Source organism: Curtobacterium sp. MCPF17_031, assembly GCF_003234035.1.
Classification (GTDB): Bacteria; Actinomycetota; Actinomycetes; order Actinomycetales; family Microbacteriaceae; genus Curtobacterium.
This window is the reverse complement of sequence record NZ_QKSG01000003.1, coordinates 1-55,762: the sequence shown is the minus strand read 5'-3', so window position 1 is coordinate 55,762 and position 55,762 is coordinate 1. Positions and strand designations below refer to the sequence as shown.

Sequence of the window (55,762 nt, the reverse complement as noted above, 5' to 3'; positions counted from 1 at the left end):
GACCGGACAGACCGACACACGCTCACGCTGGAGTCCGTGCTGGCGGTGCTCCGCTCGCCCCGGGTCGGCGACGCCGCGGCCCGGGCTGAGGCGGTCGAGATCGCGTCGGCCGCGCTCGTGGACCTGCGGACGTCGACGGACCGGCAGCGCGAGGTCCTGCTGGAGCCCGTCGCCGGGGCGTTCTCGCGCCTCCGTGCCGACCTGCGACCCCTCGTCCGGTTCGGTGACCTCGACGTGCAGTTCGTCGAACCCCCCGCGAACGGACGTGCGCTGCCCGGGGACGTCGCGCACGCTGCCCGGGCCGTGGTCCGGACCGCGGTGCTGACCCTGGTCGATGAGGGGCGGGCGAACCGCGTCCGCATCCAGTGGGACTGCGACGGCCGGAACCTGCTCATGCAGCTCCGCGACGACGGTGCCGGGACGCACGACGTGCAGGACGACGCGATGCGACCGATTGCCGAACGTGTCGCGGCGCTCGCCGGGCAGATGCGGGTGGACTCGACGCCCGGGTGGGGGTCCGTGATCGACGTGACGGTGCCGCTCGACCCGCCTGTCGCCTCCGCTCCGGGACCCGAGGACTCCGACCTGACTCCCCGCGAACTCGACGTGCTGCGGCTCGTCGCGACCGGCGTCGGCAACCGGGAGATCGCCGACGGGCTCGGCATCTCCGTGAACACGGTGAAGTACCACGTGGCGAACCTGCTCCGGAAGCACGGTGCCCGGACCCGCGCGGAGCTCGCGGCGCACGCCCACGCCGGCTGAGCGGCGCACGGGCGGTCCGCGGCGGCCGGACGGTCGCCGGATGTCACCGCCCAACAGCATCCCGCTCGAACCACGGGATGCCGCGGTGCGAGCAGGACACGGTTGTGCTCGGCCGAACGGCACCAGCGAAACCGGCGGACGCGGTGCCGGCAAGACAGCAGCAGCGCCGCCGCGTCGGATCAGCCGGCCGGTGCGAACCGGTAGCCCATCCCCGACTCGGTCACCAGGAACCGCGGGCGCGACGGCTCCGGCTCGAGCTTCCGCCGCAGCTGCGCCATGTACAGCCGCAGGTACCCGGAGTCGTTGCCGTGCGTCGGCCCCCACACCTCCGTCAGCAGCATCTCGCGCGTCAGCAGCCGATCGGGGTTCGTCACCAGGACCTCGAGCAGCCGCCACTCGGTCGGGGTCAACCGGATCGCCGGACCGTCGGGAGCGGTGACCTGTTTGGCGACGAGGTCCACCACGAGGTCGCCGATCCGGATCGTCGGCGTGGCCTCCCCGGCCGCCGGTGCCCGCCGCCGCCCGAGCGCCCGCAGTCGCGCCAACAGCTCGTCCATCTGGAACGGCTTCGTCACGTAGTCGTCGGCCCCGGCGTCCAGGGCGTCGACCTTGTCGCCGGAGTCCGTCCGCCCGGACAGCACGAGCACGGGGACCTGCGACCACCCGCGGATGCCCTCGAGCACCCCGATGCCGTCCAGCCGCGGCATCCCGAGGTCGAGCATCACGATGTCCGGCCGCTCGGTGATGACGGCGTCGATGGCGGCGCGACCGTCGCGGGCGGTGACGACCTCGTACCCGCGCGCACCGAGCGTCACGGCGAGCGCCCGCACCAGCTGCACGTCGTCGTCCGCGATCAGGACCTTCATCTGCCCACCACTCCCAGGTGTCCCGCGATCGGCAGGCGCACCACGACGGTGAGGCCACCGCCGGGGGTGTCATCGACCTCGATCGTGCCGCCCATGCCCTCGGTGAACCCGCGCGCGAGCGCCAGGCCGAGTCCGAGTCCGGTGTCGTTGTCCGTGTCCCCGAGGCGCTGGAACGGTTGGAACACGTCTTCGCGGCGGTCCTCGGGGATGCCCGGCCCACGGTCCGCGACCCGGAGCTCGACGCCGCCGGCGAAGGCGCTCGCCGCGATCCGGACGCGCTCCCCGTCCGGTGAGTACCGGACGGCGTTCGCCAGCAGGTTCACCACGACGCGCTGCAGGAGCACCGGGTCGGCGAGGACGGGCGGCAGCTCGGCGGGCAGGTCGAGGTCGACGTCCTCCGGGCCGAGTTCGAGCTCGTCGAGTGCGGGGGCGACGACCGTGTCGAGCGACGTCGGCACGGGGGCGGCGGCGAGCACCCCGGCCTGCACCCGACTGACGTCGAGCAGGTCGGCCAACAGCACCGCCAGCTGACGGAGGCTCTCGTCGGCGGTCGCGAGCAGGGCCTCCCGGTCGGCCTCGCCCAGCCGGACGTCCCGCGCGCGGAGGGACTGCACGGCGGCGGAGGCGGCCGCGATCGGTCGCCGGACGTCGTGGCTGACGGCCGCGAGGATGGCGCTCCGGACCCGGTCGACGGCTGTGATCCGTTCGGCGTCGACGGCGGTGCGGGTGAGCGCGCGGTGTTCCAGGGCGGCGTCGAGCTGCTGCTCGACGACGCGCAGCAACCGCCGCTGGGTGGGGTCGTCGGGTGCGCCGGCGAACTCCAGGACGGCACCGGACGGGAGGCTCGTGGCCGCGTCCGGCGTGTCCCCGAACGCCCCCGACGTGGCCGGCACCTCGTCGCCCTGGCGGACGCGGACGCCGGCGAAGCCGAAGGCCTCGCGGGTGCGCTCGACGAGGGCCTGGAGGGCGTCGTCACCGCGGAGCACGCTGCCGGCGATCCCGACGAGGAGCCCGGACTCGGCCGCGGCTCGGCGTGCGGTGCGGGAGCGTCGGGCCGATCGGTCGACGACGAAACTGACGAGCACCGCGCTGACGACGTACATGACGAGCGCGAACAGGTGCCAGGGCTGCTGGACGGTGACCTGGTGCAGGGGTCGGACGAAGAAGAAGTCGAGGCTCAGGCCGGACAGCACGGCGGCGAACACGGCGGGGAGCATGCCGCCGATCAGGGCGACGACGAGCACCAGCAGCTGGTAGGCGAGCACGTCGACGGTGATCGAGTCGGGGTCGTCGGTGAGGCTGAGGAGCCAGGTCAGGACGGGTCCGGCGACCAGGGCGAGCAGGAACGCGGCCACGATCCGGGAGCGGGACAGGCTGCCGCCGAGCTTCGGCAGGGCCAGGCCACCGCCGGCGCGCTCGTGCGTGACCACGTGCACGTCGATGTCGCCGGACTCGCGGATGACGGTGCTGCCGATGCCCGGGCCGGTGAGGGCGGCGACGAGTCGGCTGCGACGGCTGATGCCGATCACGATCTGCGTGGCGTCGACGGAGCGGGCGAACCGGACGAGGGTGGTGGGCACATCGTCGCCGACCACCTGGTGGTAGGTGCCGCCGAGCTGTTCGAGCAGGGCACGCTGTCTGCCGAGGGCGCCGGGATGCCGCTCGCGGAGACCGTCGTTCGTGGTGACGTGCACGGCGGCGAGCTCACCGCCGGCCGAGCGGGCGGCGATGCGGGCGCCGCGGCGGAGCAGGGTCTCACCCTCGGGGCCGCCGGTCAGGGCGACGAGGACGCGCTCCCGGGTCTCCCACCGGTTCGCGATGCCGTGTTCGGCGCGGTAGCGCTTCAGGGCGTCGTCGACCTCGTCGGCGAGCCAGAGCAGGGCGATCTCGCGGAGGGCGGTCAGGTTGCCGAGGCGGAAGTAGTTCGACAGGGCCGCGTCGATCCGGGCGGCCGGGTACACGAGCCCGTCCGACAGCCGGTCGCGGAGGGCCTGCGGGGACAGGTCGACGACCTCGATCTGATCGGCGGCGCGGACCACAGCGTCGGGGACGGTCTCACGCTGCACGGTGCCGGTGATCTCGCGGACGACGTCACCGAGGGACTGCATGTGCTGGACGTTCACCGTCGAGATGACGTCGATGCCCGCAGCCCGCAGTGCCTCGACGTCCTGCCACCGTTTCTCGTGCGGACTGCCGGGGGCGTTCGAGTGCGCGAGTTCGTCGACCAGGGCGACCTCGGGGCGTCGGGCGAGGACGGCGTCGAGGTCCATGTCGTCGAGCGCGACCCCGCGGTGCTCGACCGTCCGGCGCGGGACGACCTCGAGCCCGTCCACCAGTGCGGCGGTGGCGGCGCGGCCGTGGGTCTCGACGACGGCGATGACCACGTCGCGGCCGTGGTCGGCCATCCGGCGGCCCTCTTCGAGCATCGTGTAGGTCTTGCCCACGCCGGGGGCGGCACCGAGCAGCACTCGCAGCTTCCCTCGCTTCACGCGCTCATCCTCTCGTGTTCGACGTTGACGGCACGGCCATCCACTGATATGTTGGTATCAATCGTTCCCGCCAAGGCTCGAGCTCACGCTTCCTCAAACCGGCGGGACTTTTCATTGCTCATGATGTTCCCTGCGCTGTAGTCGCTGCCGGCTTGCCCGAGATCACGATCATCCGTCGTCCTCAGGAGCCACATGTCGCACCACCCGCTCGCCGTCTCGGTCCACCGACACGAGCAGTTCCGGCAGGCGTTGCGCGCTCACGAGCTCCCCACGTCCGATGCTGACGTCGACCGGCTCCAGGAGTTCGGCGGCGAGTTGCGAGCCGTCCTGCTGTCCCTGATCGAGCGGATCGAGCTCGCGCTCCGTGGGCGCCTCGACGAGGCCGGAACCGAGACGGCCGGGGCGTTCTGGCACCTCGAGCACCGCTCGTTCCGCCCACGAGCCCCCGTCGGGACATTGCGAGCTCGGTTCGCGCACGCGTTGGCGCAGTCGCACGACGCCGACCTGCGCGATCGTCCGCTCGACGACCTCCCCTTCGCCGTCCTGGCCGAGGAGCTCAGCCTCGGCACGCTGTCCCGGACCGCCGGCGCGGTCGTCCCCCGGCTCCAGGAGCAGGTGTCCCGGTCGTTCCGCATGCCGCAGCCCAACTTCCGCGCGACCCTGCAGCACATCACCCACGTCCGGAACTGCTGCGCGCACCACGCCCGACTCTGGGGTCGACCCCTCGGCGTCCCGACACCGCACTACCGGCGATCGACAGACCTCGTGGAGCGGCTGGCCGGAGCGCCGGTCCGGAGTCCGTACCGCTCGGTCGTGCTCATCGACCACCTCGCCAGCACGGCACGGCGGCCGTGTTCCCGGTCGCAGAGGCTGACGGAGCTCCTGGCGTGTCACCCCGGCCTCCTCCACGGACTCCACCATCCGGGAGGGCAGCAGCGAGCCGAGGAGGGGTCGGAGTGAGCGCGTCACGATCAGGGCGCGGTCCGCGCCAGGGCCAGGTTCAGCTCGAGGACGTTGACCGTGGGAGCACCGAGAACGCCGAGCTGGCGAGCCTCGGTGTGCGACGCGACCAGGGCACGTACGCGCGACTCCGACAGGCCACGGGTCGACGCCACTCGGGCGATCTGCAGGCGCGCGTACTCGGGGCTGATGTCCGGGTCGAGTCCCGAGCCGGAGGCCGTCAGCGCGTCCGCCGGGACCTCGGACGCGGGCACCCCGTCGGCCTTCGCGATCGCGGCTCGACGCTCCTCGACCGCCTTTGTCAGGTCGGGGTTGGACGGGCCGAGGTTCGACCCGGACGAGGCGTTCGCGTCGTACCCGTCCTCGCCGGCGGCCGACGGGCGGGACTGGAACCAGCGGTCCGCGTCCTTGCCGGTGAACGACTGCCCGATCAACGACGAGCCCACGACCTTGCCGGACGGGTCGGTGACCATCGAGCCGTTCGCCTGGTCGGAGAAGGCGGCCTGGCCGACGCCCCACACCGCGAGCGGGTAGGCGACGCCGAGGACGACGGTGGCGAGGACGGTGAGGCGGACGGCCACACCGGTGGAGCGGAGGAAGGAGCGAGTGGAAGTCATGACGAGAACCCCGGGATGAGACCGACGACGAGGTCGATGAGTTTGATGCCGATGAAGGGGACGATGACGCCGCCGAGCCCGTAGACGAGCAGGTTGCGGCCGAGGACCGACGACGCCGAGGCTGCGCGGTACTTGACGCCACGCAGGGACAGCGGGATGAGCGCCACGATGACGAGCGCGTTGAAGATGATCGCCGACAGGATCGCCGACGCCGGAGAGTGCAGCCCCATGATGTTGAGGGCCGCCAGTCCCGGGAACGCAAGCTGGAACATCGCCGGGATGATCGCGAAGTACTTGGCGATGTCGTTGGCGATCGAGAACGTGGTGAGCGCACCACGGGTGATGAGCAGCTGCTTGCCGATCCGGACGACGTCGATGAGCTTCGTCGGGTCCGAGTCGAGGTCGACCATGTTGCCGGCCTCCTTCGCCGCGGTCGTCCCGGTGTTCATCGCCACCCCGACGTCCGCCTGCGCCAGGGCCGGGGCGTCGTTCGTGCCGTCGCCGGTCATCGCGACGAGGTTGCCGCCCTCCTGCTCCCGGCGGATCAGCGCGAGCTTGTCCTCCGGGGTGGCCTCGGCGAGGTAGTCGTCGACGTCGGCCTCGGCCGCGATGGCCTTGGCGGTGCGCGGGTTGTCGCCGGTGATCATGACGGTGCGGATGCCCATGCTCCGCAGCTCCGTGAACCGCTCGGCGAGGCCGTCCTTGACGACGTCCTTGAGGTGCACGACGCCGAGCAGCTGGACCGCGCCCGAGGCGTCGCGGCGGCCGACGACGAGCGGGGTGCCGCCCTGGTCGGAGATCTCCGCGACGGTCGCGTCGATGGCGGCAGCAACACCGCCGTCACCGGTGTCCGCCCAGGCCAGCACTGCGGCCGCGGCGCCCTTCCGCACCGAGGACCCGTCGGGCAGGTCGACGCCGGACATCCGGGTCTGCGCGGTGAACGGCACCTCGACCCCACCGGCCGGGAGGGGCGTGGAGACGCCGGCGGCGAGCGCTAGGTCCATGATGGAGCGACCCTCGGGGGTGCCGTCGGCAGCGCTCGACAGCGCCGCCGCTTCCATGAGCGAGACCTTGCTCACACCCGGCACCGGCACGACTCGAGAGGCCCGCCGGTTGCCGTACGTGATCGTGCCGGTCTTGTCGAGGAGCAGCGTGGTGATGTCGCCGGCGGCCTCGACCGCACGGCCGGACATGGCCAGGACGTTGTGCTGCACGAGCCGGTCCATGCCGGCGATGCCGATCGCGGAGAGCAGCGCCCCGATGGTGGTCGGGATGAGGCAGACGAGCAGCGCGATGAGCACCGTGATGCTGACCGTCGAGCCGACGAGCCCGGCGATCGGCTGGAGCGTGAGGCAGACGATCACGAAGACGATCGACAGCGACGCGAGCAGGATGTTCAGCGCGATCTCGTTCGGCGTCTTCTGCCGGGCGGCACCCTCGACGAGGCGGATCATCCGGTCGATGAACGTCTCGCCCGGAGTGGAGGTGACGCGCACCACGATCCGGTCGGACAGCACCCGGGTACCCCCGGTGACGGCGCTGCGGTCACCGCCGGACTCGCGGATCACCGGGGCCGACTCGCCCGTGACGGCGGACTCGTCGACCGAGGCGATGCCGTCGACGACGTCTCCGTCACCGGGGATCACCTCGCCGGCGACGACCACCACGTGGTCACCCTTCGCCAGGTCGACCGAGGCGACGTCCTCGGTGTCGGCGGAGAGCGCGGCCGGATCGGCGGCCGAGTAGCCGACGACACGGCGGGCCGTGGTCGTCGAGCGGGTCTTGCGCAGCGTGTCGGCCTGCGCCTTGCCGCGCCCCTCGGCGACGGACTCGGCCAGGTTCGCGAACACGACCGTCAGCCAGAGCCACACGGCGATCGCGATGGTGAAGGAGGACGGGACGGGCGCGCCGGAGTCGGACGCGCCTCCCGACCGGGTGAAGGGCTCGACGACGGCGGTGACCGTCGTCAGGGCGGCGCCCACCTCGACGATGAACATCACCGGGTTCTTCCACATCAGCCGGGGGTCCAGCTTGCGGAACGCACCCGGGAGGCCCGCCGCCAGTTGGCGAGGTCCGAAGGCCGACGGGCGTCGGCCCGGTTGCTCAGCGGTGTGCTGCTCCGTCTCGGGAGTCAGGGTGGTCATCAGGACAGTCCTTCTGCGAGCGGGCCCAGTGCGAGCACCGGGAAGTACGTGAGTGCGGTGACGATGACGGCCACGCCGCCGAGGAGCACGATGAACAGCGGCCGGTGCGTGGGCAGCGTGCCGACGGTCGCCGGCACCTTGTCCTGTGCGGCCAACGACCCGGCGAGCGCCAGGACGAACACCATCGGCACGAAGCGGCCGAGCAGCATCGCGACGCCGAGCGCGGAGTTCATCCACGTCGTGTTCGCGGTGAGGCCGCCGAACGCCGAGCCGTTGTTGTTGCCGGCGCTGGTGAACGCGTAGAGCAGTTCGGACAGGCCGTGGTTGCCCGGGTTGAACAGCGACGTGCCGAGCACCTGCTCGCGGACGCCGGGGATCAGGAGCGACAGGGCCGTGCCGGTGAGCACCACGGTCGGGGTGACCAGGATGTACAGCGCGGCGAAGGTCATCTCCTTGGCGCGGATCTTCTTGCCGAGGTACTCCGGCGTGCGGCCGACGAGCAGCCCGCCGATGAAGACCGTGATCACGGCGAGCACGAGCATGCCGTAGAGGCCGGAGCCGACACCGCCGGGGGTGACCTCGCCGAGCATCATGTTGACCAGCGCCATCATGCCGCCGAGCGGGGTGAAGCTGTCGTGCATGGCGTTCACCGCGCCGGTGGACGTCGAGGTCGTCGCGGTGGCGAAGAGCGTCGAGCCGAGGATGCCGAAGCGGACCTCCTTGCCCTCCATGGCGGCACCGGCGGCGTGGGTCGCGGCTCCGCCACCGGCGAGTTCGGCGAGCGACATGGCCGACAGGGACACCAGGAAGATGCCGCTCATGACGCTGACGATGGCGGTGCCCTGGCGGGTGTCGCCGACCATCTTCCCGAAGGTCCTGGGCAGCGAGAACGGGATGACGAGCATGAGGAAGACCTCGAACAGACTCGTCCAGGCCTGCGGGTTCTCGAACGGGTGCGCGGAATTGACGTTGAAGTAGCCGCCGCCGTTCGTGCCGAGCTCCTTGATGGCCTCCTGCGAGGCGACGAAGCCGTCCGGGATGTGCTGCGCGCCGCCGGTGAGCGTCGTGACGTCGGTCCCGACACCCCAGGACTGGATGACCCCGCCGGCGACGAGCACGAGCGCGGAGACGAAGGCCAGCGGCAGGAGCAGCCGGCCGGTGCCGCGGACGACGTCCACCCAGACGTTGCCGAGCGTGCCGGACCGCCGCCGGGCGAACCCGCGGACCAGGGCGACGGCGACCGCCAGGCCGACGGCCGCCGACAGGAAGTTCTGCACTGCCAGACCGGCCATCTGCACGGTGTACCCGAGGGTGGCCTCGGGCGAGTACGACTGCCAGTTCGTGTTCGCCACGAACGACGCCGCCGTGTTGAACGCGAGCGCCGGTCCCACGGCGGGAAGCCCGAGGTCGCCCGGCAACACCACCTGGATGCGTTGGAGCAGGTAGACGAGCAGCAGCCCGGCGACGCTGAACAGCAGCACGCCGCGCAGGTACGCGGCCCACGACTGCTCGGCGTCCGGGTCGACGCCGACCAGCCGGTAGACGCCCCGCTCGATCCGACCGTGGCGGGTGCTCGTGAAGACGCGGGCCATCCAGTCGCCGAGCGGCCGGTGTGCAACGACGAGGAGCAGCACGACGAGGGCGACCTGGGCGATGCCGGCCCAGGTCTGCGCGGCGCCCATCAGAACCGCTCGGGGCGGACGAGCGCCCAGACGAGGTACACGACAGCGGCGATGCCGAGGACGGCGGCGGCGATGGTGATCGCGATCACAGCCGCTCCACCCCCTTGGCGATCAGTGCCACCACGCCGAACACGGCGAGGACACCGGCGACGACGAAGACGTCGAACACGTGGGACTCCTGGAGATCGAGGTGCCCGCGGCAGACGCCGTGGACCGCACCGGTTGTGGTGCGGTACCGATGCTGCGTCCGGGGGCGGGCCTCCAGGCCGGTCCTCACGGTTCCCTGACGCCCGGCTGGGCGACACGTGCGGAGCGCTAACGGCTCCGAGCCGGCCTCAACGGAAGTCGTCGACCTGGTCCTCGACCGGGACGGTGCCCTCGACCACGACGTCACCGGTGTGCGCGGTCGTGACGGTCTCGATGAGGACGATCTCGACCTCCTCGTCCGCGATCGGGTTGTGCTGCACTCCTCGGGGGACGACGTGGAACTGACCGGGCGTGAGCACGACCTCCTGGTCGTCGGGCAGCTGGATGCGGAGCCGGCCGGAGACGACGAGGAACATCTCGTCCTCGGCGTCGTGGACGTGCCAGACCAACTCACCGAGCAGCTTCGCGACCTTCGAGTACTGCTCGTTCACCCGCCCGACGACCCGTGGCGTCCAGTGGGCATGGACCTGTCGGAGTTCAGCGGCGAGGTCGATCCCGCGGCGAGCAGTCATGACCTGATCATCGACCCTGGACCGCACGTCCAGCAGGTCGACGGCGCCAGCGATGGAGTCCCCTGGTTGGAGGAGTCGGACCGCAGCGCGCTGCCCGTCATGCCGGTCCTGCTCCGCGAGTCCCGGCCGCAGCGAGCCGCGCGGCCACCCGGACGACCGCGTCCCGCAGGGCCGCGGGCGCGGTGACGGCGAAGTCGGCGTCGAAGCCGGCGAAGACCGCTGCGAGCGCAGTCCACGACCACGAGCCGGTCGTGAGTCGGCAGGTGCCGTCGCCGAGGTCCTCGAGGACGGCGTCCTCGGCCACGTACGGGGCGATGGCGTGCGCCGACACCTGCAGCACCGCCGTCCCGACACACGGCCAGGCCGAGCCACCACCACCGGCACCACCCGTACCGACCGTGCCGTCCGCGCCGCGGAAGCGGGCTGCGACGAACGCCGCCGGGTCGCCGCCCGGGACGGCCCGGGGGACGAACGGGAGGCCCGTGGGCACCTTGGGCGCGATCCGGTCCACCCGGTAGGTGCGCCAGTCCACCGCTTCGGTGTCCCACGCGAGCAGGTACCAGCGGCCGGCCCGCGCCAGGAGTGCGTGTGGTTCCACCCGGCGGGGCGGCCGGTCGTCCTCCGCTCCCGGCGGCCAGGCGGGCATGTAGCCGAAGCGCAGGACGGTGCGGGTCCGTACTGCCTCACTGACGGCGACCAGCACCGCGGGGTCGACGACGACGGCTCCGGGCGTGGTGACCACCTGGACGGCGTCGATCCGGTGCCGCAGGCGGGACGGCATCACCTGCCGGACGGTCGTGAGCGCACGTGCTGCGGCCTCGGCGATGTCCGCGCCCGAAGCCGGCGCGACGGCGAGAGCGAGGGCGATCGCCACGGCCTGGTCGTCGTCGAACAGCAGCGGCGGCAGGTCCGACCCGGCCGAGAGCCGGTAGCCGCCGGCCGGGCCACGGAGTGCGTCGACCCGGTACCCGAGTCCCCGCAGACGGTCGACGTCCCGTCGCACGGTCCGCGGGCTGACGTCCAGCCGCCTGCCGAGGTCGTTGCCCGACCACTCCCGGCGGACCTGCAGCAGGGACAGCAGCGACAGCAATCGGGAGGACGGAGCGGGCATGACCCCGAGCATGCCAGGAGGAGCGGACAGGATCTGACCGCATCTGCCGCGATGCTGCTCGGGACGAGGCCGACCGGCGCTCGCACCGACGACGAGGAGTCGACATGACCATCACCACCATCCCCCACGTGAACTTCGACGGACAGGCCGCCGCGGCGCTGGCGTTCTGGAGCGCAGCCCTCGGCACCGAGCCCGTCGTCGTGACGTACGGACAGAGCGGCGCCGTCGCGGACCCGGCGTGGGCGGACCGCGTCGTCTGGGGCCAGGTGACCTCGGTGAGCGGCGTCCGGGTCATGGCGTTCGACGTGTGGCCCGGACAGCCGTACGACCAGGGCACGAACAGCTCGTACGTCTACCTGAGCGGCACGGACGCGGACGAGATCCGCTCGGTGTGGGCGGGCCTCCAGGAGGGTGCCGAGGTGCGACAGCCGCTCGGGCCGTCGGCGTGGTCCCCCCTGGCCGGCCAGCTGCGCGACCGCTTCGGTGTGGTGTGGGCCCTCGACGTGCCGGCTGAGCAGCAGCACTGACGACCGACGGCGGCGCGGATCGACGGCGGTACGTCCCGGACGCGACCGCCGTCGATCCGTACGCTGACCGGATGGGGACCACGATCACATCCGTGACCATCGCCTTCGTCATCGCCGCCGTCGTCCCGGTGGTCGTGACGTCGGCCATCCGCCGGGGGGACCGGAAGCGGAAGCACCAGCGCGTGCTCGCCGGGGCGGCCCCGGACGCACTGTTCACCGTGCGGCCGAGACGGTGGCAGCGGGTCGTCCTGCGGACCATCGGCATCCTGGTCATCGTCCTCGGCGGCGTGCTGCTGCTCGGTGCGGCCTCGACCACGGACGACCCGGACGCGTTGCCGATGGGCATCGCAGGCACTGTCGCTCTGCTCGGCGGGGTCGCGTCCGTCCTGCTCGCCAGTGCCCTGGCACGGACGCGGATCGATGCGCTGCCGGACCGGCTGGTCGTCCGGAAGGGCTTCCGGACCGAACGTGAGGTGCACCACACCGCCATCGCGTCGATCCGCCCCTGGACCGGCCCGTACGGTGGGATCCAGGCCCGCGACCCGGAGGGGACCGTGCTGTTCGACACGGTGTCGATCGCCATCGGCTATCCCGATCTCGAGGCCTGGCTCGCCGAGCGGGCGCCGTGGGCATGGGTCGCGTACGCAGGGGCAGGCACGCCGGCGCCGAACTGGCCCGCAGCGGGCGCTCCGGCACAGGGCTGGCCGGCACAGGGCCGGCCGACACAGGGCGCCCCGTACCCGGGCGCTCCCGGGCAGGGCTGGCCGACGCAGCGCGGTCCGGCCGAACCGTGGCCGACACCCGACGATACGGAACCCGGCACCCGTCGGCGCTGACCCCGGTCGAGTCCGACGCTCGTCGCTCAGCGCGCGGGCGTCCAGGTGCTGACGGTCACCGCCGCCGTCACCGTCTCCGGCGCGAACACCGTGTCCGCCGCCACGTGGTGGTGACTCGGCCCCATGTGCACCACGTCGTGCACGTCCTCGGCGGTGAGTTCCATCGTCCAGGTCAGGTCCTCGGTCGAGCGCAGCGTGAACGCGGGCGTCAGGCTGTCGTGCAGCCGGCGTTCCTTCTCCGGGTCCACGCTGATCGTGGCCGCCGCGAGTTCCGCCAGGTGACCGGCCCGGGGCGTGACGACGACGAGCACGCCTCCGGGGTGCAGCACCCGGGCGTACTCGTGCTGGTTGCGCGGCGCGAAGACGTCGAGCACGACGGCTGCGGCGTGGTCGACGACCGGGAGGCGCTCGGTCACGTCCCCGACGACGGCACCGACGTGCGCGTGGATGCGTGCCGCACGTCGGATCGCGACGGCCGACAGGTCCAGGGCGATCCCGCGCCTCCCGGCAGCATCGCCGCGTGTCGTGCCGTCGAGCGCGTGCGCGAGGTACGTGCCCGGGCCGGAGCCGACGTCGAGGACCACGCCGGGTGCGGTCGCGTCGGCGACCACGCTCGTGAGCGCCCGCTCGACCGGCGCGTAGTGACCGCGACCGAGGAAACGCAGCCGCGCGTCCACCATCTCCGGGGTGTCCGCGGTGAGTGCTCGACGCTTCACGGGCAGGAGCGTCAGGTGGCCCTGCTTGGCCTCGTCGTACCGGTGCCCGTTGCGGCAACCAGCCTGCCCCGGGGCGGTGCGGGCGAGCGGCTCGGTGCACACCGGGCACGCGAGCACGGGCAGCAGGTCGTCACGCACCGGTCCAGGGTACGGGGCGGCGGGACGGGTGGCCCGGTGCGGTGGTCGCGGTCGGGGAGCGCCCCCGGGGGTACGGCCAGGGCCTGGCTCACACGGGTGGCCGCTGGCAGGATCGGTGGGGTGAAGACACTGGAGTTGCCACAGACGGACCTCACCGCCTCCGACGTGATCGTCGGGATGATGCGGATCAACGACATGAGCGACGAGGACATCCGTTCGCTCTACACGGCCTCGCGCGATGCGGGCGTGACGATGTTCGACCACGCTGCCGTGTACGGCGTCTGGCACGGCTGCGAGGAGCGCTTCGGTTCGGCGGTGACGCTGTCGTCCTCCGAGCGGGCCGACATCCAGCTGCAGACGAAAGTCGGCATCCGGCCGACGGAGCACGGCGCGTACTTCGACTTCTCGTACGAGCACATCCTGTCCTCGGTCGAGGAGTCACTCACCGCCCTGCGCACGGACTACGTCGACGTGCTGCTGCTGCACCGCCCCGACGCCCTCGTCGAGCCGGAGGAAGTGGCCCGCGCGTTCGACGAACTGCACGCCGCCGGCAAGGTGCACCACTTCGGTGTCTCGAACCACACCCCGGGGCAGGTCGAGCTGCTGAAGAAGTCCGTGCGGCAGCCGCTCGCGTTCAACCAGGTGCAGCTGAGCATCACACACGCGAACGTCATCACGCAGGGCCTCACCGCGAACATGGGCGGGCTCGACCAGTCCATCGACCGCGACAACGACATCCTCAACTACTCGCGTCTCAACGACGTGACGCTGCAGGCCTGGTCCCCGTTCCAGAAGGGCTTCTTCGACGGCGTCTTCCTGGGCGACCGTGAGCAGTACGCCGAGCTGAACGACGTGCTCGAGGAGCTGGCAGCCGCCCACGGGGTCACCCCGACCGGCATCGCCGTGGCATGGATCACCCGGCACCCCGCGCACTTCCAGGTCGTCCTCGGCACGACGAACCCGCAGCGTGTGCGCGACTCGGCCGCCGGGTCCGACGTCGAACTCAGCCGCGAGGAGTGGTACCGCGTGCTCACGGCGGCGGGGCACACCGTCCCCTGAGTGGGCGGTCCCACCGCGGACGACGCGTCGGCGCAGAACTCAGGGCGCTGGCGCGTCGTCCTCGTCGGGCTCACGCGGAGGCAGCGCTGCCGCGGGGTCCGCTGACCCACCGGACACGACCTCGAACCGGATCCCGAGCGCGGCCGGGTCGTCGTCGAGCTCGAGCCCGTCGCCGCTGGCCTGCTCCTCGGGGATGGCGAGACCCTTTGACGGGTCGAACGCACTGCTCATCGACATCCGACGAGCATGCCCGGCCGACCCGGGAGTCCGCGCAACGTGCGCTGGTCAGTCGCCGAGGTCGCCCGGGTGCAGACGGTCGCCGGGATGCGGGGTCCGGAACACCGGGCCGCCGCCGGCCGCGTCCTCGTCGTCGTGTCGGACCGGGGAGTCCCCGGAGTCGCCGATCGCATCGGCGCCGGACACGTCCGCCCCGGACGGCTCGTCAGCGGGGGGAGCCGCACGCGACTCCTCCACCTCGAGCTCGTCCTGGTCGGAGCCGTCCACGGGGACGTCGCTGCCCTGCTGCTGGGGATCGAACGGTGCACTCATCGACATGGGTCGAGTGTGCTCCGCCCAGGTGGACGGCAGGTCAGCCTCGTCATCTGTTGTGGCCCGGTGCGTCTCCGGACTTCCCGGGACCGGTCGCCCCGCCCGGACCACTGTCGGCCGGGCCCTGCTGCGAGGTCGTGTCCACCCCGGTGTCCAGCGGGTCCTGCACGGGCAGCGTCGTGTCGTTGCCCGGCACCGGTGCGGTCGTCGGCAGCTGGTCGGTGGGCTCGCTCGACTCGTCCGACGGCTCCGAGGGTTCCTCGGACGGCTGTTCCTGCGTCGGCTCGGAGGGCTGCTCCGACGGCTGGTCGGCCGGCTGGCTCGGCTGCTGCTGGGCGGGTTCGCTGGACTCGTCGGACGGCTCGGAGCTCGGCTGGTCGTCGGCCGGTGCGGTCTGCTGCGTCGATTCGCTGGGGCTCGGTGACGTGGTGTCGTCACGGTTGAATGCGAGGGCTGCGACGACGATGCCGGCGACCACGAGGACCGCCAGGACGATCAGCGGCACCACCCAGCGCTTCCGCCGGGGCTCGTCGGGGTCCGTGGCGAGCGGCCGGGCCGGAGCAGCGGGCCCGCCCGCACGACCACCGGCGCCACCACCCGGACCGGCTGCTGCGGCTCCCGGCGTCCCGAGGACCGTGGTGGCCACGTCGTCGTCCGCACTCCGCGCCGGCTGGGACTGGGTCGGGAGCCGCCGGGTGGCGTCGTCCGGGCGGGAGGCTCCATGCACCGGCATCGCGCGCGTCGCCTCGTCCGCGGATGCGGTTCCGGCACCTGCGCCGGCGGCGGCTGCACCGGCCACCCCGGCACCGGCGGCGGCGCGCGTGACTGCCCCCGGGCCTCCCGGCAGGAGCTGCGTGGCGGGCGCGACCTCGTCCCTGCCGAGTGCTCGGAGGCGTGCGGCAGCCTCGGCGGCGGACGGACGGTCCTCCGGGTGCTGCGCCGTCATGACGTGCAGCAGCGTGCGCCACGCCGTCGGCAGGTGCTGGTCGATCTCGGGCGCTCGGGCGAGTCGGGCGGTGGCGGCCTCGACCGCGCTGCCCGGGAACGCCTGCTTGCCGGTCAGGGCCTCGAGGAGCATGAGGCCGAGTGCGTACACGTCGGCCTCGCCGGTGACGGGCTGGCCGAGGACCTGCTCGGGAGCCAGGTACGCGGCCGTCCCGATGACGGTGCCGGTGCCGGTGACACGGGCAGCGTCGCGGAGCAGCGCGATGCCGAAGTCGGCGAGCTTGACGTGCTCGCCGTCCTGCTCCAGGAGGACGTTGGCGGGCTTCACGTCACGGTGCACGATGCCCTGGGCGTGCACGGCGGCGAGCCCCTCGGCGACCTGCGCACCCACGCGGGCCGTGGTCGTCGGGTCGAGCGGACCCTCGCGGAGACGGGTGGCGAGGTCGCTGCCGGGGACGAGCTCCATCACGAGGAACGAGTCGCCGTCGACGTCGTCGAGGGCCGCGTCGAACAGGGTGACGAGGTTCGGGCTGCGGAGGCCGGCGAGCACGTGGATCTCGGCCTCGGCGCGCGCACGCTCACCGTGGTCGACGGGTCCGATGCGGAAGAGCTTGACGGCGACCTCTCGACCGAGCTGCTCGTCGACGGCGCGGTAGACCGATGCCATCCCGCCGTGCCCGAGGGTCCCGGTCACCCGGTACCTGCCGCCGATCAGCCGTTCTTCCATGCCGGAAACCTACCGGGCTGACCTGACGAGGGCGCGCAGCCCCGTCACGACGGGGTCGGCTCGGCGCCGCGGTGCAGCGCGGTCAGGGTGCCGACCGACGCACCGGTCGGGTCGTCACACGAACCACGTCGGTGGCACGGAACATCCGCACTCCCTGCCGCTCGACCTCATCGAGGATGCCGACGTCCTGGAGGCGCTGCACCGCGCTGCTCGCGGCTTGGTAGGTCTTGCCGGTCGCCCTGGCCACCATCGGGATCGTCACGAACGGGGAACCGATCAGCGAATCGACCACGTCCACGACCATGCCGCGGAGTCCGCTGTCCCGGATGCGATCACGGTAGCTCGACTGCACCGCGAGCAACGCAGTCAGGCGCTCGCCGGTGTCGACTGCCGACCGGTGGATGCCCTCTGCGAAGAGCGCTACCCACGAGTCCCAGTCCCCGTCCGCACTCACCGCTGCGAGGGCGTCCTGATAGCGCTCCCGTCGCGCTTCAAACCAGGGCGAAACGCTGAGCAACGGTTCGGTCAGGATCCTCGAGCGCATGAACTGCAGGACGATCAGCAACCGGCCGAGGCGACCGTTGCCGTCGTTGAACGGATGCAGTGTCTCGAACTGGTAATGCGCCATCGCCGCTGCGACCACAGGGTCGACGCGCATCTCGTCGGCGTCCGCTACCCACCGGAGCAGGTCGTCGACAGCGCTCCGGAGCGGCACGCCGGGCGGCATCGGCACGAACCGCGCGTCCTCGATCGCACCGCCGTGCGATCCGATGGCGACCGGGATGCTCCGGACGCGGCCGGCCTGGGCCGTGTCCGCACGAGTGCCTCGGACCAGGACCGACTGGAGCTCCTCGAGGAGCCCCGTGGTGACCGGCCGGTCGTGGACCCAGGTGAACCCCATCTCGGCCGACTCGATGTAATTCAGCACCTCCGCGAGCGCCGCCGAGCGCTCTCCGGAACCCACGGCTTCGGCGGCGAGGACGTCGTCCAGAGGTGCGAACGTCCCTTCGAGTGCCGACGTGCTCTGCGCTTCTCGGCGCAGGGTCGGTTGCCGCAGGATCCCAGGGTTCGGGATGAGCGACGCACCCTGCTCGAGGGCACCGAGGGACCGGTTGGCCCGGGACACCACGGTCCACGTCCCGCCGGACAGCGACGGCGGATCGCCGAGGGGGTCCGGGACGAAACCGAAGTGGTCGTACCGTTCGCCGGTCCGCCCGTCCGTCCCCGCGAGGGGAACGAGGTGTCCGACTGGGCTGCGACGGAACCGCTCGACGTCCATCCTTCAAGTTTAGAGGCCGTTTCTTGAAACACTGCCGCCGAAGTTCAAGTCAATCGCCGTGAACTTGAAATCACATGGGTGTAATTCAAGTTCTCACGACGGGGTCGGCTCAGCGCCCCGGTGCAGCGCGGTCAGGTACAGCCGGTGCGCGGTGACGACGAGCGCCAGCCAGGCGAGCCCGAGCGCCCACGCCGCCAGGACGTCGGTGGTCCAGTGGTGCCCGAGGAACACCCGCGAGACACCGACCGACAGCACGAACAGCGTCCCGACGACGATCGTCCAGACCCGGGCCACGACGCGGGTCTGCCGGAGGAGCAGCAGGTACACGATCGTGCCGACGACGACCGTGGCGTTCAGGGTGTGCCCGGACGGGAACGACGGCGAGTGCTCGAACGGCGGGACGGCGTCGGACATCGGCGGCCGGGCTCGACCGATCAGGTCCTTGCCCGCGATCGTCATGGCCAGGGAGCCGGCACTCGCGGCGACGAGGAGCACGAGCGGCGTCCACGCCCTGCGTTGGATCGTCAGGCCGACCAGGAACAGCACGGCGACGATCGGCATCCCGATGGTGCCGGCGATGTCGGTCCACCACGTGACGCCCTGGTCGAGCGCGGGCGACCGGTGCGTGAGCATCCAGTCGAGGACGGGTCGGTCGAGCACGGCGACGTCGTCGGACTCACGCACGGCGTCGTAGACCTCGGAGGCCACCCACGTCGCGACCGCGGCGATGCCGATCCCGACGAGCAGGGTGAGCAGCAGCAGCGGGAGCGCCCCGTAGCGGCGGCCGAGTGCCGCCCACGAGTCGGCGACGCTCCGGCCGACCCGCGTGCGCCACCGGGTGAGGTCGACGTCGCCGACGGTGCGGTCGACGCGCTCGCGCTCGGCTCCGCCGATCACGGGTGGTCGGCCGCCGGGTGCGTGGTGCTCTTCCATCGGACCAGCCTGCCCGTCAGCGGCTGTGCGGGCACGGCCGGCCTCGACCGGGGCGCCACCGCGGCAGCACCCGGGACCCGGTCGGGTCGCTACTTCGCCTGGTCGTACGACCGGACCACCGCGACCGTCAGCGGAAAGGTGACCGGGAAGCCACCGAACATGATCCGCCCGGCGTCGACCGCCGCGGCCCGGACCTGCTCGGCCACCCACTCGGCGTCCGCGGCCGGTGCGTGCACCACGAGTTCGTCGTGCACGAAGAAGACCATGTGCGGCCCGGACGTGACGGGCCCGTCGCCCCGCGCGGCCAGTCGGGTGCGCAGGCCGCCCATCCAGGACAGCGCCCACTCGGCCGCCGTGCCCTGCACCACGAAGTTCCGTGTGAACCGTCCCCAGCTGCGGGCCCGGGACTCGACGGCCCGCTGCATCGCGGGGGTGCCGTCCACGGAGTACGCCCGGTTCCGCGCCTCGAACCACGACTGCTCCGGCACCGGCGACGTCCGACCGAGCCGGGTCGTCACGGGTTCGCCCCGCTCCCCCGCCCGGGCCGCCTGCTCGACCAGGTCGAGCGCCCGCGGGAAGGCCCGGGCCAACCGGGGGACGAACCGCCCGCCCTCGCCCTGCGTCGCGCCGTACATCGCGCCGAGCATCGCCATCTTCGCCTGCTGCCGGGTCTGCACCGCACCGGAGGCCACGACCCCGTCGTAGAGGTCCTGTCCGTCCCCGGCCGCGGCCATGTCGGTGTCGCCCGACATCGCGGCGAGGACCCGCGGTTCGAGCTGCGCCGCGTCGGCGACGACGAGCTCCCATCCGGGGTCCGCGACCACAGCTCCGCGCACCTGCTTCGGCAGCTGCAGGGCCCCGCCACCGTTCGCCGCCCAGCGACCGGTCACCACCCCGCCGACGACGTACTCCGGGTGGAACCGGCCGTCCTGCACCCACTCGTCGAGCCACGTCCACCCGTTGGCGGTGAGCAGGCGGTACAGGCGCTTGTACTCCAGGAGCGGTTCGATCACCGGGTGCTCCAGCCGTTCGAGTTCCCACTTCCGCGTGCTGTCCACGACGAGTCCGGCCCGCCGCAGGGAGCGCAGGACGTCCGCGGGCGAGTCCGGGTTGAGGTCGGGGTCGTCGAGTCGCTGCCGGAGGACCGCGGCGAGCTCCTCGAGCTTCCGGGGCCGCACCCCGTACGGCACCCGCGGGCCGAGGGCGTCGGCGAGCAGCCGCTCGTGCACGTCGGTCCGCCAGGGCAGCCCGGCGTACTTGATCTCCGCGGCGACGAGCGCGCCGGCGGACTCCGCCGCGAGGAGCAGGCGCAGCGCTCCCGGCTCGCTCGCACCGGCCACCGCGTCGAGCTGCGCCCGGAGCTCGGCGACCGGGTCGAGGTCGTCGTCGGCCGGGGCGACCGTGAACAGGTCGTCGTCGAAGAGCGAGGCCTGCGTGGCGGGCGCGGGACGGGCCTCCAGAGCGGCGGCGGCGTCCCAGGCGCTCAGCGGCGCCTGCGCGAGGGCGGAACCGCGGGTGGCGAGGGCGGTGCGGAGCAGCCGGTGGCCGAGTCGGAGGTCCACGCATCGGGCCACGCGACCGCCCGCAGCCAGCACGGCCGGGTACCAGCGTGCGGTGTCGGACCAGACCCAGCGGACGCCCGGTCCCTCGTGCGCCGCGACGAAGGCCGGGAGGCCCGACTCGGTCAGGCGCACCGGCGCACCGTCCGACGTTCCCGCGTCCGTCAGCGGCGTCGCGGTGAGGCCGCCGTCGACACGGGCGAGGACGATGTGCACGCCGACGATTCTGCCGTGCCCCACCGTCCTCGCCGCACCGTCACGCGCCGACTTCCCCGGGGTGCCCGTCACGCCGCAGCCGTGCAGAACGCGCGACCAGCAGCGCTCCGACGCCGAGGGCGAGCAGTCCCACGGCCGGGAGCCCGGCCCACAGGATCCCGCTCCCGGTGAACGCGAGCGCCGCTGCCGGAGCCGGCCTGTGCACGGGTGGGACGGCCGAGACCACGGGGAAGGACGCCGTCATCTCGGTGGACCGGACCGGCACCGCTCCCTCCGGCTCGGACGGGGTCGTCGACGGCGCGTCCGCACGGCCGACGCTGCCGGCCGCGACCGCCACGAAGTCGACGTGCCCACGAGCCGCGTCGGCCGGGGTCAATCGGCGGTCCCGGTCGGCGGCGCACTCCGTGGTCGCACCCGGCTCGAGCGCGTCGGTGTCGCAGGTGATCGTCCCTGCGGCAGCGCTGCTGACACCGATCGTCGACGCGATCAGGTTGCTCGTGTTCGTCACCCGGTACCGCGACGCGATGGCGTCGCCGGCGTGCAGGGTCCGGGCGGAGGGGGTCCAGTCGCTCTCCAGGTACAGCGCCGACGCCGCGCCGAGGCCGACGACGACGCCGTCGGTGGCGCTGACCGGGGCTCCGTCCGGACCGATGGCCACGGCCGTCTCCGCGAACGGGACGGTACCGCGTTCCACGTCGTCCTGGGTCAGCGCCGTGGCCGGTACCGTGCACGGCACGCTCTGCCCGGGGGCGAGCACACCCGCGGGGCAACGTACGGGCAGGTCGGTGCGCTCGTCGATGGTAACGGAGGGGTCTCGGAGCGAGACGTTCCCCGTGTTCGTGACCGTGAGCGCGATCTCGACTCCGTCGCCCGCGTACGGCACCGAGTGGTCCGTCACGGCGAGGTGGGCACTCAGGTCCGTGCCGAGCTCCGCGACCTGCGCGGGCTCCACCTCGTCCTCCGCCTGGGCCGAGACGGTGTCACCGGCCGGGCCCGTGCCGGTCGCCGAACTCGTGAACGCGACGCGGCCCGCGTCGACGTCCACCTGTGTGAGCGCGTGGCCCGTCACCGTGCACCTGACGGTGTCGCCGGGCGCGAGGGGCGCACCGGGGCACGACACGGACGAATCGGGGTGGCTCGGCAGGGTGACGATGACCCCGGTGAGCGTCGTCGTCCCGGTGTTCGTAACCGTCGCGGTCAGTTCGACGAGTTGGCCGGGAACAGCCGGTCCGTCCGACGGGAGGCGAGCGTCGAGCGTGGTCGCGACGGCAGACCGACGGTCGGCGGGCTGCTCCGCTGCCGCGTCGGCCGACACCTCCACGCCCCGTGGTGAGGCCGCCGTCGCCGTGACGGCGTCCTGCACGGAGCCGCGGTCGACGTCCTCCTGGCGGACCGGACGGGAGGCGCTGGCGCAGTCCGTCGACGCGCCCGGTGCCAGCTCGGTCACCGCGCACGTCACGGGACCGTTGGTCCCGGTAACGACGAGGTCGCGCAGCGGGCGGCCGCCCGTGTTCTCGACGGTCTGCGCGAAGCGGAGCCCCTCGTCGAGGTCGGCCCGGCCGTCACCGTCACCGTCGTCGAGCACCGGCAGGTCGGTGACCGACAGAGCGGCGTCCTCGGCGCGGAACGTGATCTTCGTCTCCCCGGGTGGGTCGAGCCCGATGCGCTCGGCGACCGTTCCGGCGGTGAGTGCGAAAGTGGTGGCCGTCTCGCTCGTCACGTCGACCGCCACGGTGCACGAGCCCTGGCCGGAACGGAGGCCACCGGTGACCGCGACCGCGGTGCCGGTGGGGTCCGCGTCCACCCTGCTGTCGGCGCACGTGGTCCCCGCGTGCGGGTCTGCCGCGAGCGTGAGCCCGTCCGGGAGTGTCTCCCGGAACGACCATCCCGCCTTCGCGCCACCCTCACCGGTGTTCTGCACCGTGTAGGTCAGGCGTGCGGTCTCGCCGACGTACGGGGACGACCCGTCGAAGGCGTGCTCGAGCACCGGCGTGGCGTCGTACACGGTGACGCCGTCGATCGCGCCGTCGTTGCCCACATCGCGCGCCTCGGCGTTCCGCATCACCCAGCCGAGCGTGTCGCCGGTGAACAGCACCGCGGCGTCGGAAACGAAACGTCCGCCACGCACCGTGACACCGAGGGCGTTGATGGTGCGCGATCCCGGCGATGTACACGGGTCGATGGCCGTCGAGGTGACCCGGTGCTCGACACCGCCGTCGAGCAGGCCGAAGCGGAGCCGAGGGTGCGCCGCCTGGGAGCACGAGGTCGCGACCGCGTCGACGCCGAACGTGACGAACCGGTCCTTGACCGGCAGGGGGAGCGGCGTCAGCGTGCGGATCTGCACACCGTCCGCCGGAACGGGTCGGTCCAGTGTCCAGGCGCCGACGCCGTGGTTCGTCCTCGGATCGGACCCGTTCACCTGCCCGAGCGCGTGGTACAGCGGCGCGAGCTGCGGGCACGGCAGACCGGGGGTGGTCGCGGCGGCCACGATGCCGTTGCACTGTGCGACGTTGATCCACCCGGGATCCGCCGTGTACCGCTCCCCGTCCGCACCCACGTACTGGTCCAGTCGGGTCGGTCCCGTGCCGACGACGTGCTCGAAGTCCTCGACCAGGAGCACGCGCGGCGCAGCGCGACCGCCGCCGGTCTCGGCGGCTGCGCCGCGCGGCGTGGAGGGGACGAGGGCTTCGGAGGGACCTGCCGACACGAGGACCGTGGTCGTGGCCAGCACCACGATCGTGGCGAGCAGGGAGGCAGGTCGGGACGGCGGATGTCTGGTGGTCATGTTCGGAAGTTAGCAAGGAACTGGAGTATCACATACGGAAATCGCGCTTCCGGTGTGGGCCCAGGTGCCGCTGCGCCAGTCGGACCGCGCGGGCGCCCTCCGGCGGCGTCGCTCAGTCGCCCGGTCGGACGGCGGCGCTGTCGGCGATGTCGATACGGACGTCGCCGGACTCGGTCTCCTCGACCTCGACCCGCGGCGCCTCGTCGTGCTCGTCGGAGCCCGACATCCGACGGAAGGTGTCGTGGCGACGCTCCTCGAAGGTCATGTCGACGCCGTCGTCCAGGTGGTCTCGGTCGGGTGCGCTCATGTCCGTGACGGTACGCCGACCGGAGCGGTCCCGGTGCGCTCCGACCAGTGCCCGCCGGCGGCCCACCGCTCCTGGACGGCACGCTGCAGTCGGCCGGTGGGCACCGCCTGACGCGCGGACGCCAGGTCGGTGCCGAAGACGAACTTCGCCATCGAGTCGTCGCCCTCTTCGTGCGACTCGTGCGGGTCAGGGGGTCCTGGCAGCAGCGTGAACCGGGCTGCGAACCGCGCGGTGTTCGACGACGGCCCCAGTACGGCCGCGACCTCGGGATCGAGCAACCACGACGAGCACACGAACGTCTCGACCATGGACGCCGGGTCGAGCCGTCGGAGCACCGCGGGCGCGGCCGCGAAGGAGCGGTCGCACGGGTCCGGGTCCAGCGGTCCGACCTCCGGCACGTGCACCCCCCACGCCGGTGTCCCATCCGGCAGCTGGGCGGCCCGCTCGAACTGGAGGCGCCCCACGGCCACCACGCGACCGGTCGCCACCTGCACGAGCCAGTCCAGACCGGTGCCGTCCAGGCCGTAGCGGTCGACCTTGCGGTCCACGTCGGCGACGCTCGACGCGGCGTCCTCCGGGCTGCAGCCGTGGGTGGCGAGCCACTGCTCGGTGACCGGGAGCACCGCGCGGAGGGCGGCGAGGAGAGCCGCCTCCCGCCCCTTCGGGCCGAGGTGTCGCACAGCGTCCTCGAGCGCCGGCGCCAGCCCCGCGGGCCCGCCTGGCGAGCCGACGACGGCGGTGAGGAGCGCGACGGGGTCGGGGCGAGCCTCCCGTCCGACGTCTGCCGCGTTCACTTGAGCCCGGAGGAGGCGAGCCCGTCGATCACCCGGCGCTGGAGCACGATGAACATGATGAGCACCGGCGCCATCGCCATCAGGCTCGCCGCCATCAGCAGCGGGTAGTCGATGGTCCGGTCGCTCGACAGGGTGGCGAGGCCCGCCGCGAGCGGCATGTCCTCGGCGCGGGTCGAGACGACGAGCGGCCAGAGCAGCTCGTTCCAGGACCACAGGACGGTCGTGATCGCGAGCACGCTGATCGACGGTCGGGCGAGCGGCAGCATGATCCGCCAGAAGGTCTGGAACGGGTTCGCGCCGTCCATGCGCGCGGCCTCCTCGAGCTCGGCCGGCATGTTGAGGAACGCGGTCCGCATGAGGAACGTTCCGAAGGCGCTGAACAGGCCGGGGGCGACGATGCCGGCGAGGGTGTCGAGCCAGCCGAGCCCCTGCACGATCTGGTACTGCGAGATCAGGTACACCTGCGACGGCACCAGCAGGATCGACAGGACGATCCCGAGGATGACGGCCCGTCCCCGGAACCGCATCCGGGCGAAGGCGTAGCCGGCCAGGGTGCAGAGCACGATCTGCGCCGCGGTACGGATCAGGGTCACCCAGATCGACGTGCCGAGTTGGCTGAGGAAGGGCAGGCGGTCGAAGACGCGGACGAAGTTGCCCCACTGCAGTTCACCCGGCCAGAAGGTCGGCGTGGGCGCGGTCACCTGGGCGTTCGTGGAGAGCGCCATGATGATCTGCCACAGGAACGGGAACGCCATCACGAACCCGCCGATGCCGAGCACCACGTGGATCCACCAGTGGCTGCCGCCGCGGCGACTGGGGCGGGCGTCGGCACGGACCCGGGTGCGGCTGGCGGCCTTCGTCGCCGCCGTCAGCTTGCTGCCGTGCGCCTCGATGATGCCGGTCATGACTGGACCCACTTCCGCTGGACCCGGAACTGCACGACGGTGATGATCCCGATGAGCACGAAGATCACCATCGCGATCGCAGCCGCGAAGCCCTTGTCGTTGTCGATGAACCCGGCGCTGTAGAAGTAGAAGACGAGGGACATCGTCTTCGGGATCACCGGGTTGGTGGAGCCGAGGATGGCGTAGAGCAGGTCGAACAGCTGGAAGCTCGAGATCGTCGTGATGATGAGCACGAAGAAGATGCTCGGTGTCAGCAGCGGCACGGTGAGCGAGTGGAACTGCCGCCACCGGCTCGCCCCGTCGAGCTCGGCGGCCTCGTACAGCTCCGGCGGGATGTCCTTGAGCCCGGCGCCGAGGATGATCATCGAGAAACCGAGCGACGACCACAGCCCGACCAGCGAGACCGCGACGAGCGCGAAGCCCGGGGTCGAGATCCAGTACGGACCGTCGATGCCGAACAGCCCGAGGAACCAGTTCACGATGCCGAAGTCACCGTTGAACATGATGCGCCAGACCAGCGCGATCGCGGCGGGCATCGCCACGTACGGCAGGAAGAACAGCACCCGGTAGAACTGGGCGAAGCGCAGGCCCGGGGTGTTCAGCAGGCTCGCGAGCCAGACCGCGACCGGGATGCCGAGCAGCACGATCACCGTGTAGACGACCGTGTTGAACAGCGACTGGTACAGCTGCGGGTCGGACAGCAGACGCGCGTAGTTCGCGAACCCGGTGAAACTCGATCCGCCGAACACCCCCCAGCTCGTGAACGAGTAGTAGAACGTCTGCAGGATCGGCCAGATGAAGAACGTCCCGACGCCGATGAGCAGCGGCAGCACGAACAGCCACGGCCAGAAGCCGTCGGTGCGTGGGGCCCGCGTCGGCCGCGATGGGTCGGCGGGGCGGGTCTCGGGCGGCGGAGACGCCTGCGCGGCGTCGGGTCGCTGGGTGTGGATCGTCATCAGGTCGCTCCTCGGCCAGGGCGGACGGATCGGGTGGTCCGGGTGGTGCTGGGTGCTGCGGGTGGTGCCGACGTGCGTGTTCCGGCCGGTCGGGCGTGGGCCCCGACCGGCCGGCTCGTCGTCACTCCTTGGCGAGTGCCGCGTCCATCTTCTGGGCGAGTTCCTTCGTCACCTGGTCGACGGGCTCGGAACCGTCGAACGCACTCGGCAGCAGGTTCGTCTCGAGGGTGTTCCACGCGGCGGTGTTCTTCGACACCGGCAGCGGCTTGGCGTAGTCGACCGCGTCGAGGAAGACCTGCAGGTCTGCGTCAGGCATGGTCTTCGTGAAGGCGTCCTGCGTGCCGGTGTAGGCGGGGATGACGGCACCCATGTCACCCTGCTGCTGCTGAGCGGGCTTGCTGGCCAGGTAGGCCTGGAGTGCCTGCGCGGCGGCCTTGTCCTTCGAGCCCTCGGCGACGACGTTCGAGACGCCGTGGATGACGGTCGCCTGCTCCTTGCCCTTCGGCAGCGGGTAGGCGACGACGTCCTTCTCCATGTCGGAGCCGATCAGCGCCGACCGGAACCAGCTGCCACCCTGGTACATCGCGACCTTGCCGGAGGTGAACCACTGGTCCGCCGTGGTGTCGGTCAGCTGCTTGATCGAGGGCGAGGCGCCGGACTTGATCAGGTCGGTCCAGAAGCCGATGCCCTCCTGCGCGGCCTTCGTGTCGTACTCCGACTCGTCCCCGTCGATGACGGAGCCGCCGGCCTGGAAGATCGTGTCGTAGTAGGTGGTCTGGCCGTCCATGCCCGCGGCGGCGCCGTACGCACCGTCCGACTTCAGCTTCTCGGAGAGCTCGGCGCCGGTCTTCTGGAAGTCGTCCCAGGTCCAGTCCTTCGACGGCATGGCCACGCCGGCCTTCTCGAACAGGGCCTTGTTCATCCAGACGCCGATGGTGTCGAAGTCCTTCGGGACGCCGTACTGGGTGCCGTCGTACGTGTAGAGCTTGTTGAGCGCTGGCGAGTAGTTCTGCGGGTCGATCGCGCCGGACTTCACCTCGCCGGTGATCGGGGCGAGCTTGCCGTTCCCTGCGTACAGCTGGAAGTTCGGGCCGTTCATCCAGAAGAGGTCGGGGAGCGTGTTGCTCGAGCCCTGGGTCTGCAGCTTCGTGAAGTAGTTGGCGTACGGCGTGACGTCGACGTTCACCTTGATGTCGGGGTACTCCTCGTTGAACCCCTTGATGTTCGCCTTGATGGCCTTCACCTGGTTCTGGTCCCAGACGGCGTACGTCAGGTTCGCCTTGGTGTCCTTCGCGACCTCGCCCGAACCGGAGTCCGAGGACCCGGCTGAGGACTGGCTGCTGCATCCGGCGAGGAGCGCGACGGCGCTGACGGCGGCTGCGAGACCGAGCAGTGCGCGGCGGCGGCCACGGCCCGGACGGGCGGTTGGAGCGGTCATCGGGTGGTCCTTTCGGGAACGTCGTCGCGGTCGGGAGTGGTCGCGAAGTGTCGGAGGGTGGCGTCGGGGAGGGGCGGCACGTCGATGGGGACGGAGCCGTTGCGGAGCGAGCGGGTGGCGAGTGCCCCGGCGGCGACGGCCGCACGGGCCGCGATCGGGGACAGGGTGGTCGGCTCCCCGAACGCCAGCGAGCGGAGGAACTCGGTCATGGTGAGCAGGTCGGCGTCGGCGTGGCCGTCCTCGACGCCGTCGATCGGGTACTCGACGTCCCCGGCGACGTCCCAGTTGCGACGGTGGTTCCACACCTTGACCACGCCACCGCCGGTGTCCCCGATGTTCTCGAGGCGCCCGTGGGTGCCGATGACCGTGTAGTTGCGCCAGTAGTCGGGCGTGAAGTGGCACTGCTCGTAGCTGGCCTGCACGCCGTTCTCGAGGGTCATCATGACCATCGACACGTCCTCGACGTCGACGACGGGGTTCAGCCCGGTCTGCTCGGCGGGCGGCCAGTTGTCGAAGGAGAACCAGTCGGTCATCAGCTCGTCGCTGCGGTCGCGGCGGTCGGTGACGTCGCCGTAGACGGACAACGAGCCCATCCCGACGACCCGGCTCGTGTACGCACCGGCGAGGGCGTGCACGACGTCGAGGTCGTGGCTGGCCTTCTGCAGCAGGAGCGAGTTCACGCGGCTGCGGTCGGCGTGCCAGTCCTTGAAGTAGTAGTCGCCGCCGTTGCCGACGAAGTGGCGGACCCAGACGGCCTTGACCTCGCCGATCTCGCCGCGTGCGATCACGTCGAGCATCAGGCGCACCACGGCCGCGTGGCGGAAGTTGTGGCCGACGTAGAGCGGGGTGCCGGTCTCGGCGGCGGTGTTGAGGACGGCGTCGGCGTCCTCGACCGTGATGGCGAGGGGCTTCTCGAGGTAGACGGCGATGCCGGCGCGGAGCAGGTCGATCGCGATCTCGGCGTGGGTCCAGTCCGGTGTGGTGACGATCGCGGCGTCGACGGCGTTCGGGGCACCGTCGGTCCCGATCAAGGCGCGGTGTCCGTCGACGACGGTGGCGTCCGGCCAGGCCTCGGCGGCTCGTCGCCGGCCGGACTCGGTGACGTCGGCGGCGGCCACGATCCGGGCGTCGACCCCGTCGGCGTCGAGTCCGGCGGCGGCGACGTGGTTCGCGATGTACGACCGCTGGCCGATGCCGACCACGCCGACTCGGAGTGTGCGCGTGCTCGTGATGCTCATCTCGCTCCCTTGCGTGATTGTGACGGCCATGATGCCAAATCGATCATGAATGCACAATATGCGCTCACGGATCGCTCACGGAAGTGTGATGCGAGGGTTTAACACGCCGGTAACGTGACCGCGCTCGGTCGGGCGGCGCGAGGCGGGTTCGCGAGCGTCGGGCAGGCCCCGGAGAGTCGGGCGCGGCGACGCACGTGCTCGCCGGACGTGCCGGTCAGTCCGCGACGACGAGCTCCGCGCCGGCGGCGGCCAGGTCCGCGGCGAACCGCGGCGGGACGTCCCGGTCGGTGACGAGCACGTCGATGCGGTCGAGCGGGCAGATGCGGGCGAAGGTCGAGCGCTCGATCTTCGTCGAGTCGGCGACCACGATCACCCGGCGGCCGACCGAGGCGAAGTGGCGACTGACCTCGGCTTCACCCTCGTGCATGGTGGTCGCGCCGTACTGCCCGGTCAGACCGTCGACGCCGAGGACGACGACGTCGAGGGCGAACTCGTCGAGCGTGTCCCGCACCAGCGGCCCGATCAGCTCGTAGGACTGCCGACGGGCGACGCCGCCGGTCACGACGATCTTGACGTTCGCGCGGACGGACAGCTCGTAGCCGATGTTCAGCGCGTTCGTGACGATCGTGATGCCGTACTCGCCGTCGGCTCGGATGAAGCGCTCGCTCTTGCCGAGTTCCCGCGCCACCTCGGTCGTCGTCGTGCCGCCGTTGAGTCCGACCGTGTCCCCGGGTGCCACGAGGGCGGCCGTCGCCCGGGCGATCGCGGTCTTCGCCTCGGCCTGGCGGGCGATCTTGTACTGCAGCGGCAGCTCGTACCCGGCACCGAGGGCAGCGGCGCCGCCGTGCGTCCGGGTGACCAGACGCTGGTCAGCGAGCGTGGCGAGGTCGCGACGGGCGGTCGCCGCGGAGATCCCGAGCTCGTCCCCGATCTCGGTGATCGAGACGTTGCCGCGGTCGCTCACCAACTCGAGGAGGGCGTTGAGCCTCTGCTGCGGGGTCATGGCGTCATCCTACGGGCGCTCCTCCGCGGGCTCCATGATCGGAAATGACGTTTTGCACTTGCATCGAGCACGATCGATCGTCATGCTGGCCGATATCCGATCACCAAGGATCGGTCCGACCGGAAGGACACCATGTCCGACACCTTCGTGGGCGACGAGCTGGCATCGCAGCCGGCCTCCTGGCGCTCCGCCGCGGCACTGCTGCCCTCGTTCATCGACGTCCTCCCCCAGCCGGGCGAGCGCGTCGCCGTCATCGGCTGCGGCACGAGCTGGTTCATCGCGATGAGCTACGCCGTCGCCCGTGAGTCCGCGGGCCTCGGCCTGACCGACGCCTTCGCCGGCTCCGAGTACCGCGCCGGCCGCCAGTACGACCGCGTCGTCACCATCTCGCGCTCGGGCACCACCACCGAGATCATCGACCTCCTGCGCGCCCTGCCGGACCAGCGCACCGTCCTGATCACGGCGGTGCCGGACAGCCCGGCCGCAGCGGACGCCGACGACGTCGTCGCGCTGCCGTTCGCGGACGAGCGCTCCGTCGTGCAGACCCGCTTCGCCACCACCGCGCTCGCCCTGCTCCGCGCATCCCTCGGCGACGACGTCGAGGCCCTCGCCGTCCAGGCCGAGACCGCGCTGACGCTGCCGATCGACGACCTGCTCGGCGCCGAGCAGGTCACGTTCGTCGGCCGTGGCGCCGCCGTGGGCCTGACGTTCGAAGCCGCCCTGAAGACCCGGGAGGCCGCACAGTTCTGGGCCGAGTCGTACCCCGCGATGGACTACCGCCACGGGCCGATCGCGATCGCGCAGCCCGGCCGCCTGGTGTGGTCGCTCGGCTCGGTGCCGGACGGTCTGGCCGACGAGGTCGCCGCCACCGGAGCCCGCCTGGTGCACCACGACCTCGACCCGCTCGCCGGACTCGTCGTCGTACACCGGTTCGCCGTCGCCCTGGCGGAGCGCCGCGGTCTCGACCCGGACCACCCGCGCTCGCTCACCCGTTCGGTCATCCTCACCTGATGACCGCACGCGGGGCAGTGCTCGGGGTCGACGTCGGCGGCACGGGCATCAAGGCCCGACTGACCGCCGACGACGGACGGTTGCTCGGCGAGCAGCGCGTCCCGACCCCGCGTGACGACCCCGCTGCCGAGGCCCTCGCCGTCGTCGTGGCCGAGCTCGCCGTGCACGCGCGCTCGGTCGCCGGACAGCACGGCGTCGCACTCGACGCCGTCGGCCTGGTCGTCCCCGGCGTGGTCGACGAGGACGGCGGCCGCTCGGTGCTGTCCGTGAACCTCGGCTGGCAGGACGTGCCGGTCCGCCAACGGGTCGCCGCGGCGCTCCGGGCGACGGGCACCGACGTGCCGCTCGCGTTCGGCCACGACGTGCGCGCCGGGGCCCTCGCCGAGGTGCAGGCCGGCGGGCTCGACCACGGCACGGTCGCGTTCGTCCCGGTCGGCACCGGGCTCGCGAGCGCCCTCGTCGTCGACGGTCGGGTCGTCAGTGGTGGCGGCTGGGCCGGCGAGATCGGTCAGGTCCGCATCGTCCACGGTCCGCACGCGGGCCTCCGGGTCGAGGAGATCGCCTCGGCCGGTGCCGTCGCGCGCCGGAGCGACGCGCCGACCGCGCACGCAGCGATGCTCCGCGTCCAGGACGGCGAGCTCCTCGCCCGCCAGGTGTGGGACGACTGCGTCGGCGTCCTCGCCGACGCCCTCGCCTGGCTGACGGCCGCCGCGGGGTGTCACACGCTGGTCATCGGCGGCGGACTGGCGCAGTCCGGTCCGCTGCTGCTCGACCCCCTCACCGCGGCGCTGAGCGACCGGCTGGTGGGCGTCCGGGTCCCGGCCCTCGTCGGCGCACGACACGGTGACGCCGCGGGCGCGATCGGTGCCGCTCTCCTCGCACGGGAGCTGCTGGGGCGCGACCTCCCCGCCCGTCACCAGCGCGTCGACGACGGCCCGACCGCGGTGTCCGCGTGACGACGCTCGTCCGCGCCCCCCGGGTGGTCACCGCGGAACTCGACCTGGTCGACGGCTGGATCGCGGTCAGCGACGGTCGGGTCGCCGCGGTCGGCGCCGGACCGGCACCGGCACACGACCGCGTGGTCGATGCCCCGGGCACCGTCGTCCCGGGCTTCGTCGACCTGCACGCACACGGCGCGCTCGGCCACGACTTCGCCTCGTGCTCGGCCGACGAGGCCCGCGCCGCCGTCGCCCACCACGCCGGACGCGGTACCGCGCACCTGGTCGCGTCGATCGCGACCGGGGCGGTCCCGGACACGGTCGCCGCGCTCCACCGGCTGCGCCCACTCGTCGTCGACGGCACGCTCGCCGGGCTGCACCTCGAGGGCCCGTGGCTCGCACCTGCCCGACGAGGTGCGCACGCGGTCGCCCTGCTGCACCCACCGACCCCCGCCGAGGTCGAACTCCTGGTCGACGCCGGAGGCGGGGCCCTCCGGGTGGTCACGCTCGCCCCCGAACTCCTCGGTGCGATCGAGACGATCCACCATCTGGTCGACGCCGGCGTCGTCGCCGCGATCGGGCACACCGACGCCGACACCGAGCAGGTGCAGCGCGCGGTCGACGCCGGTGCGACCCTGGTCACCCACCTCTTCAACGGCATGCCGCCGCTGCACCACCGTGAGCCCGGTCCGGTCGGGGTCGCCCTGACGGACGAGCGCCTGACCGTGGAGTGCATCGTCGACGGCCACCACCTCGACCCGGTCGCCGTCGACCTGGTCCGCCGCGCTGCCGGTCACCGGTTGGTGTTCGTCTCGGACGCGATGGCCGCCACCGGCTGCGCCGACGGGCCCTACCGGATCGCCGGATCGGACGTCGTGGTCGACGGCGGGGTCGCGATGCTCGCCGACGGGTCATCGCTGGCTGGCAGCACGATCACCGTCGGTGACGCCGTCGCCCGGGTCCTCACCGCTCGTCCCGACGACGCCGCTCGTCCCGACGTCCGGGAGGCCGTGGCTGCCTCGTCCGTGCGCGCCTCCGCCCTGCTCGGCCTGCGTCCACCCCTCACCGTCGGTGCCGCTGCCGACCTCGTCGTCCTCGACCCGGAGGGCCGCCCTACCGCCCTGGAGGTCCCCGCGTGATCGTCGTCATCACCCCGAACCCCGCGGTCGACGTCACCTACCGCGTCGCCGATCAGGTCGTCGGGGTCACCCAGCGCGTCCTGGACGTCGTCCGCCGTCCCGGCGGGAAGGGCGTCAACGTCGCCCGGGTGCTCGACGCCGCCGGGGTGCCGACGACCTCCGTCCTGCCGCTCGGCGGGACGAGCGGTGCCTGGGTCGCCGCGGCGCTGCAGCGGGACGGCCTCACGACGGCCGCCGTGCCGGTCGTGGGCGACACCCGGACCACGGTCACCGTCGTCGACGACCACGTCCACCCGACGATGTACGGCGAGCCGGGGCCGGCGGTGACGGCGGACGAATGGGCCACCGTGACCGGTGCCGTGCGCAACGCGCAGGCGGCTGCGAGCGCCCTCGTGGTGTCCGGGTCCCTGCCACGCGGGACCGACCCGAGCGTGGTCCGGCCCTGGATCCGCGGCGCGGTCGACGCCGGCCTGCTCGTCGTCGCCGACCTGTCGGGGCCGTCGTTGCTCGAGGCGGCCGCAGCCGGCGCCACGGTCTGCAAGCCGAACCGGGAGGAACTCCTCGACGCCACGGGCGCGCGGGACGAACGCTCCGGTGCCCTCGACCTGCTCGCACGCGGAGCCGGGGTCGTCGTCGTCTCCGCGGGCTCGGCGGGCATCACCGCCCACACGCCGGACGCGGTCGTGACCGTCCCCGCGGTGCCCGACGTGCACGGCAACCCGACCGGTGCCGGGGACGCCGCCACCGCCGGGCTCGTCCTCGCGCTGACCGCACCGGGCCCCCGGACGGCCGCCGACGTCACCGCACCCGACGTCCTCCACCGCGCCCTGGTCTCCGCAGCCGCGTACGGCGCCGCCGCGGTCCTCCGCCCCGTCGCGGGCGAGGTCGACCTCGCCGCCGTCGACCGATTCACCACCCAGCTCGACCGAACCGGGAGCCCCACATGACCACCGCCCTCGCCCTCACCGGCCTCCTCGATTCCGCACGCACCGCCCGTCGGGGTGTCGGCGCGTTCAACGTCGTCCTGCTCGAGCACGCCGAGGCGATCGTCACCGGTGCCGAGCGGGCCGGCCTGCCCGTGGTGCTGCAGGTCAGCGAGAACTGCATCCGCTACCACGGCGGGCTGGCGCCGATCGTCACCGCGACCCAGGCCGTCGCGCGGGCCGCCGACGTGGAGGTCCTCGTGCACCTGGACCACATCGAGGACACCGCACTGGTGCACGCGGGCATCGACCTCGGCGTCGACTCGATCATGTACGACGGGTCGCACCTGGACTACGACGCGAACGTCGCCGTGACCCGGGCGCTGGCCGACCGGTGCCACGCAGCGGGCATCGCGATCGAGGCCGAGCTCGGCGAGGTCGGCGGCAAGGACGGCGTGCACGCTCCCGGCGTCCGCACCGACCCGTCCGACGCTGCCGCGTTCGTGGCGGCGACCGGGGTCGACGCCCTGGCGGTCGCCGTCGGCACGTCGCACGCGATGCAGACGCGCGAGGCGTCGGTCGACCGTGACCTCGTGGAGCGGCTGCGGGCCTCCGTCCCGGTGCCCCTGGTCCTGCACGGCTCGTCCGGGCTGTCCGACGACGAACTGCGGGGCGCGGTCCGCGCGGGCATGACGAAGATCAACATCTCGACGCACCTGAACGGGCTGTTCACGCGGGCGCTGCGCGACGTGCTCGACGAACGACCGGACCTGGTCGACCCGCGCCGCTACGTCGCCGCGGGCCGGGACGCCGTCGCCGCCGAGACCGCCCGGCTGCTCACGCTGCTCGCCGGGTAGGTCCGGGGCGGTCGGGCCCGGCCGGGGCCTGGCCGGGGGTCACCCCCGGGTGTGGCTCGCCCAGATCGCCGACGAGCCCTTCCGGAGCACGACGTTCCCGTCCGACTGCATCCGGAGCGTGACGCCGGCTCCACCCTTCCGGCCCGTGCCGGTCGACCAGCGTGTCGCCCCGAGGGGCCCCGCGAGCACGAGGTCGCCGTTCGGCAGGAGCAGCAGGGACGACCCCGCACCACCGCCGGTCTTCTGGAAGAGGCGCGTGCTGCCGGAACTCGCGACGAGGAGCCCGTTCGACCGGACGCCGAAGCGCCGCGTCCCGCTCGCGTCCCGGATCGACTGCCCGGCGACGAGGGTGGCGCCGGGCACGAGCTGGTCGGTGCCCGGTGCGCCGTTGTGCCAGAGGAGCTTCCCGTCGCGGGCGGTCAGTCGCACGTCGCCGGCGTCGTCGACGGTCAGGCGGGCGCCGCCGGAGGTGGTCCGGGCCGACGTCGACCAGAGGACCGCACCGGACGGGGCGACGACGGCGAGTCGACCGGTCGCGTCGAGTCGGAGCCCGGCGCCCGCGGCCGTTCCGCTGCTCCGCCACAGCCGTCGACCGTTGCCCCACTCGACGAGCGAGCCGTCGCCCTGCAGGTCGAGCCAGTACTGCCCGTACGGTGAGTGGATCGACGTCCCGGCGGGCACGGTCCGGCTCCCGGAGGCGATCGAGGTCGCGGTCGCCCCGGCTGCGGCGGCGGTCGTGGTCGGCGCCGTGCAGTCCGAGGCCTTCGGGAGCACGCGCCCCAGGGCCGACCAGTTCGGCGATCCGAGTCCGGTCGCCGCGTCCCAGCCGCGGGCTGCCCGCGCCGTGCCGTTGCCGCCGGTGACGACGTCGCGGAACGCGGCCGGGTTCCGGTAGAGCGCCTGGTGGACGTCACCGACGCCGGCGGCGCACCCGCGGGCGGTCAACGCGACCGCGAGCTGGCCGGCGAGCACCGGGGACGCCAGGCTGGTCCCGCCCCCGAGCACGAACCCGTGCGCGGTCGACAGGTACACCCCGAGCCCCTTCGCCGGGTCGGCGAGTGCGGCGACGTCGGGCAGCAGGCGCTTCGTTCCGCTGATGCCCGTCCCGGTCTGCCACGCGGGCTTGGCGTAGGCGCTCGAGGTCCCGCCCCCGCCGCCGCCCAGGGAGTTCGACCAGCCCGCCTCGGTCCAGGCGGTCCCCGTCTTCGTCCCCGTCTTCGTGAGCGAGGTACCGCCGACGCCGACGACCGCGGGCGAGGACGCCGGGTACGACACGTCGCGGATGGTCGTCGTCGGTCCGGTCGGGCAGCGCGCGCCGTCGTCTCCGGTGGCGGCGAAGACGGTGGCACCGGCAGCGACGATGCGCGCCAGGGCGGCGTCGAGTGCGGCCCGGGCCGCCGCGGGGGTCTGCGTCTCGCAACTGCCCCAGGAGATGCTCACCGCGGTGATGCCGGCGGTCCGCACCTCGTCCGCGATCCGGCTGTACGCGTCGTAGCTGCCCCGGAACGAGTTCTCCGTCACGTACACGCGCTGCCGGGCTCCCGGGGCGACGGCGAGCAGGGCCTGCTGGTCGAGGGCGACCTCGGTCTCACCCTGGGAACCGTCGCCGACGTGTGGGTCCGCTCCCGCGACCGCGATCTGGTCGAGCGCCGGCAGTGGACGCCCCGTCGCTGCGGCGGAGGCGCTGAGGTCGTTGCGGTCCCACCCGGAGAACTGCACGGTGGCGATCGTCGCGCCGGCCCCCGCCGTGGCCGAGCCCGAGGACCGGTACGCGCCGGCGAGGTCGGCGGGCGCGTACCCGGCGGGGACGGCCGCATGGGCGAGCGCCGGGCGGGCATCGAGCCCGAGCACCGAGACGACGGACCCGCCGAAGGACTGCGGCAGCGCCGGCTCCGCGGTCGGGTGCATGCCGTCACCGGTACCGACCAGGCCCACGTCGAACAGGGCCTCGGCCTGGGCAGCGGTGCCGTGCGCCTCGACCTCCCACGTGTCCGAGTCGGTCACGGTGAAGCCGGCGCCGGTCAGGACCGATCGTGCGCGCGACCGGGCGTCGTCGACGGGGGCCACGGCCTCCACGGCGTCCGCGCGCTGGGCGGCGCTGTCCCCGGTGGTCGCCACGGGCAGGGCGGCGAGCGCGGCCGGGTCGACCGGCCGGAGCACCAGCGTCAGGTCGACGGGGGTGTCACCCGGGGTCGCGCCGACCGTGGGGTCGGTGGGTGCGGGGACGCCACCGGCGGCCGGCACAGCGGTCGCTGGCGCAGCGGTCGCTGGCGCAGCGGTCGCTGGGGCGGCGGTCGCGCTGGCTGCGGTCGATGCCTGCGCCGGCAGGCCCGTGCCGGTCACGGCGAGTGCCGCGACCACGGCGGACACGGCGAGGAGGGTCGGGGTGCGGCGTGACATCGGCGATCGCTTCCGGAGATCCGAGACGACGACCGTCCCTGGCCGCCGGTCCGGCAGGTTCCGGACGGTGCACGCTACCCCGCCGCTCGACCCCCGCCGCAGCCCCAGTTCCGGGGCCGGGTCAGCAGAGCGGGACGTTCACCGCGAGACCGCCCATCGCGGTCTCCTTGTACTTGTGCGACATGTCCGCGCCGGTCTGGCGCATGGTCTCGACGACCTGGTCGAGCGAGACGTGGTGCACGCCGTCGCCACGGAGCGCCATCCGGGCGGCGTTGACGGCCTTGTTCGCCGCGATCGCGTTCCGCTCGATGCACGGGATCTGCACCAGGCCACCGACCGGGTCGCACGTCAGTCCGAGGTTGTGCTCCATCGCGATCTCGGCCGCGTTCTCGACCTGCTCGGGCGTCCCGCCGAGCAGTTCGGCGAGTCCCGCGGCGGCCATCGAGGCGGCCGAGCCGACCTCGCCCTGGCATCCGACCTCCGCACCGGAGATGGACGCCCGCTCCTTGTAGATCGAGCCGACGGCGCCCGCGGTCAGCAGGAAGCGGACGATCGCGTCGTCCCGTCGGTCGGGCGTGATCGTCGGCACGTAGGTGAGCGCGTAGAAGAGGACCGCGGGGATGATCCCGGCTGCGCCGTTCGTCGGGGCGGTGACGACACGGCCTCCGGAGGCGTTCTCCTCGTTCACGGCCATGGCGGTGAGGTTCGTCCACTCCATCGCGAAGAGCGGGTCGTGACCGGGGTCGTCACGGGTCAGCTGCTCGAACCAGTCGGCGGCTCGGCGCCGGACCTCCAGCCCGCCCGGCAGGGTACCGGTGCGACGGACGCTGCGGTCGACGCAGTCCTCCATCACGGCGTGGATGCGGAGGAGCCGGTCGCGCACCTCGGCCTCGGGGCGGGTCGCCGTCTCGTTGGCGAGGGCGACGCCGCTGACCGGGAGGCCCGTGGTCGCGCAGGCCGCCAACAGCTCGGCTCCGCTGGAGAACGGATGGGGCACCGCGTCGGTCTCGACCGGGATCGCGGTGCCGGCGACGTCCTCGCCCGGCTCCTCGTCGCCGTCGCGGGCGATGAACCCGCCGCCGATCGAGTAGTAGGTCTCCACGGCGGTCTCGGTGCCGGTGGCGTCGAAGGACCGCAGGCGCATGGCGTTCGGGTGCCGGGGCAGCATGGTCAGCGGGTGCAGGACGATGTCCGCCAGCCGGAACGCGACCGTCGGGCCGCCCGCCAGCGTCAGGAGACCGCTGGACTCGAGGCCCTCGAGCGCGGCGGTCATGACGTCGGGGTCGATGTCCTCCGGCCGGTGTCCCATCAGGCCGATCGCGACGGCGCCGAGCGTCCCGTGCCCGTGCCCGGTCGAGGCGAGTGAGCCGTAGAGGTCGACCCGGATGCTCGTGACCGGCAGTCCGACGACACGTCCGGCGAAGTCGACGCCCGCGCGCATCGGGCCCACGGTGTGGGAGCTCGAGGGCCCCACACCGATGCTGAACAGATCGAAGACGGAGACCGGCACGCCGACACCCTACGCCGTCCGGACGGGACGGCTGTGCGTGGTGCCGACGACCGGCGCCGGGGGCGACCTCAGCGGCGCTGACCCTGCACCGGCATGATGATCCAGAGCACGACGTAGGCGATCCAGAGCGGACCGGGGAACAGGCTGAGGACGACCCAGAGGACGCGGACGCCGGTGCGGGACCAACCGAAGCGGTCCGCGATGCCGGCGCAGACACCGGCGAGCAGTCGGCCGGCACGGGGGCGGTGCAGTGTGTTCGTCATGTCCTCGACGCTACGGGTCCACGCCGCGCGACGGCATGGGGCAGCCTCCCTTCCCGGGGTGGGGACAACCCCACCAGCGCGGGACGGGCCTCCCGGCCTGGGGCTGCTCTCGGATGACCAGTCCTACGGGAGCAGGACGATCTTGCCGCGGGTGTGGCGCTCCTCGAGCTGGGCGTAGGCGTCCTGCACCGCGTCGAGCGGGAAGGTGGCGGCGATCGGGACCTCGACCGAACCATCCGCCACCATGTTCGCCAGTGCCGACAGGATCTCGGGGTCGGCAGTGTCGGCGCTGCCGGACGCCTTGGCGCCGACCTCGGCCGCGGCCGCGAAGGCGATCGTCGTCTCGATCCGGTCGGTGGGCACGCCGAGGGTGATGCCGAGATGCACGTACTCGGCGCCGAACGTGTCGATGACGGCGTCGATGCCGTTCGTGGCGAGCTCGCGGATCCGGTCCTCGAGCCCGTTGCCGTACGCGACCGGACGGGCGTTCTTGGACCGCAGCCAGTCGTGGTTCGACTCGGAGGCGATCGCGATGACGTCGACGCCCTCGTTGGTCAGCAGCTGCGTGACGAACGAGCCGACGCCGCCGGCGGCACCGGACACGACGACGGTCTCGCCGGCTCGCGGGTCGACGGCGCGGACGGCGGCGGCAGCGGTGGTCGCGGCGACGTCCAGGCCACCGGCGGCCTCCCACGAGAGCAGACGGGGCTTCGGGACGAGCTGCCCGGCGGGGACGGAGACGTACTCCGCCTGGCTCGAGCGCTCCCACGACCAGCCGAGGACCTCGTCGCCCTCCTCGAACCCGTCGACGTCGAGGCCGATCGCGGCGACCGTTCCGGCGAGGTCGGTGCCCTGGCCGGAGGGCAGCTTCTCGGGGTCGTGGTCGTCGACGAGGCCCTGGCGGATCGCGGACTCGCCGGGGTTGACGCCGGCGGCGCGGACCTTCACCAGCACGCGGCCGGGAGCGACCTCGGGAACGGGGACCTCGGCGACGTGCAGGACGGAACGGTCGCCCCACTCCTCGAAGCGGACGGCGCGCATGGTGTCAGGGAGAGCAGTCATCCCCGGTCACGGTACGCCAGGGCGGCGACGGACGCCGCACTCCTCGCGGACGGATGTGTGATGGACCGCTCCATCATTGCCACGTGGGACACTGACGACATGCCCATCCTCCACAAGGACATGCAGCTCTGCATCTCACTCGCCGCCCGTCCGAGCAACATCGGCACCCGGTTCCACAACTTCCTCTACGACGAACTCGGGCTGGACTACGTCTACAAGGCGTTCACCACGACGGACCTGCCCGGGGCGGTCGCGGGCATCCGGGCGCTCGGTATCCGCGGGTGCTCGGTGTCGATGCCGTTCAAGGAGGACGTGATCCCCCTCGTCGACGAACTCGAGGAGTCCGCGGCCGCGATCCGCTCCGTCAACACGATCGTCAACGACGCCGGGGTCCTCACCGCGTCGAACACCGACTACGAGGCCGTCGCCGCACTGCTCGACTCGCACGGGGTCGACCGTGACGCCCGCGTGCTCCTACGGGGCTCCGGCGGCATGGCGAAGGCGGTCACGGCGGCCTTCCGCGGTGCCGGGTTCGAGCACCTCACCGTCGTCGCCCGCAACGAGGCGACCGGCAGCGCCCTGGCCGACCAGTACGGGTACACGTGGGTCGGCGCCGAGGAGCAGGCCGGGGACGCCGACGTGCTCGTCAACGTCACCCCGCTCGGCATGCGTGGCGACCAGGAGGCCGCGCTGTCGTTCGCGCCGGACCGCATCGCCGCCGCGGGCACCGTCTTCGACGTGGTCGCGTTCCCCTCCGAGACCCCGCTCGTCCGGGCCGGCCGCGACGCCGGTGCGCACGTCATCACGGGCGCGGAGGTCATCGCCCTGCAGGCGGCACGCCAGTTCGAGCGGTACACGGGCGTCGCCCTGACCGCCGACCAGGTCGCACGCGCGAGCGCGTTCTCCCGCGAGGAGTAGGCGGGCGCCGGTGGCTGCGAGACGCCGCCGAGTGCGCACGACGCCGCCGACTCAGGCGGCGTCTCGCACAGACCGTGGCGTCTCGCGTCGATGGGGGCGTCTCGCGGAGGGCTCAGTGGCTGCGCGCGCGACCGGCTGCGACCCAGCCGAGGCGGCGTGCCGTCTCGTGGTTGCGGACCCAGATGCCGGGCTGTGCGAGGAAGCCGGGAACGAGCGTCCCCGGGCCCTTCACGGGGTTCTCCCGCAGGGTGACCCGGCAGCCGCGGGGGTGGGGTTCGACCTCGACCTCGACGCGGGCCTCCCCCACCGGCCACCCGCGCGCCTGGATCACCATGCGTCGGGGCTCGTCGTACTCCAGGACACTCGTCGTGTCGTTGATCACGAGCGGCCACACCCCGAACGAGTGGTGCAGCTTCGTGCCGACCGCGGGCCAGCCGGGGTCCTCGCCGCGCATCCGGGACGCGCCGACCACCCACGTGGGGTAGAGCCAGCCGTCGCGGAGGACGTCGAAGACCTCCTCGGGCGTGCAGTGGATGATCCGGACGTTCTTCGCCATGTCAGCTCCTCGGTGCCAGGTCGACGTCCACCGGCAACCCGTAGGTGTGTCGGAGGGCGCTCTTCGCCGCGTGCCAGCCTGCCATGCCGTGCACCCCGGGACCGGGAGCCGCGGACTGCGACGCCAGGTACATGCCGCCGCCCATCCGCCACGGGTCACTCGAGAGCACGGGCCGCTTCACCAGCTGCCAGAAGCTCGCGGCACCGGCGGCGATGTCCCCGCCGGAGTAGTTCGGGTTGTACTGCTCCATGTCCTCGGCGGTCCGGCTGTTCGTCGCGACGATGGTGTCGCGGAAGCCCGGGGCGAACCGTTCGATCTGACGGATGACGGACTCCTGGTGGTCGACCGTCGAGCCGGCGGGAACGTGGGCGTACGCCCAGAAGACGTGTCCGCCCGCGGGGGCCCGGCTCGGGTCGACGACGGTCGGCTCGGAGCCCAGGACGTAGGGGCGGTCGGGGTCCTGACCGCGGGCGACCTGCGCCTCGGCCTCGGCGATCTCGGCCCGGGTGCCGCCGATGTGCACGGTGCCGGCGCGGTGGAGCTCGGGGTTCGTCCACGGCACCGGCTCGGACAGCGCGAAGTCGACCTTGGCCGCCGCGTTGCCGAACCGGAAGTGCCGCAGGGCGCCGCGCTTCGGTGCGGGCAGCTGGTTGCCGGCGATCCGGAGCATGGACGGGACGCTCGTGTCGAAGAACACCGCCTTGGCCGGGGTGAGGTCGCCGAGGGAGTGGACCTCCCGCCCGGTCTCGATCGTGCCGCCGTGTGCGACCAGGTCGGCGGCGAGCGCGTCGACGATCGCCTGGCTGCCGCCGATCGGCACCGGCCAACCGCGAGCGTGCGCGTACACGCCGAGCGACAGCGCTGCGGCCGCGGTGGCGAGCGAGGGCATGTGCTGGATGGAGTGCGCCGCGACACCGCTGATCATGGCCGGAGCGACGTCGTCGCGGAAGCGTGCGTTCCACGCGCGGGTCCCCTGCTCGAGCGCACGGAGCCCGAAGCGGGCCACGGTCACCGGGTGTCGTGGCACGTGCAGGAGGGCGTCCGTGGCGAAGTCGGAGACCTCGTCGGCGTGCGACACCAGTGGGGCCATCAGCTGCCGGTAGGCACGGCCGTCGACTCCGAGCGCGTCGGCGGTGCGGTCGAGGTCCTGGTACGCGATGCCGGCACGGCCGCCGTCGAGCGGGTGACCGTACTGCACCTCGGGCAGCCGGAGCTCGATGCGCCGTTCCATCCCGAACGCCCGGAAGAACTCGGACTGCAGTGCCATCGGGTGCACCGCGGAGCAGACGTCGTGCAGGTAGCCGGGCAGCGTGAGCTCCTTGGTCCGGGCCCCGCCGCCGATCGTGTCGTTCCGCTCGACGACCTCGACACTGAGGCCGGCCCGAGCGAGGGTGACCGCTGCGGCCAGCCCGTTCGGTCCGGCTCCGACGACCACCGCATCAACCATGCGGGCGAGCCTACGGAGCGACGGCTGGACACGGGTCGAGGCCCGCGTCCGGCACCGTGCGCCCGGTCAACTCGTGGTGGTGTCCGCCTCGGCCGGGTCGGTGCCGTCATCCGGTCCGTCGGTGTCCGGCTCGTCCGCGCCGACCGCGGTGCCGGATCCGACCGGGTGCTCGGCGACCAGGGTCGCGAAGTCCTCGTCGAGGAGCTGCTGCAGCCGTTCGTCGCGCCCGACCTCGTAGTCGTCGGCGGGCCGCTGGGCCCAGCCGAGACGGCCGACGACGGTCGTGCCGATGTCGTCCCATGCGCGGGCACGGGCGGCGAGGACGATGCCGTCGACGAAGTGCTGGTCGTCCCGGCGGGCGTCGAGGCGCGCGGCGAGTTCCTCGTACGTCGCCTCGCGGGTGCGGAGCTTGAGGTCGTCGCCGCGCCGGTAGTCGTGCTGGTGCTGCGAGCGCCCGCCCTGCTTGCTCGACCGGACCCGGATCTCCCGCATCCGTTCGGCGTCGCCACGCTGCTCCTCGGCCATCCGGTGCAGTTCCTGACGCGCGGCGTCGGCGATCAGGGCATGGTCGAAGTACCCCTGGTCGCGCAAGGCGTTGGTGATGATGCGGTTCGCCACGGCGACGATCACCGCTGCCCGGGCGATGAGGAACCCCTCGTCCACCGCGCGCTTCAGCTCGACCTGGCTGACGGGCCGATCGCGCACGTCGGGCTTGCGTCGTCCGAACAGTGCCATGCGTCGACGATACCGGCGACCGGGTCCCGGCGGGCGGCGGAACGGACGGTCGGGAGGCGCGGTGCCAGCTGACACCTGGGCCCACGTCGGTCGGTTCCGGACTGACGCGCCAGCGGCAGGCCGGCCGTGACCGGTGGGGAGCCTCCCGCCCTGACATCGTCACGTCGCGACCTCAGGGCTTCGTGATGAAGCCCTCCTTCACCATCCACTCGAACGCCACGTCCGCCGGCTCGCGTCCCTCGACGTCCACCTGCCGGTTGAGTTCCTGCAGCACCGCGTCGGTGAGCTTCGGCGAGATCTGGTCGTAGATGCCCTCGAGCTGCGGGTACTCCTGGAGCGCCGAGCTCGACAGCACCGGCGCGACGTTGTACGCGGGGAAGAACCCGCGGTCGTCCTGCAGGACCGTCAGCCCGAGTGACTTGATGCGGCCGTCGGTGGTGAACACCTCGCCGAAGTTGCACGTGCCGCGGTCGGTCGCCGTGTAGACGGTGCCCGTGTCGAGGATGTCGACGTTCTTCTTCGCGATGGCGTTGTCGCCCGAACCGCCGAGGTCCAGTCCGTACTTCTCGAGCATCGGCTTGAAGCCGTCCGCGCGGGAGTTGAACTCGGACTCGACGCAGAACGTGCGCTCGTCGGCGGGCAGGTCGGCGATCTGCGAGAGCTTCGTGATGCCGTCGAGGTCCTTCACCGCCTCGTCACGCACCGCGAATGCGTACGTGTTGTTCATCGGCGCCGGGGGGAGCCAGGTCAGCCCGTTGCCGGCGTCCTCGTCCTTGACCGCCTGCCACTGCTCGGTCTTGTCCGGGATGCCCTTCTTGTGCCCCATGAAGGTCAGCCACGCGGTACCGGTGTACTCGTACGTCAGGTCGGCGTCGTGCGAGGTCATCAGCTGCCGGACGGCCACCGAACCGGGCACGTTCGTCTCGTCCGTGACGTCGAAACCGGCGGCGGAGGCGGCGAGGACCGCGATCTTGCCGAGGACGAGCTGCTCGGTGAAGTTCTTCGACGTGACGGTGAGCGCCGCGCCCTCCGGCAGGTCGTCGATGTGCTTGATCGTGCCGGGCGCTGCGGCCGGCACGAACGACGCCGCCGGCTGCAGACCGCATCCGGCCAGGAGGCTCGTGGTCACGCCCGCCAGTGCGGCGGCGGCGAGCAGACGGCGGGCTCGGCGGCCCGGGGTGCGCGTGCGGCGGGTCATCGGAGTCCCTTCGGTCGGGCGAACGTCTCGACGATGCGGCCGAGCCAGTCGATGGAGAGGGCGAGGAGCGCGATGAGGAGCGCCCCGGAGACGAGGACCTTCGGCAGGAACAGGTTCACGCCGGTGGTGATGAGCAGTCCGAGGCCGCCCGCACCGATGAAGGTCGCGAGGGCGGCCGACCCGACCAGGAGCACGAGCGCGGTGCGGATGCCCGCGAGCATGACGGGGACGGCGAGCGGCAGTTCGACCTTGAGCAGGACGGCGGCGGCGCTCATGCCCATGCCCCGACCGGCCTCGACGAGCCGGGCGTCGACGCTCTCGATGCCGATGATCGTGTTCCGGAGCACCGGCAGGATCGCGTAGAGCACGAGGGCGACCACCGCGGCCCAGAACGTGAACCCGAGCCAGAACGCGAGGAGCACGATCAGGCCGACTGCAGGTGCGGCCTGGCCGAAGTTGGCGACCGCCAGGATCGCTCCGCTCGCCTTCCGCAGGGGCCCGCGGGTGAGCGCGATGCCGAGCGGGATGGCGACGACGAGCACGATGACGGTCGACATGAGGGTGAGCATGAGGTGCTGCCGGGCGAGGTCGAGCAGCCCGGACGGGTTCAGGGTCGTGCGCTCGGTGGGGGTCAGGTCCGCGGTGGCGAGCCAGACGGCGAACGCGCCGAGGACGACGAGGATCACGACCGGTTGGATGACCAGTCCTCGCCAGCTGGTCCGCTCCCCGGTCGCCGGGGATGCGGTGACGACGACGTCGCTCACCGGTCGTCCCGACCGTCGGAGTGCGCAGCGTCGGTGGCGAGCGAGTCGTCGGCGGAGCCGGCCGGCTCGTCATCGAGGTCGACGACGGGCGTGCTCGGCATCCCCTCGATCGGGTTCGTGTTCGTCCCGACGGGCGTGTAGGCCTGCTCCTCGGCGGCAGCGGCACGGGTTCGGGTGATGGCGTCCATCACCGTCTCGACCGTGATGACGCCCCGGAACGCGTCCCGACGACCGGTCACCAGCGCTGCACCGGCACTCGAGACGAGCATGGTGTCGAGCGCGTCGTTGAGGGTGGACGCCTCGGACACGACGGGCAGACCGGCCTCGATGCCCTCCGGGATCCGGTCGAGACGCTCGAGCTGGCGGCGCGACGGCCACCCGATCGGCCGCTGACGCCGGTCGACGACGACGGCGTGCCCGTGACCGCCGGCCTCGCGCATGCGCTGGAGCACGGCCTCCGTCTGCTCGCCCGGGGAGCAGGTGACGGCGTCGGCCAGTCCGACCTCGCGGACGCGGGTCAGGGTCAACTGCTTGAGGCCGGCACCCGAGCCGATGAAGTTCTCCACGAACTCGTTCGCGGGTTCGGCGAGGATCCGCTCCGGGGAGTCGTACTGCACGATGTGCGCGCCCTCGGAGAACACCACGATCCAGTCGCCGAGCTTCACGGCCTCGTCGAAGTCGTGGGTGACGATCACGATCGTCTTGTGGAGCTCCGCCTGGATGCGGATCAGTTCGTCCTGCAGGCGCTGCCGTGTGATCGGGTCGACTGCACCGAACGGCTCGTCCATGAGCAGGACGGGCGGGTCCGCGGCGAGGGCGCGGGCGACCCCGACACGCTGCTGCTGTCCGCCGGAGAGCTCACGGGGGTAGCGGTCGCGGTAGGTGTCCGGGTCGAGCGAGACGAGGTCGAGGAGTTCGTCGACCCGGGCGGCGATCTTGTCCTTCGACCAGCCGAGCATCTTCGGCACGACCGCGATGTTCGCCGCGACCGTCATGTGCGGGAAGAGTCCGCCGGCCTGGATGACGTAGCCCATCCGGCGACGCAGTTCGTCGCCGTCGATCTTGGTCACGTCGTCGTCGCCGACCACGATGCGACCCTCGGTCGGCTCGATGAGCCGGTTGATCATCTTCAGCGTGGTGGTCTTGCCGCAGCCCGAAGGGCCGACGAGCATGACGATCTTGCCGGCCGGGATCTCGAGGGTGATGCCGTCGACGGCGGGCTTCGCCTGGCCCGGGTACCGCTTCGTCACCTTGTCGAGCAGGATGCTCCGGCCGGTGACGTCGGTGTCGGGCGCGGTGGTCGGGGACTCAGTGCTGGACACGGATACCTCTCGAGGTGGTCAGACGGCCGAGGCCGAGGAGCAGGAGGTCGAGGACCAGGGCGAGCAACACGACGCCCACGGTCCCGACGATCACGGAATTGAGGGAGTTCGCGCCACCGAGGCGGGACAACCCGGAGAAGATGAAGCTGCCGAGTCCCGGGCCGAGTGCGTACGCGGCGACCGCGGCGACGCCCATGACCATCTGCGCGGAGACCCGCACGCCGGTGAGGATGATCGGCCACGCCATCGGCAGTTCGACCTGCACCAGGGTGCGGAAGCGGCTCATGCCGATGCCGCGCGCCGACTCGACGACGGCCGGTGGGATCTCGTTGAGCCCGACGACCGCGTTGCGGAGGATCGGCAGGGCGGCGAAGAAGGTCACCGTGACGACGGACGGCACGACGCCGAACCCGAGCGGCACGAGCAGCAGACCGATGACCGCGAAGGACGGCAGCGTCAGGCCGACCGTGGAGACCTCGTTCGCGGCGGAACGCAGGCCGGGTATTCGGTAGACGAGCGCCGCGAGGACCACGGCGATGATGGTCGCGAGCACGACGCACTGGACGACCAGCGAGAAGTGCTGCCAGGACGAGAACCAGATCTGGTCCCATCGCTCGGCGATGTACTGGAACACCGGTTCTGCACTCCCTCGGGTCGACGGTCCGGCCCACGGATCGGGGAACGGACGGCCTCCAAGCTACGCAGATGCTCAGCCCCGGCGGGGTCCCCATCGCGAGAACGACGGTTCCACTCAGCAACCATTGTCCCGATAAACCCTGGTCAGCGGCACAGCACCGAGCTGATCCTGGGAGGTGTGTAACGATCTCAACCGACGACGGGTACTGCCCCCGAGTGTGCACGGAGCGCGGATGCTCGTCCTGCGACCCGGTCGGACTCCTGCAGGGCGACCCGCTCGGCCGCGAGCAGAAGCCCGGAGACCTGCTCGGCGGTGCGCCCGGCGCTGTCGTTCCAGCGGGTGAGGTCACGCACGCGGCCCATCCGGATGTCCGGCGCGGGACACCAGGTCACCGGCGACCCCTCGGCCGCGGCGAGGGCATGCCAGACGAGGTCCAGGGAGCGCTGCACCGGCTGCGAGTGCACGGCGTGCGGCCCACCCGCGGCGTCGACGACGGCTCCGACCAGGCACGCGCCGACGAGGGGACGGCCGGCCACCTCCGTCGCGGCGGCACTCGACGCGGTCCGGGTCCGCCCCCGGTCGTCGACGTAGGCGAACCACGCGTGCTGGATCCACCCGCGGTCGACGACCGCGCGGGCGTCCGACAGCACGCGCTGCAGGTCGGACAGCTCGACGAGGTCGGCATCGAGCCGACGCAGCTGCGCAGCGGTGCGTCGGGCGGCGAGGTGGTCGAGGACCCGACGGACCCGGCCCCGCGGCGCGGTCCGGGACGAGGGGGAGGCGTCGGTGGCGACGTCGTGCTGGACGCGGAACTCGAGGGTCATGAGGCCCCTCCCGATCTTCACGTGCACGGATTGGTGTGGGGAGACGGTAACCCCGTGGTCGCGCTCGCGGTAGCCCCCGTCTCGATGACGTGCGCGAACCGGAGCAGGTCGTCAGTCGTCGAGGACGGCGTCGATCGCGCGTCGCGCCACCGCGTGGGACACCGACTCGTCACCGACGGCGAGCGCCGACGCGATCGACACGGCCCAGCCCCGGGCCCGCCCCCAGGAGTGCTCGTCCAGGCTGGCGTCCTGGGCGGTGACCTGGGTGCGGAAGGCGGACCGGGCCTCCCGGTCGAGCGTCAACCAGGCGGTCGCGAGGTCGACGGCGGAGTCCCCCGCCGTCACGTCACCGAAGTCGACGACCGCGGACAGGTGGTCGCCCCGCGGGCCGGTCTCGACGAGCAGGTTGAACGGGTGCAGATCACCGTGCACCCAGACGGGAGGCCCGGCAGCCACCGGCAGGTCGGCCGCCGTCCGCCAGGCGGTCGCCAGCTCCTGGGCGCGCGGGACCGGTCCGGACCCGAGTCGTTCCAGGACGGCGTCCGTCCGGGTGCGGAGCGGGACGGCCCGGACCGCGTTCAGCGGGGCGTCGTCCGGGGCCGGCACGTGCAGGGCGGAGACGAAGTCGGCGAGCGCCTCCCCGACCCCCGGCCCGCCGGCGTCGCTGCCGAGCGTCCTGCCCGGGAACCAGGGCACGACGCTCCAGGCCCACTGGTAGCCGAGGGCGGGGCGACCAGTGCGGAGCGGCACCGGGACGGGCACCACGGCACCGACCAGGCGGGCGAGCTCCGGCAGCCAGCGCTGTTCGTGCTCGACGAGCACCGCGGCGGCGGCGCGTCGGGGCATGCGGACGGCCAGATCGGTGCCGAGGCGGACGACCACGTTGTCCCAGCCCGAGGCGACGACGGCGAGCGGACGGTCGGCGAGGTCCGGGTGCTGGTCGACGAGCAGCGCGCGAACGAGGGCGGTGTCGACCTCGACCTCCGCTGCTGGTGTGGGCACCTCGCGATGCTAGCCGGGCGGTCGTCCGGGTTCGTGTCGTACCGTTCCGGCATGCATGGATGGCGCACGCCCGCACGGTGGGCCAGGACCGGGCGGTGGCTGCTCGTGCCGATCGCCGTGCTCGACTGGTTCTCGCTCGTGCCGCAGCCCGTGTTCGTCGCGGCCTTCGCGCTCGCCGTCGTCGGGCTGGTGGGCATGGGGGCGGCGCTCGTCGTCCGGATGCTCGGCGGCCGTCGGGGCACGATGGCCGCCCTCGGGGTCGTGCTGCTCCTCGGCGGGCTGGCGATGTTCGGGCTCGACCCGTTCCCGGGCTCGGTGCCGTTCCTCGACCCGTGGTGGCCGGACATCGTCACGCAGCCGCAGCACGTCGCCAGTGCGTACTGGCAGCTCGCGGCGCTCGGCGTCGTGCTGACCGGGTTCGGGATGCTCGCGACCCTGCTCGTGGCGGCGTTCGCGGGGAAGCCCGGCGCGCAGACGCGCTGAGCAGCCGGTCCCGAGCCGGCTGACGACCTCAGTGCCGGGTGACGACGACGAGGGTCAGGTCGGTCGCCGGGTCGCCCTCCGGCAGCAGCGTGCGGACGTGCTCGACCGCCGCCGTGCCGTCCGGCTGCGCGGCGACGAGGGCCGCGATCGCCTCGGGCCCCTCGACGCCGGGCACGGTCGACCACGCGTCGGAAGCCAGCACGAGCCGGTCGCCGGCTGCCAGCTCGACCGACAGCGTCGACCGGGCGCCGGGGGTCGATGCGGTACCGAGCCCGACGGGCAGCTCGGTGGACCGCACCGGACGGACGCTGCCGTCGGCGCTGACGACCACCGCGGTGCCGAGCCCGGCGTCCACCAGGTCGACGCGCCCCGTCGTCGGGTCGAGCCGTGCGTGCACCAGCTCGGCGACCGCGTCGGCGACCCGGAGGTCGGGGGCGACCTGGGCCTCCAGTCCGGCGACCGCCTCGGCGATCGGGAGGCCGGTCCGCGCGGCCAGTGCCCCACGGACGTCGGCCGCGAGGAGCGACGAGACGCGTCCGGCGACCACCGCGCCGACCGTCAGGTGCAGGGCGCCGTCGGGGGCGACCCGCCAGTCGGTGAGCCCGCCACCGCCGTCCGGGCGTTGGACGGCGAGCGTCGCGACGTCGTGGCCGGGGACCGACAGCGGGTCCGGCACCAGCGCCGCGCGCACCCTGGTGAGTCGGTCGCGCTCGAGCGCGTACCCGAGTTCGCGTTCGGCCCAGCGCGCCAGGTCGCGCAGCAGGGCGAGGTCCGTCGCCGAGAAGGCGCGCGGCTGCGCGTCCATGATGCAGAGCGTGCCCACTCGGGTGCCGTCGAGCATCGAGAGCGGCGCGCCGGCGTAGAAGCGGATGCCGTGCTCGGCGACGGCCGCGGTGTGCGCGAACCGCGGGTCGAGCGTCGTGTCCGGGATCACCAGCGGCTCCGGCGTGAGCACGGTCGTCGCGCAGAACTGCTCGTTCGCCGGCACGCTCGTGCCCTGGTTCCACCCGAAGGTCGACTGCGTGGTGACGAGGTCGTGGTGCACGAGGTTGAGGAACGTCAGCGGTACCCCGAACGCGTCGTGCGTCATCCGGGTTATCCGGTCGAAGCGTTCCTCCGGGCCTGCACCGAGGACGTCGAGCGCCTCGATCAGGGCCGTGCGGCGGTCGACCTCCTGCGGTGTGCTCACCCCTCCTGTCTACGCGACGAGTCGCCCAGGAACCAGTCCCTCGGGTGGGGGTCGGCGGTGAGCTGCCGGCGTGGACCGGTCGGCGCGGCCCACTCGGCGGCGTTCGCCAGGACCCGCTGGATGTCGGGGTGGTGGTACACCGGGTACTCCTGGTCGCCGGGCGAGAAGTAGAACACCCTGCCCAGCCCGCGACGGTAGGCGACGCCCGAGCGGAACACCTCACCGCCGGCGAACGTCGACAGGAAGACCTCTTCGTCCGGGCGCGGGATGTCGAAGTACTCGCCGTACATCTCCTGGCGGTCGATGACGATCGGGTGCGGGACCCCGGCGGCGATCGGGTGCTCGGGTGCGATCGTCCAGACCAGCTCACGCTCCCCGTCGTTGCGCCACTTCAGCGAGCAGGTCGTGCCCATCAGCCGGGTGAACGGCTTCGAGTAGTGGCCGGAGTGCAGCACCACCAGGCCCATGCCGGCGTGCACGTGCCGGACGACGCGGTCCACGACCTCGTCGGCGACCTCGTCGTGGGCGATGTGGCCCCACCAGAAGAGGACGTCGGTGGCGGCCAGGCGCTCCTCGGTCAGGCCGTGCTCCGGCTCCTGCAGCGTGGCGGTCGTGACGGTGTGGGCGGAGGGGAGTCGCGCCTCCAGGCCGGCGGCGACGACGGTGTGGATGCCGTCGGGGTAGTGCTCGCGGACGGTCTCGTCACCGCGGGTCTCGTGGACGTTCTCGTTCCAGACGACGATGTTCATGCGACGACCTCCACTTCGTGGCCGGCCTGCGCCGACGCGTAGACGGCGTCGACGACCCGCGTGCGGTGCAACGCGAACTCGCCGTGGTGGCCCTCGTGCGTGCCGGACCGGATGGTGGCGAGGAACTCCTCGATGACGCGCTGGTGGTGGCCGGCCGGGACGTGCACGGCGGGACGGGTGACCGCGGGGACGCCGTCGATGTCGGAGTACAGCTCGACCGTGCCCTCGGTGGCGTAGTTCCGGACGAACAGCCGGGCACCGCCGGTCGAGCCGAGGAGCTCGACCTCGATGTCCTCGTCGTCCTTCGAGTAGGACGCCCACGAGGCCTGCAGCTGCAGGCTCGAGCCGTCCTCGAAGCGGAGCAGGGCGTTCGCGAAGTCCTCGACGTCGAACGGGCGGCCGGTCGCACCGGAGACGGGTCCGCCGCCGGTGCTGCCACCGCGTCCGGCGGTACCGAGCTCGTTGTACGCGACGGCGCTGACGGCCACGACGCGCGGCTCGCCCATCAGGTGCATCGCGATGTCGAGGACGTGCGAACCGAGGTCGATGAGCGGACCGCCACCGGCTGCGTCCTTGTTCGTGAACCACGACGTGATGCCGGGGATGCCGGCGCGTCGTCGCCAGCTCGCCCGGGCGTGGTAGACGTGCCCGAGCGGGCTGTCCTGCCCGTCGACGGGGCGGACGTGGTCGGCCAGGAACTGCACGTCGGCGCGGCGGCGGTGGTTGTAGGCGACCTCGAGCACGCGGTCGTTCGCCACGGCGGCGTCGACCATCGCCTGCGCCTCGGCGCCCGTGGTCGCGAGGGGCTTCTCGCAGAAGACGTGCTTGCCGCTCTCGAGCGCGGCGATGGCGATCGGGGCGTGCAGGGAGTTCGGCACGCCGATCGACACGATGTCCAGGTCGTCGCGGGCGACCAGGTCCTGCCAGTCCGGGTACGTGTCCGGCACCTGGCGGGTCTCGGCGAGCTCGTGGAGCCGGCCGGTCTCCTTGCCCGCGAGCGCCACCACCTCGGTGCCGGGGAGTGCGGTGTAGGCGTCGAGATGCGTCGTCCCGGCGAACCCGAGCCCGACCACCCCCACGCGCAGCGTCTTCGATGCGTCCGTCGTCTGCGACATGTCGACCACGCTACCCAAGATCAGATCGAATCGATACGAGGAACTGGTGCTGGTGTTTTCTGATCGGTTGACCTACCTTCAGATCACATTCGCGCAGGTGCCGGCACCAGGGGGTGTCGATCCGCACCCGCGCCGAGGACAGGGGCTCGTCCGATGCAGCACCGCACCATCACCACCGCCGCACTCGCGGCCGTGATCGCACTCGCCGTGCCGACCAACGCGTGGGCGTCGTCGTCACACAGCGACCGTCACCCGACACCGACCAGCTCCACCGTGACCTACACGGCGAGCGATGCCGTCATCCCGAACCCCCAGCGCGGGTTCGACCACACCACCGAGACGCACTACCGCGCCGACGGTACCGGTTACACCCCGCTGGACGCCGCCACGCTCGAGGGCTACCGGGCCGACGGCGTCACCCAGATCGTCCGCGTGTTCTACATGGAGGCGTTCGTCGACCAGCGGCGCCTCAGCCCGGCCTGGCTGAAGCTGGTGCAGCACGACTACGACACCGCCCGCGCCGCCGGCGTCAGCGTGATCACCCGCTTCGCGTACGTCCAGGGCGGCAACTGGCCGTACTCGGCGCCGTACGGCGACGCCGACCTGCCGACCGTGCTCGCACACATCAAGCAGCTCACGCCGACCCTCCGCCGGAACGCCGACGTCATCCCGACGCTGCAGGAGGGCTTCATCGGCCTCTGGGGCGAGGGCTACTACACGGACCACTTCGCCAGCGACCCGGCCAACCCGGGCGTGCTGACCGACGCCGACGAGGACGCCCGACGCCAGGTCGTCAAGGCCGAGCTGGCTGCGCTGCCGTCCAGCCGCTCGATCCAGGTGCGCACCATGCAGATGAAGCAGGACGCACTCCGCACGACGTCGGGCACCGCCGGCGCACTCACGCCGCAGCAGGCGCACAACGGCTCTCCCGCCTCCCGGATCGGCCACCACAACGACTGCTTCCTCGCCTCGCCCGACGACTTCGGCACCTTCCTGACCGACCCGCTGTCGCTCGACCAGGACTACCTCGCCGCCGACTCCCGGTACGTCCCGGTCGGTGGTGAGACCTGCGCCGTGAACGCACCGCGGTCCGAGTACCCGTCCGCCTCGGCCGAGATGGCGAAGTACCACTACAGCTACCTGAACCTGGACTACAACAAGGACGTCCTGTCGACCTGGGGCCAGGCCGGCATGACCGACGCCGCGAAGAAGCTCGGCTACCGGTTCACGATGACCTCGAGCACCGTGACCTCCGGCAAGCACGCCGCGGTCTCGGTGTCGGTGCGCAACGACGGCTGGGCAGCGCCGTACAACCACCGTCCGGTGCAGCTCGTGCTGACCAACGGTCACCGGCACGTCACCGTGCCCGTCCGTGCCGACGCGTCGTCGTGGCAGCCCGGCACCACCGCGACCGTCACCGCGTCGCTCGCCGAGGTGCCGTCCGGCAAGTGGCAGGTCGCGCTCGCGATGCCCGCCGCCGAGCGCTCGGTCGCACGTGACCCGGCCTTCGCGATCCAGACTGCGAACGTCGGCACCTGGGACGCCGCCGCCGGTGTGAACCAGCTCGGGCAGGTGGTGACCGTCCGACGCTGACGCGGACTGCCGAACGACACAGACAGGACGCCCCGGGCTCTGCGGTCCGGGGCGTCCTGTTGTGGTTGGTCCGGGGCGTCCTGCTGTCGTTCCGCGCTCGTCCACGCGACTTCCACCCGGCCTCCGTCACGATGGAGGCCATGACCCCTCGATCCCTGTTCCGCGGCCTCGCGATCGCCGAACTCGTGACCTGGACGATGCTCCTGGTGGGCATGCTGTTGAAGTACGGCCTGGGTGCCGGTGACTGGCCGGTCCGGGTCGGAGGCGGGGTGCACGGCTTCGTGTTCCTGGCGTACCTGGTCGTCACGACGGTCGTCGCGGTGAACCAGCGGTGGTCGTTCGGCGCCACGGTGCTCGGGTGGGTGAGCGCGATCGTGCCGTACACGACGCTGCCGTTCGAGGTCGGAGTCGCCCGCCGCGGCATGCTCGACGGCGGCTGGCGTCGGCGCGTGGCAGCCGGGGAACGTCCCGGTCCGCTCGACCGGCTGCTCTTCGTGGTCGTGCGGCGCCCGGTGCTCTCGGCGCTGGTCGGTGTCGTGCTCGTCGCCGCCGTGTTCGGCGTGCTGCTGGCCCTCGGCCCGCCGGTCCCGTCCCGCTGAGTCGCCGCGCCGCAGCCGGGTCTGGGACGCGAAAGCGACAGATGTGGGCGGGAGAACCGGCGCGAACTGTCGCTTTCGCGTCTGGGACCGGCCCCGCGGTACGCCGCCGTGCGCGCAGGCAGGGCGCGCACGACGGACGGGAGGCCCGGTGCCAGCTGTGAACTGGTCCCCGGATCTTGGACTGCTTAGTTGGTTCGAGATCCGGGGATGGTTCTGTTGGGTGGTAACGCGTCATCGTTGACTGGTGCGCAGCGCACTGCTGCGGTGG

General features: G+C 72.3%; 54 protein-coding genes (1 of these 54 cut by a window edge). 14 read left to right on the top strand and 40 right to left on the bottom strand.

The genetic code is table 11. The features are described from left to right. Positions 1 to 762: the 3' portion of a LuxR C-terminal-related transcriptional regulator gene (locus DEJ31_RS05520; RefSeq protein WP_110903640.1), read on the top strand. The gene continues 63 nt to the left of window position 1, outside the view; only the last 762 of its 825 coding nucleotides appear in the window; the start codon falls outside the window, past its left edge; it ends in the stop codon at positions 760 to 762. A 179-nt stretch (positions 763 to 941) separates the two neighbouring features. On the opposite strand, the gene DEJ31_RS05515 is transcribed toward DEJ31_RS05520, so the two are convergent. Continuing rightward, positions 942 to 1,628, bottom strand: coding sequence for a response regulator (locus tag DEJ31_RS05515; RefSeq protein ID WP_111043530.1), 687 nt, complete (start codon positions 1,626 to 1,628; stop codon positions 942 to 944). Then, complete coding sequence (locus tag DEJ31_RS05510; protein ID WP_111121396.1) at positions 1,625 to 4,117, bottom strand: ATP-binding protein; 2,493 nt, start codon at positions 4,115 to 4,117, stop codon at positions 1,625 to 1,627. The genes DEJ31_RS05515 and DEJ31_RS05510 overlap by 4 nt, the downstream gene beginning before the upstream one ends. A 192-nt stretch (positions 4,118 to 4,309) precedes the next feature. Between DEJ31_RS05510 and DEJ31_RS05505 the strand changes: the two genes are divergently transcribed. Next, a complete protein-coding gene (locus DEJ31_RS05505; RefSeq protein WP_111121395.1) occupies positions 4,310 to 5,077 on the top strand; it encodes an Abi family protein in 768 nt (255 codons plus the stop codon). Positions 5,078 to 5,088: 11 nt separating this feature from the next. On the opposite strand, the gene kdpC is transcribed toward DEJ31_RS05505, so the two are convergent. From kdpC to DEJ31_RS05475, 7 genes are all read right to left on the bottom strand, one after another. Further along, positions 5,089 to 5,694 (bottom strand): potassium-transporting ATPase subunit KdpC, encoded by a 606-nt coding sequence (gene kdpC / locus DEJ31_RS05500; protein ID WP_111121394.1) that lies wholly within the window; start codon positions 5,692 to 5,694, stop codon positions 5,089 to 5,091. Next, positions 5,691 to 7,838 (bottom strand): potassium-transporting ATPase subunit KdpB, encoded by a 2,148-nt coding sequence (gene kdpB, locus DEJ31_RS05495; RefSeq protein WP_111121393.1) that lies wholly within the window; start codon positions 7,836 to 7,838, stop codon positions 5,691 to 5,693. The genes kdpC and kdpB overlap by 4 nt, the downstream gene beginning before the upstream one ends. Next, positions 7,838 to 9,520, bottom strand: a complete 1,683-nt coding sequence (gene kdpA, locus DEJ31_RS05490) for a potassium-transporting ATPase subunit KdpA (protein ID WP_111121392.1) — start codon at positions 9,518 to 9,520, stop codon at positions 7,838 to 7,840. The genes kdpB and kdpA overlap by 1 nt, the downstream gene beginning before the upstream one ends. Beyond that, positions 9,520 to 9,609: a potassium-transporting ATPase subunit F gene (locus DEJ31_RS05485; protein ID WP_111043536.1), complete on the bottom strand. Its 90-nt coding sequence runs from the start codon at positions 9,607 to 9,609 to the stop codon at positions 9,520 to 9,522. The genes kdpA and DEJ31_RS05485 overlap by 1 nt, the downstream gene beginning before the upstream one ends. Further along, a complete protein-coding gene (locus tag DEJ31_RS16840; RefSeq protein ID WP_111236908.1) occupies positions 9,606 to 9,797 on the bottom strand; it encodes a hypothetical protein in 192 nt (63 codons plus the stop codon). Before DEJ31_RS16840 ends, DEJ31_RS05485 begins: the two co-directional genes overlap by 4 nt. 58 nt (positions 9,798 to 9,855) lie before the next feature. Further along, positions 9,856 to 10,239, bottom strand: a complete 384-nt coding sequence (locus tag DEJ31_RS05480) for a cupin domain-containing protein (RefSeq protein WP_111043537.1) — start codon at positions 10,237 to 10,239, stop codon at positions 9,856 to 9,858. Positions 10,240 to 10,336: 97 nt separating this feature from the next. Continuing rightward, positions 10,337 to 11,350 carry a YafY family protein gene (locus DEJ31_RS05475; RefSeq protein WP_111043710.1) on the bottom strand — a complete coding sequence of 338 codons (1,014 nt, stop codon included), beginning with the start codon at positions 11,348 to 11,350 and terminating at the stop codon, positions 10,337 to 10,339. A gap of 104 nt (positions 11,351 to 11,454) precedes the next feature. Between DEJ31_RS05475 and DEJ31_RS05470 the strand changes: the two genes are divergently transcribed. Then, positions 11,455 to 11,877, top strand: coding sequence for a VOC family protein (locus DEJ31_RS05470; protein ID WP_110903632.1), 423 nt, complete (start codon positions 11,455 to 11,457; stop codon positions 11,875 to 11,877). Positions 11,878 to 11,948: 71 nt separating this feature from the next. Next, a complete protein-coding gene (locus DEJ31_RS05465) occupies positions 11,949 to 12,713 on the top strand; it encodes a hypothetical protein (protein ID WP_111121391.1) in 765 nt (254 codons plus the stop codon). 26 nt (positions 12,714 to 12,739) lie between these two features. Here DEJ31_RS05465 and DEJ31_RS05460 read toward each other — a convergent pair whose 3' ends face one another. Beyond that, positions 12,740 to 13,567: a putative RNA methyltransferase gene (locus DEJ31_RS05460; protein ID WP_111121390.1), complete on the bottom strand. Its 828-nt coding sequence runs from the start codon at positions 13,565 to 13,567 to the stop codon at positions 12,740 to 12,742. A 120-nt stretch (positions 13,568 to 13,687) separates the two neighbouring features. On the opposite strand from DEJ31_RS05460, the gene DEJ31_RS05455 reads away from it, so the two are divergent. Further along, positions 13,688 to 14,626 carry an aldo/keto reductase family oxidoreductase gene (locus DEJ31_RS05455; protein WP_111121389.1) on the top strand — a complete coding sequence of 313 codons (939 nt, stop codon included), beginning with the start codon at positions 13,688 to 13,690 and terminating at the stop codon, positions 14,624 to 14,626. Positions 14,627 to 14,665: 39 nt separating this feature from the next. On the opposite strand, the gene DEJ31_RS05450 is transcribed toward DEJ31_RS05455, so the two are convergent. The 14 genes from DEJ31_RS05450 to DEJ31_RS05385 all read right to left on the bottom strand — a co-directional run bounded on the left by DEJ31_RS05450 (position 14,666) and on the right by DEJ31_RS05385 (position 30,260). Next, positions 14,666 to 14,863 carry a hypothetical protein gene (locus DEJ31_RS05450; RefSeq protein WP_110903628.1) on the bottom strand — a complete coding sequence of 66 codons (198 nt, stop codon included), beginning with the start codon at positions 14,861 to 14,863 and terminating at the stop codon, positions 14,666 to 14,668. A gap of 48 nt (positions 14,864 to 14,911) precedes the next feature. Further along, positions 14,912 to 15,181, bottom strand: a complete 270-nt coding sequence (locus tag DEJ31_RS05445) for a hypothetical protein (RefSeq protein WP_111043541.1) — start codon at positions 15,179 to 15,181, stop codon at positions 14,912 to 14,914. Positions 15,182 to 15,224: 43 nt separating this feature from the next. Further along, positions 15,225 to 16,847, bottom strand: coding sequence for a serine/threonine-protein kinase (locus tag DEJ31_RS05440; protein WP_111121388.1), 1,623 nt, complete (start codon positions 16,845 to 16,847; stop codon positions 15,225 to 15,227). A gap of 82 nt (positions 16,848 to 16,929) precedes the next feature. Next, complete coding sequence (locus DEJ31_RS05435) at positions 16,930 to 18,126, bottom strand: Fic family protein (protein ID WP_111043543.1); 1,197 nt, start codon at positions 18,124 to 18,126, stop codon at positions 16,930 to 16,932. Between the two features lie 93 nt (positions 18,127 to 18,219). Then, positions 18,220 to 19,059: a phosphatase PAP2 family protein gene (locus DEJ31_RS05430; RefSeq protein WP_110903625.1), complete on the bottom strand. Its 840-nt coding sequence runs from the start codon at positions 19,057 to 19,059 to the stop codon at positions 18,220 to 18,222. Between the two features lie 89 nt (positions 19,060 to 19,148). Then, on the bottom strand, positions 19,149 to 20,834 hold the full coding sequence (locus DEJ31_RS05425; protein ID WP_110903702.1) for a bifunctional 3'-5' exonuclease/DNA polymerase: 1,686 nt from the start codon (positions 20,832 to 20,834) through the stop codon (positions 19,149 to 19,151). A gap of 40 nt (positions 20,835 to 20,874) precedes the next feature. Continuing rightward, positions 20,875 to 23,619, bottom strand: a complete 2,745-nt coding sequence (locus DEJ31_RS05420; RefSeq protein ID WP_111121387.1) for a hypothetical protein — start codon at positions 23,617 to 23,619, stop codon at positions 20,875 to 20,877. Positions 23,620 to 23,731: 112 nt separating this feature from the next. After that, positions 23,732 to 23,926: a multidrug transporter gene (locus DEJ31_RS05415; RefSeq protein ID WP_110903623.1), complete on the bottom strand. Its 195-nt coding sequence runs from the start codon at positions 23,924 to 23,926 to the stop codon at positions 23,732 to 23,734. Next, positions 23,923 to 24,720 carry a hypothetical protein gene (locus DEJ31_RS05410; RefSeq protein ID WP_111043545.1) on the bottom strand — a complete coding sequence of 266 codons (798 nt, stop codon included), beginning with the start codon at positions 24,718 to 24,720 and terminating at the stop codon, positions 23,923 to 23,925. The genes DEJ31_RS05415 and DEJ31_RS05410 overlap by 4 nt, the downstream gene beginning before the upstream one ends. Then, complete coding sequence (locus DEJ31_RS05405) at positions 24,717 to 25,625, bottom strand: carbohydrate ABC transporter permease (protein ID WP_258366178.1); 909 nt, start codon at positions 25,623 to 25,625, stop codon at positions 24,717 to 24,719. The genes DEJ31_RS05410 and DEJ31_RS05405 overlap by 4 nt, the downstream gene beginning before the upstream one ends. Next, positions 25,622 to 26,581, bottom strand: a complete 960-nt coding sequence (locus DEJ31_RS05400) for a carbohydrate ABC transporter permease (RefSeq protein WP_110903621.1) — start codon at positions 26,579 to 26,581, stop codon at positions 25,622 to 25,624. The genes DEJ31_RS05405 and DEJ31_RS05400 overlap by 4 nt, the downstream gene beginning before the upstream one ends. A 121-nt stretch (positions 26,582 to 26,702) precedes the next feature. Further along, positions 26,703 to 28,019 carry a sugar ABC transporter substrate-binding protein gene (locus tag DEJ31_RS05395; protein ID WP_110903620.1) on the bottom strand — a complete coding sequence of 439 codons (1,317 nt, stop codon included), beginning with the start codon at positions 28,017 to 28,019 and terminating at the stop codon, positions 26,703 to 26,705. Continuing rightward, positions 28,016 to 29,257, bottom strand: a complete 1,242-nt coding sequence (locus DEJ31_RS05390; RefSeq protein WP_110903619.1) for a Gfo/Idh/MocA family protein — start codon at positions 29,255 to 29,257, stop codon at positions 28,016 to 28,018. Before DEJ31_RS05390 ends, DEJ31_RS05395 begins: the two co-directional genes overlap by 4 nt. 214 nt (positions 29,258 to 29,471) lie before the next feature. Continuing rightward, positions 29,472 to 30,260 (bottom strand): DeoR/GlpR family DNA-binding transcription regulator, encoded by a 789-nt coding sequence (locus DEJ31_RS05385; RefSeq protein ID WP_110903618.1) that lies wholly within the window; start codon positions 30,258 to 30,260, stop codon positions 29,472 to 29,474. 132 nt (positions 30,261 to 30,392) lie between these two features. Here DEJ31_RS05385 and DEJ31_RS05380 point away from each other — a divergent pair, with 132 nt between their 5' ends. The 5 genes from DEJ31_RS05380 to DEJ31_RS05360 are packed head-to-tail and all read left to right on the top strand — an operon-like array spanning position 30,393 to position 35,128. Beyond that, positions 30,393 to 31,271, top strand: coding sequence for an SIS domain-containing protein (locus DEJ31_RS05380; protein WP_111121386.1), 879 nt, complete (start codon positions 30,393 to 30,395; stop codon positions 31,269 to 31,271). Beyond that, positions 31,271 to 32,227 carry an ROK family protein gene (locus DEJ31_RS05375; protein WP_111043548.1) on the top strand — a complete coding sequence of 319 codons (957 nt, stop codon included), beginning with the start codon at positions 31,271 to 31,273 and terminating at the stop codon, positions 32,225 to 32,227. Before DEJ31_RS05380 ends, DEJ31_RS05375 begins: the two co-directional genes overlap by 1 nt. Beyond that, a complete protein-coding gene (locus DEJ31_RS05370) occupies positions 32,224 to 33,348 on the top strand; it encodes an N-acetylglucosamine-6-phosphate deacetylase (RefSeq protein ID WP_181427316.1) in 1,125 nt (374 codons plus the stop codon). The genes DEJ31_RS05375 and DEJ31_RS05370 overlap by 4 nt, the downstream gene beginning before the upstream one ends. Next, positions 33,345 to 34,295 (top strand): 1-phosphofructokinase family hexose kinase, encoded by a 951-nt coding sequence (locus tag DEJ31_RS05365; protein WP_111121385.1) that lies wholly within the window; start codon positions 33,345 to 33,347, stop codon positions 34,293 to 34,295. Before DEJ31_RS05370 ends, DEJ31_RS05365 begins: the two co-directional genes overlap by 4 nt. Beyond that, complete coding sequence (locus DEJ31_RS05360) at positions 34,292 to 35,128, top strand: class II fructose-bisphosphate aldolase (RefSeq protein ID WP_111121384.1); 837 nt, start codon at positions 34,292 to 34,294, stop codon at positions 35,126 to 35,128. The genes DEJ31_RS05365 and DEJ31_RS05360 overlap by 4 nt, the downstream gene beginning before the upstream one ends. A 39-nt stretch (positions 35,129 to 35,167) precedes the next feature. Here DEJ31_RS05360 and DEJ31_RS05355 read toward each other — a convergent pair whose 3' ends face one another. The 4 genes from DEJ31_RS05355 to DEJ31_RS05340 form a co-directional block, all read right to left on the bottom strand. After that, a complete protein-coding gene (locus DEJ31_RS05355; protein WP_111121383.1) occupies positions 35,168 to 37,528 on the bottom strand; it encodes a hypothetical protein in 2,361 nt (786 codons plus the stop codon). A 121-nt stretch (positions 37,529 to 37,649) separates the two neighbouring features. Next, complete coding sequence (locus DEJ31_RS05350) at positions 37,650 to 39,038, bottom strand: L-serine ammonia-lyase (protein ID WP_110903611.1); 1,389 nt, start codon at positions 39,036 to 39,038, stop codon at positions 37,650 to 37,652. A 68-nt stretch (positions 39,039 to 39,106) separates the two neighbouring features. After that, a complete protein-coding gene (locus tag DEJ31_RS05345; protein ID WP_111043552.1) occupies positions 39,107 to 39,301 on the bottom strand; it encodes a PspC domain-containing protein in 195 nt (64 codons plus the stop codon). Positions 39,302 to 39,424: 123 nt separating this feature from the next. Next, positions 39,425 to 40,363 (bottom strand): NADP-dependent oxidoreductase, encoded by a 939-nt coding sequence (locus DEJ31_RS05340; RefSeq protein ID WP_111043553.1) that lies wholly within the window; start codon positions 40,361 to 40,363, stop codon positions 39,425 to 39,427. A gap of 99 nt (positions 40,364 to 40,462) precedes the next feature. Here DEJ31_RS05340 and DEJ31_RS05335 point away from each other — a divergent pair, with 99 nt between their 5' ends. Continuing rightward, complete coding sequence (locus DEJ31_RS05335) at positions 40,463 to 41,281, top strand: shikimate 5-dehydrogenase (RefSeq protein WP_110903700.1); 819 nt, start codon at positions 40,463 to 40,465, stop codon at positions 41,279 to 41,281. A 112-nt stretch (positions 41,282 to 41,393) separates the two neighbouring features. On the opposite strand, the gene DEJ31_RS05330 is transcribed toward DEJ31_RS05335, so the two are convergent. The 9 genes from DEJ31_RS05330 to DEJ31_RS05290 form a co-directional block, all read right to left on the bottom strand. Continuing rightward, a complete protein-coding gene (locus DEJ31_RS05330; protein ID WP_110903608.1) occupies positions 41,394 to 41,837 on the bottom strand; it encodes an SRPBCC family protein in 444 nt (147 codons plus the stop codon). A 1-nt stretch (position 41,838) separates the two neighbouring features. Beyond that, the gene (locus DEJ31_RS05325) at positions 41,839 to 43,284 is read right to left on the bottom strand and encodes an NAD(P)/FAD-dependent oxidoreductase (protein WP_111043554.1); all 1,446 of its coding nucleotides are present in this window, start codon (positions 43,282 to 43,284) and stop codon (positions 41,839 to 41,841) included. Positions 43,285 to 43,350: 66 nt separating this feature from the next. Next, on the bottom strand, positions 43,351 to 44,019 hold the full coding sequence (locus DEJ31_RS05320; RefSeq protein WP_111043555.1) for a hypothetical protein: 669 nt from the start codon (positions 44,017 to 44,019) through the stop codon (positions 43,351 to 43,353). A 172-nt stretch (positions 44,020 to 44,191) separates the two neighbouring features. Then, positions 44,192 to 45,217, bottom strand: a complete 1,026-nt coding sequence (locus tag DEJ31_RS05315) for a glycine betaine ABC transporter substrate-binding protein (protein ID WP_111043556.1) — start codon at positions 45,215 to 45,217, stop codon at positions 44,192 to 44,194. Further along, a complete protein-coding gene (locus DEJ31_RS05310) occupies positions 45,214 to 45,981 on the bottom strand; it encodes an ABC transporter permease (RefSeq protein ID WP_110903604.1) in 768 nt (255 codons plus the stop codon). The genes DEJ31_RS05315 and DEJ31_RS05310 overlap by 4 nt, the downstream gene beginning before the upstream one ends. Next, complete coding sequence (locus DEJ31_RS05305; protein ID WP_110903603.1) at positions 45,978 to 47,303, bottom strand: ABC transporter ATP-binding protein; 1,326 nt, start codon at positions 47,301 to 47,303, stop codon at positions 45,978 to 45,980. The genes DEJ31_RS05310 and DEJ31_RS05305 overlap by 4 nt, the downstream gene beginning before the upstream one ends. Next, complete coding sequence (locus tag DEJ31_RS05300; RefSeq protein ID WP_111121382.1) at positions 47,290 to 47,937, bottom strand: ABC transporter permease; 648 nt, start codon at positions 47,935 to 47,937, stop codon at positions 47,290 to 47,292. The genes DEJ31_RS05305 and DEJ31_RS05300 overlap by 14 nt, the downstream gene beginning before the upstream one ends. A 191-nt stretch (positions 47,938 to 48,128) precedes the next feature. Next, complete coding sequence (locus tag DEJ31_RS05295; RefSeq protein WP_111121381.1) at positions 48,129 to 48,764, bottom strand: hypothetical protein; 636 nt, start codon at positions 48,762 to 48,764, stop codon at positions 48,129 to 48,131. A gap of 111 nt (positions 48,765 to 48,875) precedes the next feature. Beyond that, positions 48,876 to 49,766 carry an aminoglycoside phosphotransferase family protein gene (locus tag DEJ31_RS05290; protein WP_111121380.1) on the bottom strand — a complete coding sequence of 297 codons (891 nt, stop codon included), beginning with the start codon at positions 49,764 to 49,766 and terminating at the stop codon, positions 48,876 to 48,878. Positions 49,767 to 49,817: 51 nt separating this feature from the next. On the opposite strand from DEJ31_RS05290, the gene DEJ31_RS05285 reads away from it, so the two are divergent. After that, positions 49,818 to 50,249, top strand: a complete 432-nt coding sequence (locus tag DEJ31_RS05285; RefSeq protein WP_146236719.1) for a hypothetical protein — start codon at positions 49,818 to 49,820, stop codon at positions 50,247 to 50,249. Positions 50,250 to 50,277: 28 nt separating this feature from the next. On the opposite strand, the gene DEJ31_RS05280 is transcribed toward DEJ31_RS05285, so the two are convergent. Genes DEJ31_RS05280 through DEJ31_RS05270 form a run of 3 tightly spaced genes read right to left on the bottom strand, consistent with a single transcriptional unit; the run spans position 50,278 to position 53,302 of the window. Further along, on the bottom strand, positions 50,278 to 51,438 hold the full coding sequence (locus DEJ31_RS05280) for a PP2C family protein-serine/threonine phosphatase (protein WP_111121379.1): 1,161 nt from the start codon (positions 51,436 to 51,438) through the stop codon (positions 50,278 to 50,280). Next, complete coding sequence (locus tag DEJ31_RS05275) at positions 51,435 to 52,187, bottom strand: ThuA domain-containing protein (protein WP_111121378.1); 753 nt, start codon at positions 52,185 to 52,187, stop codon at positions 51,435 to 51,437. Before DEJ31_RS05275 ends, DEJ31_RS05280 begins: the two co-directional genes overlap by 4 nt. Further along, on the bottom strand, positions 52,184 to 53,302 hold the full coding sequence (locus tag DEJ31_RS05270) for a Gfo/Idh/MocA family protein (protein ID WP_111121533.1): 1,119 nt from the start codon (positions 53,300 to 53,302) through the stop codon (positions 52,184 to 52,186). Before DEJ31_RS05270 ends, DEJ31_RS05275 begins: the two co-directional genes overlap by 4 nt. Before the next feature lie 153 nt (positions 53,303 to 53,455). Between DEJ31_RS05270 and DEJ31_RS05265 the strand changes: the two genes are divergently transcribed. Together DEJ31_RS05265 and DEJ31_RS05260 are read left to right on the top strand one after the other, a co-directional pair. Further along, positions 53,456 to 54,895, top strand: coding sequence for a DUF4832 domain-containing protein (locus tag DEJ31_RS05265; RefSeq protein WP_111121377.1), 1,440 nt, complete (start codon positions 53,456 to 53,458; stop codon positions 54,893 to 54,895). Positions 54,896 to 55,035: 140 nt separating this feature from the next. Beyond that, on the top strand, positions 55,036 to 55,494 hold the full coding sequence (locus DEJ31_RS05260; protein WP_111121532.1) for a DUF3817 domain-containing protein: 459 nt from the start codon (positions 55,036 to 55,038) through the stop codon (positions 55,492 to 55,494). The last annotated feature ends 268 nt before the right edge of the window (positions 55,495 to 55,762 follow it).

Excerpts from the sequence above, each read along its gene's own strand:
- DEJ31_RS05515 (WP_111043530.1), bottom strand. The coding sequence starts at position 1,628 with ATGAAGGTCCTGATCGCGGACGACGACGTGCAGCTGGTGCGGGCGCTC.
- DEJ31_RS05505 (WP_111121395.1), top strand. The coding sequence starts at position 4,310 with ATGTCGCACCACCCGCTCGCCGTCTCGGTCCACCGACACGAGCAGTTC.
- kdpC (WP_111121394.1), bottom strand. The coding sequence starts at position 5,694 with ATGACTTCCACTCGCTCCTTCCTCCGCTCCACCGGTGTGGCCGTCCGC.
- kdpB (WP_111121393.1), bottom strand. The coding sequence starts at position 7,838 with ATGACCACCCTGACTCCCGAGACGGAGCAGCACACCGCTGAGCAACCG.
- kdpA (WP_111121392.1), bottom strand. The coding sequence starts at position 9,520 with ATGGGCGCCGCGCAGACCTGGGCCGGCATCGCCCAGGTCGCCCTCGTC.
- DEJ31_RS05480 (WP_111043537.1), bottom strand. The coding sequence starts at position 10,239 with ATGACTGCTCGCCGCGGGATCGACCTCGCCGCTGAACTCCGACAGGTC.
- DEJ31_RS05475 (WP_111043710.1), bottom strand. The coding sequence starts at position 11,350 with ATGCCCGCTCCGTCCTCCCGATTGCTGTCGCTGCTGTCCCTGCTGCAG.
- DEJ31_RS05470 (WP_110903632.1), top strand. The coding sequence starts at position 11,455 with ATGACCATCACCACCATCCCCCACGTGAACTTCGACGGACAGGCCGCC.
- DEJ31_RS05465 (WP_111121391.1), top strand. The coding sequence starts at position 11,949 with ATGGGGACCACGATCACATCCGTGACCATCGCCTTCGTCATCGCCGCC.
- DEJ31_RS05450 (WP_110903628.1), bottom strand. The coding sequence starts at position 14,863 with ATGTCGATGAGCAGTGCGTTCGACCCGTCAAAGGGTCTCGCCATCCCC.
- DEJ31_RS05445 (WP_111043541.1), bottom strand. The coding sequence starts at position 15,181 with ATGTCGATGAGTGCACCGTTCGATCCCCAGCAGCAGGGCAGCGACGTC.
- DEJ31_RS05440 (WP_111121388.1), bottom strand. The coding sequence starts at position 16,847 with ATGGAAGAACGGCTGATCGGCGGCAGGTACCGGGTGACCGGGACCCTC.
- DEJ31_RS05435 (WP_111043543.1), bottom strand. The coding sequence starts at position 18,126 with ATGGACGTCGAGCGGTTCCGTCGCAGCCCAGTCGGACACCTCGTTCCC.
- DEJ31_RS05430 (WP_110903625.1), bottom strand. The coding sequence starts at position 19,059 with ATGGAAGAGCACCACGCACCCGGCGGCCGACCACCCGTGATCGGCGGA.
- DEJ31_RS05420 (WP_111121387.1), bottom strand. The coding sequence starts at position 23,619 with ATGACCACCAGACATCCGCCGTCCCGACCTGCCTCCCTGCTCGCCACG.
- DEJ31_RS05415 (WP_110903623.1), bottom strand. The coding sequence starts at position 23,926 with ATGAGCGCACCCGACCGAGACCACCTGGACGACGGCGTCGACATGACC.
- DEJ31_RS05405 (WP_258366178.1), bottom strand. The coding sequence starts at position 25,625 with ATGACCGGCATCATCGAGGCGCACGGCAGCAAGCTGACGGCGGCGACG.
- DEJ31_RS05400 (WP_110903621.1), bottom strand. The coding sequence starts at position 26,581 with ATGACGATCCACACCCAGCGACCCGACGCCGCGCAGGCGTCTCCGCCG.
- DEJ31_RS05395 (WP_110903620.1), bottom strand. The coding sequence starts at position 28,019 with ATGACCGCTCCAACCGCCCGTCCGGGCCGTGGCCGCCGCCGCGCACTG.
- DEJ31_RS05390 (WP_110903619.1), bottom strand. The coding sequence starts at position 29,257 with ATGAGCATCACGAGCACGCGCACACTCCGAGTCGGCGTGGTCGGCATC.
- DEJ31_RS05385 (WP_110903618.1), bottom strand. The coding sequence starts at position 30,260 with ATGACCCCGCAGCAGAGGCTCAACGCCCTCCTCGAGTTGGTGAGCGAC.
- DEJ31_RS05380 (WP_111121386.1), top strand. The coding sequence starts at position 30,393 with ATGTCCGACACCTTCGTGGGCGACGAGCTGGCATCGCAGCCGGCCTCC.
- DEJ31_RS05375 (WP_111043548.1), top strand. The coding sequence starts at position 31,271 with ATGACCGCACGCGGGGCAGTGCTCGGGGTCGACGTCGGCGGCACGGGC.
- DEJ31_RS05360 (WP_111121384.1), top strand. The coding sequence starts at position 34,292 with ATGACCACCGCCCTCGCCCTCACCGGCCTCCTCGATTCCGCACGCACC.
- DEJ31_RS05355 (WP_111121383.1), bottom strand. The coding sequence starts at position 37,528 with ATGTCACGCCGCACCCCGACCCTCCTCGCCGTGTCCGCCGTGGTCGCG.
- DEJ31_RS05345 (WP_111043552.1), bottom strand. The coding sequence starts at position 39,301 with ATGACGAACACACTGCACCGCCCCCGTGCCGGCCGACTGCTCGCCGGT.
- DEJ31_RS05340 (WP_111043553.1), bottom strand. The coding sequence starts at position 40,363 with ATGACTGCTCTCCCTGACACCATGCGCGCCGTCCGCTTCGAGGAGTGG.
- DEJ31_RS05335 (WP_110903700.1), top strand. The coding sequence starts at position 40,463 with ATGCCCATCCTCCACAAGGACATGCAGCTCTGCATCTCACTCGCCGCC.
- DEJ31_RS05330 (WP_110903608.1), bottom strand. The coding sequence starts at position 41,837 with ATGGCGAAGAACGTCCGGATCATCCACTGCACGCCCGAGGAGGTCTTC.
- DEJ31_RS05325 (WP_111043554.1), bottom strand. The coding sequence starts at position 43,284 with ATGGTTGATGCGGTGGTCGTCGGAGCCGGACCGAACGGGCTGGCCGCA.
- DEJ31_RS05320 (WP_111043555.1), bottom strand. The coding sequence starts at position 44,019 with ATGGCACTGTTCGGACGACGCAAGCCCGACGTGCGCGATCGGCCCGTC.
- DEJ31_RS05315 (WP_111043556.1), bottom strand. The coding sequence starts at position 45,217 with ATGACCCGCCGCACGCGCACCCCGGGCCGCCGAGCCCGCCGTCTGCTC.
- DEJ31_RS05295 (WP_111121381.1), bottom strand. The coding sequence starts at position 48,764 with ATGACCCTCGAGTTCCGCGTCCAGCACGACGTCGCCACCGACGCCTCC.
- DEJ31_RS05285 (WP_146236719.1), top strand. The coding sequence starts at position 49,818 with ATGCATGGATGGCGCACGCCCGCACGGTGGGCCAGGACCGGGCGGTGG.
- DEJ31_RS05275 (WP_111121378.1), bottom strand. The coding sequence starts at position 52,187 with ATGAACATCGTCGTCTGGAACGAGAACGTCCACGAGACCCGCGGTGAC.
- DEJ31_RS05270 (WP_111121533.1), bottom strand. The coding sequence starts at position 53,302 with ATGTCGCAGACGACGGACGCATCGAAGACGCTGCGCGTGGGGGTGGTC.
- DEJ31_RS05265 (WP_111121377.1), top strand. The coding sequence starts at position 53,456 with ATGCAGCACCGCACCATCACCACCGCCGCACTCGCGGCCGTGATCGCA.
- DEJ31_RS05260 (WP_111121532.1), top strand. The coding sequence starts at position 55,036 with ATGACCCCTCGATCCCTGTTCCGCGGCCTCGCGATCGCCGAACTCGTG.